The 45,884-nt window shown below is 62.5% G+C and carries 53 protein-coding genes and 1 tRNA gene (1 of these 54 only partly in view); 43 read left to right on the top strand and 11 right to left on the bottom strand.

From position 1 onward, the window contains the following. The 3 genes from VGM61_RS09495 to VGM61_RS09485 form a co-directional block, all read left to right on the top strand. On the top strand, positions 1-2,940 hold a 2,940-nt coding region (locus VGM61_RS09495; RefSeq protein WP_331522541.1), incomplete at its 5' end, for a LysM peptidoglycan-binding domain-containing protein. After that, the gene (locus VGM61_RS09490; RefSeq protein ID WP_331522540.1) at positions 2,930-3,358 is read left to right on the top strand and encodes a hypothetical protein; all 429 of its coding nucleotides are present in this window, start codon (positions 2,930-2,932) and stop codon (positions 3,356-3,358) included. The genes VGM61_RS09495 and VGM61_RS09490, both read left to right, overlap by 11 nt. A gap of 467 nt (positions 3,359-3,825) precedes the next feature. Beyond that, the gene (locus tag VGM61_RS09485; RefSeq protein WP_331522539.1) at positions 3,826-4,221 is read left to right on the top strand and encodes a hypothetical protein; all 396 of its coding nucleotides are present in this window, start codon (positions 3,826-3,828) and stop codon (positions 4,219-4,221) included. On the opposite strand, the gene VGM61_RS19535 is transcribed toward VGM61_RS09485, so the two are convergent. Next, positions 4,147-4,407, bottom strand: a complete 261-nt coding sequence (locus tag VGM61_RS19535) for a BrnA antitoxin family protein (RefSeq protein WP_414694844.1) — start codon at positions 4,405-4,407, stop codon at positions 4,147-4,149. The genes VGM61_RS09485 and VGM61_RS19535 overlap by 75 nt on opposite strands. Here VGM61_RS19535 and VGM61_RS09480 point away from each other — a divergent pair. The 31 genes from VGM61_RS09480 (at position 4,365) to VGM61_RS19530 (ending at position 27,094) form a co-directional block, all read left to right on the top strand. Then, positions 4,365-4,496, top strand: coding sequence for a hypothetical protein (locus VGM61_RS09480; protein WP_331522538.1), 132 nt, complete (start codon positions 4,365-4,367; stop codon positions 4,494-4,496). The genes VGM61_RS19535 and VGM61_RS09480 overlap by 43 nt on opposite strands. 127 nt (positions 4,497-4,623) lie before the next feature. Beyond that, positions 4,624-5,523: a hypothetical protein gene (locus VGM61_RS09475; protein ID WP_331522537.1), complete on the top strand. Its 900-nt coding sequence runs from the start codon at positions 4,624-4,626 to the stop codon at positions 5,521-5,523. Between the two features lie 23 nt (positions 5,524-5,546). Continuing rightward, positions 5,547-5,861, top strand: coding sequence for a hypothetical protein (locus VGM61_RS09470; protein ID WP_331522536.1), 315 nt, complete (start codon positions 5,547-5,549; stop codon positions 5,859-5,861). 456 nt (positions 5,862-6,317) lie between these two features. After that, positions 6,318-7,457 (top strand): tetratricopeptide repeat protein, encoded by a 1,140-nt coding sequence (locus VGM61_RS09465; RefSeq protein WP_331522535.1) that lies wholly within the window; start codon positions 6,318-6,320, stop codon positions 7,455-7,457. Positions 7,458-7,477: 20 nt separating this feature from the next. Continuing rightward, positions 7,478-7,732, top strand: a complete 255-nt coding sequence (locus VGM61_RS09460; protein ID WP_331522534.1) for a flagellar biosynthetic protein FliQ — start codon at positions 7,478-7,480, stop codon at positions 7,730-7,732. After that, complete coding sequence (locus VGM61_RS09455) at positions 7,729-8,472, top strand: flagellar biosynthetic protein FliR (protein ID WP_331522533.1); 744 nt, start codon at positions 7,729-7,731, stop codon at positions 8,470-8,472. The genes VGM61_RS09460 and VGM61_RS09455 overlap by 4 nt, the downstream gene beginning before the upstream one ends. 1 nt (position 8,473) lies before the next feature. Continuing rightward, on the top strand, positions 8,474-9,544 hold the full coding sequence (locus tag VGM61_RS09450) for an EscU/YscU/HrcU family type III secretion system export apparatus switch protein (protein WP_331522532.1): 1,071 nt from the start codon (positions 8,474-8,476) through the stop codon (positions 9,542-9,544). Continuing rightward, positions 9,541-11,607 (top strand): flagellar biosynthesis protein FlhA, encoded by a 2,067-nt coding sequence (locus VGM61_RS09445; protein WP_331522531.1) that lies wholly within the window; start codon positions 9,541-9,543, stop codon positions 11,605-11,607. The genes VGM61_RS09450 and VGM61_RS09445 overlap by 4 nt, the downstream gene beginning before the upstream one ends. 2 nt (positions 11,608-11,609) lie before the next feature. Next, entirely contained in the window at positions 11,610-12,284 is a 675-nt protein-coding gene (locus tag VGM61_RS09440; RefSeq protein WP_331522530.1) for a flagellar hook basal-body protein, read from the top strand. A gap of 3 nt (positions 12,285-12,287) precedes the next feature. After that, a complete protein-coding gene (locus VGM61_RS09435) occupies positions 12,288-13,070 on the top strand; it encodes a flagellar hook-basal body complex protein (protein ID WP_331522529.1) in 783 nt (260 codons plus the stop codon). A gap of 20 nt (positions 13,071-13,090) precedes the next feature. Then, positions 13,091-13,753, top strand: a complete 663-nt coding sequence (gene flgA, locus VGM61_RS09430) for a flagellar basal body P-ring formation chaperone FlgA (protein WP_331522528.1) — start codon at positions 13,091-13,093, stop codon at positions 13,751-13,753. Next, on the top strand, positions 13,740-14,330 hold the full coding sequence (locus VGM61_RS09425) for a flagellar basal body L-ring protein FlgH (RefSeq protein WP_331522527.1): 591 nt from the start codon (positions 13,740-13,742) through the stop codon (positions 14,328-14,330). The genes flgA and VGM61_RS09425 overlap by 14 nt, the downstream gene beginning before the upstream one ends. After that, positions 14,327-15,448, top strand: a complete 1,122-nt coding sequence (locus tag VGM61_RS09420; RefSeq protein WP_331522525.1) for a flagellar basal body P-ring protein FlgI — start codon at positions 14,327-14,329, stop codon at positions 15,446-15,448. The genes VGM61_RS09425 and VGM61_RS09420 overlap by 4 nt, the downstream gene beginning before the upstream one ends. 9 nt (positions 15,449-15,457) lie before the next feature. After that, entirely contained in the window at positions 15,458-15,823 is a 366-nt protein-coding gene (locus VGM61_RS09415; protein ID WP_331522524.1) for a hypothetical protein, read from the top strand. Next, positions 15,820-16,182 carry a flagellar basal body rod protein FlgC gene (locus tag VGM61_RS09410; RefSeq protein WP_331522522.1) on the top strand — a complete coding sequence of 121 codons (363 nt, stop codon included), beginning with the start codon at positions 15,820-15,822 and terminating at the stop codon, positions 16,180-16,182. Before VGM61_RS09415 ends, VGM61_RS09410 begins: the two co-directional genes overlap by 4 nt. 2 nt (positions 16,183-16,184) lie before the next feature. Continuing rightward, positions 16,185-16,493, top strand: coding sequence for a flagellar hook-basal body complex protein FliE (gene fliE, locus VGM61_RS09405; RefSeq protein ID WP_331522521.1), 309 nt, complete (start codon positions 16,185-16,187; stop codon positions 16,491-16,493). 8 nt (positions 16,494-16,501) lie between these two features. Beyond that, positions 16,502-17,887, top strand: coding sequence for a flagellar basal-body MS-ring/collar protein FliF (gene fliF / locus VGM61_RS09400; RefSeq protein WP_331522520.1), 1,386 nt, complete (start codon positions 16,502-16,504; stop codon positions 17,885-17,887). Then, the gene (locus tag VGM61_RS09395) at positions 17,884-18,312 is read left to right on the top strand and encodes a hypothetical protein (RefSeq protein ID WP_331522519.1); all 429 of its coding nucleotides are present in this window, start codon (positions 17,884-17,886) and stop codon (positions 18,310-18,312) included. Before fliF ends, VGM61_RS09395 begins: the two co-directional genes overlap by 4 nt. Beyond that, a complete protein-coding gene (locus VGM61_RS09390) occupies positions 18,309-18,962 on the top strand; it encodes a hypothetical protein (protein WP_331522518.1) in 654 nt (217 codons plus the stop codon). Before VGM61_RS09395 ends, VGM61_RS09390 begins: the two co-directional genes overlap by 4 nt. Then, on the top strand, positions 18,959-20,278 hold the full coding sequence (locus VGM61_RS09385; protein WP_331522517.1) for a FliI/YscN family ATPase: 1,320 nt from the start codon (positions 18,959-18,961) through the stop codon (positions 20,276-20,278). Before VGM61_RS09390 ends, VGM61_RS09385 begins: the two co-directional genes overlap by 4 nt. After that, positions 20,275-20,712, top strand: coding sequence for a hypothetical protein (locus VGM61_RS09380; RefSeq protein WP_331522516.1), 438 nt, complete (start codon positions 20,275-20,277; stop codon positions 20,710-20,712). Before VGM61_RS09385 ends, VGM61_RS09380 begins: the two co-directional genes overlap by 4 nt. Then, complete coding sequence (locus VGM61_RS09375; protein ID WP_331522515.1) at positions 20,709-21,497, top strand: hypothetical protein; 789 nt, start codon at positions 20,709-20,711, stop codon at positions 21,495-21,497. The genes VGM61_RS09380 and VGM61_RS09375 overlap by 4 nt, the downstream gene beginning before the upstream one ends. After that, the gene (locus VGM61_RS09370; protein WP_331522514.1) at positions 21,487-21,912 is read left to right on the top strand and encodes a flagellar hook assembly protein FlgD; all 426 of its coding nucleotides are present in this window, start codon (positions 21,487-21,489) and stop codon (positions 21,910-21,912) included. Before VGM61_RS09375 ends, VGM61_RS09370 begins: the two co-directional genes overlap by 11 nt. A 12-nt stretch (positions 21,913-21,924) precedes the next feature. Next, positions 21,925-23,088, top strand: coding sequence for a flagellar hook-basal body complex protein (locus tag VGM61_RS09365; RefSeq protein WP_331522513.1), 1,164 nt, complete (start codon positions 21,925-21,927; stop codon positions 23,086-23,088). After that, positions 23,081-23,818 (top strand): FliM/FliN family flagellar motor C-terminal domain-containing protein, encoded by a 738-nt coding sequence (locus VGM61_RS09360; RefSeq protein WP_331522512.1) that lies wholly within the window; start codon positions 23,081-23,083, stop codon positions 23,816-23,818. The genes VGM61_RS09365 and VGM61_RS09360 overlap by 8 nt, the downstream gene beginning before the upstream one ends. Beyond that, a complete protein-coding gene (locus VGM61_RS09355; RefSeq protein WP_331522511.1) occupies positions 23,815-24,123 on the top strand; it encodes a FliM/FliN family flagellar motor C-terminal domain-containing protein in 309 nt (102 codons plus the stop codon). Before VGM61_RS09360 ends, VGM61_RS09355 begins: the two co-directional genes overlap by 4 nt. Beyond that, positions 24,120-24,476 (top strand): hypothetical protein, encoded by a 357-nt coding sequence (locus VGM61_RS09350; RefSeq protein WP_331522510.1) that lies wholly within the window; start codon positions 24,120-24,122, stop codon positions 24,474-24,476. Before VGM61_RS09355 ends, VGM61_RS09350 begins: the two co-directional genes overlap by 4 nt. 5 nt (positions 24,477-24,481) lie before the next feature. Continuing rightward, on the top strand, positions 24,482-25,210 hold the full coding sequence (fliP, locus tag VGM61_RS09345; protein ID WP_331522509.1) for a flagellar type III secretion system pore protein FliP: 729 nt from the start codon (positions 24,482-24,484) through the stop codon (positions 25,208-25,210). A gap of 2 nt (positions 25,211-25,212) precedes the next feature. After that, positions 25,213-25,929: a sigma-70 family RNA polymerase sigma factor gene (locus VGM61_RS09340; RefSeq protein ID WP_331522508.1), complete on the top strand. Its 717-nt coding sequence runs from the start codon at positions 25,213-25,215 to the stop codon at positions 25,927-25,929. Then, positions 25,929-26,285, top strand: coding sequence for a hypothetical protein (locus tag VGM61_RS09335; RefSeq protein ID WP_331522507.1), 357 nt, complete (start codon positions 25,929-25,931; stop codon positions 26,283-26,285). The genes VGM61_RS09340 and VGM61_RS09335 overlap by 1 nt, the downstream gene beginning before the upstream one ends. Before the next feature lie 2 nt (positions 26,286-26,287). Continuing rightward, positions 26,288-27,094, top strand: coding sequence for a glycosyltransferase family 9 protein (locus VGM61_RS19530; RefSeq protein WP_414694843.1), 807 nt, complete (start codon positions 26,288-26,290; stop codon positions 27,092-27,094). 71 nt (positions 27,095-27,165) lie between these two features. Here the strand turns inward: VGM61_RS19530 and VGM61_RS09330 are convergent, their stop codons facing one another. Then, complete coding sequence (locus VGM61_RS09330) at positions 27,166-28,311, bottom strand: Fic family protein (protein WP_331522506.1); 1,146 nt, start codon at positions 28,309-28,311, stop codon at positions 27,166-27,168. Positions 28,312-28,386: 75 nt separating this feature from the next. Here VGM61_RS09330 and VGM61_RS09325 point away from each other — a divergent pair, with 75 nt between their 5' ends. After that, entirely contained in the window at positions 28,387-28,626 is a 240-nt protein-coding gene (locus VGM61_RS09325) for a tautomerase family protein (protein WP_331522505.1), read from the top strand. Between the two features lie 99 nt (positions 28,627-28,725). On the opposite strand, the gene VGM61_RS09320 is transcribed toward VGM61_RS09325, so the two are convergent. After that, positions 28,726-29,355 carry an outer membrane beta-barrel protein gene (locus VGM61_RS09320; protein ID WP_331522504.1) on the bottom strand — a complete coding sequence of 210 codons (630 nt, stop codon included), beginning with the start codon at positions 29,353-29,355 and terminating at the stop codon, positions 28,726-28,728. A gap of 269 nt (positions 29,356-29,624) precedes the next feature. Between VGM61_RS09320 and VGM61_RS09315 the strand changes: the two genes are divergently transcribed. From VGM61_RS09315 to VGM61_RS09300, 4 genes are all read left to right on the top strand, one after another. Then, a complete protein-coding gene (locus VGM61_RS09315; protein ID WP_414694841.1) occupies positions 29,625-31,511 on the top strand; it encodes a M61 family metallopeptidase in 1,887 nt (628 codons plus the stop codon). A 277-nt stretch (positions 31,512-31,788) separates the two neighbouring features. Further along, positions 31,789-32,124 carry an addiction module antidote protein gene (locus VGM61_RS09310; protein WP_331522503.1) on the top strand — a complete coding sequence of 112 codons (336 nt, stop codon included), beginning with the start codon at positions 31,789-31,791 and terminating at the stop codon, positions 32,122-32,124. A 51-nt stretch (positions 32,125-32,175) separates the two neighbouring features. Next, a tRNA-Arg gene (locus VGM61_RS09305) sits at positions 32,176-32,252 on the top strand. A gap of 312 nt (positions 32,253-32,564) precedes the next feature. Then, entirely contained in the window at positions 32,565-34,142 is a 1,578-nt protein-coding gene (locus tag VGM61_RS09300) for a BCCT family transporter (protein WP_331522546.1), read from the top strand. A 98-nt stretch (positions 34,143-34,240) separates the two neighbouring features. Here the strand turns inward: VGM61_RS09300 and VGM61_RS09295 are convergent, their stop codons facing one another. From VGM61_RS09295 to VGM61_RS09275, 5 genes are all read right to left on the bottom strand, one after another. Then, a complete protein-coding gene (locus VGM61_RS09295; protein WP_331522502.1) occupies positions 34,241-34,789 on the bottom strand; it encodes a DUF4142 domain-containing protein in 549 nt (182 codons plus the stop codon). 164 nt (positions 34,790-34,953) lie between these two features. After that, on the bottom strand, positions 34,954-35,127 hold the full coding sequence (locus VGM61_RS09290) for a DUF1328 domain-containing protein (protein ID WP_250624532.1): 174 nt from the start codon (positions 35,125-35,127) through the stop codon (positions 34,954-34,956). 254 nt (positions 35,128-35,381) lie between these two features. Then, on the bottom strand, positions 35,382-35,966 hold the full coding sequence (locus VGM61_RS09285; protein WP_331522501.1) for a hypothetical protein: 585 nt from the start codon (positions 35,964-35,966) through the stop codon (positions 35,382-35,384). Positions 35,967-36,069: 103 nt separating this feature from the next. Next, positions 36,070-36,888: an NADPH-dependent 7-cyano-7-deazaguanine reductase QueF gene (gene queF / locus VGM61_RS09280; protein WP_331522500.1), complete on the bottom strand. Its 819-nt coding sequence runs from the start codon at positions 36,886-36,888 to the stop codon at positions 36,070-36,072. A 41-nt stretch (positions 36,889-36,929) separates the two neighbouring features. Further along, a complete protein-coding gene (locus tag VGM61_RS09275) occupies positions 36,930-37,922 on the bottom strand; it encodes an aldo/keto reductase (protein WP_331522499.1) in 993 nt (330 codons plus the stop codon). A gap of 119 nt (positions 37,923-38,041) precedes the next feature. Between VGM61_RS09275 and VGM61_RS09270 the strand changes: the two genes are divergently transcribed. The 4 genes from VGM61_RS09270 (at position 38,042) to VGM61_RS09255 (ending at position 43,222) form a co-directional block, all read left to right on the top strand. Continuing rightward, positions 38,042-38,569, top strand: a complete 528-nt coding sequence (locus VGM61_RS09270; protein WP_331522497.1) for a DUF2058 domain-containing protein — start codon at positions 38,042-38,044, stop codon at positions 38,567-38,569. 157 nt (positions 38,570-38,726) lie between these two features. After that, positions 38,727-40,202, top strand: coding sequence for a TolC family protein (locus VGM61_RS09265; protein WP_331522496.1), 1,476 nt, complete (start codon positions 38,727-38,729; stop codon positions 40,200-40,202). Continuing rightward, positions 40,199-41,677: an efflux RND transporter periplasmic adaptor subunit gene (locus VGM61_RS09260; protein ID WP_331522495.1), complete on the top strand. Its 1,479-nt coding sequence runs from the start codon at positions 40,199-40,201 to the stop codon at positions 41,675-41,677. The genes VGM61_RS09265 and VGM61_RS09260 overlap by 4 nt, the downstream gene beginning before the upstream one ends. A 3-nt stretch (positions 41,678-41,680) precedes the next feature. Further along, positions 41,681-43,222 (top strand): DHA2 family efflux MFS transporter permease subunit, encoded by a 1,542-nt coding sequence (locus tag VGM61_RS09255; protein ID WP_331522494.1) that lies wholly within the window; start codon positions 41,681-41,683, stop codon positions 43,220-43,222. Between the two features lie 5 nt (positions 43,223-43,227). Here the strand turns inward: VGM61_RS09255 and VGM61_RS09250 are convergent, their stop codons facing one another. The 3 genes in view from VGM61_RS09250 to VGM61_RS09240 are tightly spaced (at most 11 nt apart) and all read right to left on the bottom strand, a layout consistent with a single transcriptional unit that may run on beyond the window. Beyond that, entirely contained in the window at positions 43,228-44,256 is a 1,029-nt protein-coding gene (locus VGM61_RS09250; RefSeq protein ID WP_331522493.1) for a ribonucleotide-diphosphate reductase subunit beta, read from the bottom strand. Between the two features lie 11 nt (positions 44,257-44,267). Continuing rightward, a complete protein-coding gene (locus VGM61_RS09245) occupies positions 44,268-44,495 on the bottom strand; it encodes a hypothetical protein (protein WP_331522492.1) in 228 nt (75 codons plus the stop codon). Between the two features lie 3 nt (positions 44,496-44,498). Then, positions 44,499-45,884, bottom strand: the 3' portion of a protein-coding gene (locus tag VGM61_RS09240; protein WP_331522491.1) for a ribonucleoside-diphosphate reductase subunit alpha. 1,134 nt of this gene lie beyond the right edge of the window; only the last 1,386 of its 2,520 coding nucleotides appear in the window; its start codon lies beyond the right edge, outside the window; its stop codon occupies positions 44,499-44,501.

Genomic DNA, 45,884 nt, shown 5'->3' with positions numbered 1-45,884 from the left:
GGCCCCGATGGCGTGGCCGGCTACGACGCCGAAGGCAACGTGGTGGCGTACCAGTACCTGTCCGGCGGCGGTCGCGTGGACCAGTACCAGGTGACCTACCTGATGAAGGACGGCTACCTGGAATCCACCACCACCGGTACGTCCAATATCACCAACGTCCGCCCGACCACCGATGAGAGCTACTACGACAACCGCGGCGATCGCATCGCCATCGAGCAGCACACGCAGTACACCGGCGGCACCGTGGCCGATACGGCCCGGGTGTTCAGCTACGACGGCAACGGCCAGATCCTGACCCGAAGGGATGGCACCGCCAGCGGCAGCACGCTCGACCAGGGCACGGATCCGAGCCATGAGAACCAGCACTACGCCTATGTGAATGGGCAACAGGTGGCCAGCTGGGATGAAGGCGGCACGGTGGACGTGCTGTCGGAGGTGACGGCCTTCAGCAACACCAACGCCGGCACCAGCGGCTACATCGTGCAGGCGGGCGATACGCTCAAGAGCATTGCGCAGGAGCTGTATGGCGATGCGAGCCTGTGGTACGTCATCGCGGCGGCCAATGCGCTGACCAGCGATGGGCAGCTGGCGGTGGGTCAGGACCTGGTGGTGCCGCAGGTGTCGACCAACATCAACGATAGTTCGACGTACAAGCCGTATAACCCGGGTGCGATCAGCGGCAGTACCACGCCGACCTTGCCGACGATCGCGCCGCCGCCTCCACCGGTGCAGGCGCATTGCAATGCGATCGCCGAGATCGTGGTCATCGCCATTGCGATCATCGTGACGGTGGTGACGTACGGAGCCGCCGCGGAAGCCGGTTGGGGCCTCATCGCGGCAGGTGCGGCCGCCGGCGCCGCGGGCGACGCGGCCAGTCAGCTGGTCGGCGATGCGGTCGGTACGCATAGCGGGTTCAACTTCACGGAACTGCTGACCGCGGCCGCCAAGGGCGCGATCGGCGGCGCCATCAGCGGCGAGCTTGGTACGGTGGACGATGCTGCGTTCGCTACGGGTCAGGTCGATGCCTACGGCCAACCGCTCCTCAATGGCAGCGGCCTGGTGCTGCAGGGCGTCTCCAACTACGCGGCCGATGCGCTGGTTGATCGAGCCACCGGCCAACCCGAGCATTTCAGCTGGGCCGGACTGGTGGCCGCCACCGCGGGTAACTATGTAAGCGGGGAAATCGGCACGTCACTGAACGACAGCAGCATCGGTCGAGTGATCGGTGGGCCCGGGCTTCAGGTCGCATCTCGCACCGCGGGCGATGTCGTAACGCGAGAGGTCAGCCAGGCGCTTGGGGATAACCATGTCCAGAGTTGGGCGAGCATCGGCGAGGACGTCGGAGCAAGCGCCATCGCTTATGCGATCGCACCGGAATTGCAGTCGGAGCCTCAGAACACGTTGCCCGCCGCGAATGTCTACGCTGGCATTAACGACGGTACCGCGGTTCCGTCAGCCTTCAGTGCATTCGCCCCATCCGGCGCCAGTTCCCCGGACACCACAGCTAGCCCAGGCGAACTCTCGCTTGCAACCTCCATGATGGCCGCTGGCGCCATGACGTTTAGCGCATCAGATAGCGCATCTGCGGATGCACAACCGTCCGACGCATTTCTTGATGACGCGCCAAATAGTCATCTGCAAGAAATAGAACAGCTTGGGGAAAGCACTTACGGTAAAGCGGCCGACTGGCTTCTCACGGGCAGCTCGCTAAATAGTCCCAGCCAGCAAGGTTTACCCGTACGTGATATCTACAACGTCGGCCCGGGGACGGTCCCGGTACAACCACCTTATGCGGTGGTCCCCGTCGCGGAACTGGCCGGTCTGCACGTCACGGCTTCCCCCAGTTCGGGATATGCCTCCATGTCGGACGCCACGTTAGGCGAATCGCGTGGATTGCTCACCTACACCCGCAGTTCTCAGCCATCGCCGACGGTGGACGAGCCTGTCTCGGAGGCCGAGCTTGAGAAGTTCCAGTCCGAACAATGGAAGGCATTCGTGTTCTCGCCCTTCGTCGGTGCCGTCAAGGGAACCATCAATGGTGTGGCGACGCTGAACCATTACGTCGCATCGGCCTCGAGTCTGTTCGATGCAACCGCGCAAAGCGCGGCCGCTTACCTCACGGGCGGAAGCCAGGATCGCGTATGGGCCCAGGCAAACCAAAAGACCGCTTGGGCGGACGCGCGAGCTCCCGTCGATGTTCCTTTCGAGCTGACGCCCTCCGAGCAGGCCGGTGACTATGCCTCCAGGGTGCTGGGAGGAGCGAAGCTTGCATCCGAGTTGCCAGGACTTCTGGCCGGTGGCTGGCGCCTTGGCCAAGGGATAGTCGCCTCGTTTGGCAGTGCATCGCGCACCGCTGCTGTCGCTGACAGTGCCTCCGCGGCTGAGTCACTTGCCAACGGCGGTGAGGTCGCGGATGCTACGGCGACGATTGCGGCGCAGGATGCCGAGAGAGTTGTTCCAATCACGACAGTCGACGCAGCTAGCGGTAGTCATGTCCCGTTTGTCGATCTTTCAGCTCCTGGTGACATAGCACCGGGTTTCTATCGCGCAGATCCAGCCCAAATTCGATTCACGCAATCCGACGCTAGTCCTTTTTTCACGAAGGGCGGTACGATCAACAGTCTTGTCACCGATCTCCAATCTGGGGCGGTGACTGCTGACCACGTGGGTGATCCGCTTCAGGTTGTGATACACAACGATTTGCCGTTCTCAATTGACAATCGCCGCCTTATCGCCTTTAACATGGCCGGAGTAAATGAGGTTCCAATCCAGATAGTGTCTCTGGAGGATCCGGCGGTTGCTGCTCGCCTCTTCGATCGGTTCGATCCGATTGGTGGCGTGGGGCAGAACATTGTCATCACGCCGAGTTCGGGCCGAACTGCAGCGCAGATGCTGCTCCGGGATTCGGGAATGATTCAAGGAGTTCAACTTGACCACTGATGCAAAGAAGGTGCTTGCTGCACAAGAGTTTTTGGCTTGCGCAATTTGGTGCTTTGACGACGAAGATGATCTTTACCATCCCGTGGTAAGGGTCGATCAACTCCCGGAATCTGAGCGCATGCTGTCAATTCGTGCGACCTTTACTACCCCGCAAGGTAAGTCCTTCTCGGGATATGTAGTTGGGATCGAAAGAGTCTTTTCCTTCGGGTTGTTCGGTGGCGATCGAGTCTTTCACGTCAACATGAATCTGCATGATCTCTCTACCAAACAATTGGATGCGTTCCTTCAATCGCGGCCTGATATGGCAGGGCAGACGGTTGAATCGCTATTCCCATTGAGTTACGTATCCACGATCAACCAAGAGCCGTTCGTTGATTTTAGCGGCCGGTTCGAAGGTCTTTCGAAAGCGAAGCGATAGTCCGGCAAGATAAATCGTTGAAAACGCCCGCCTAGCGCGGGCGTTTTGTTGTTCCAAACACAGAAGCGAATCCGGCGAATGCGGTCAACCTGTCTCCTGTAAACGTTGTTGCTGATACGACTAGTGAAGGCCCTACACTCTTCAGTAACTTGTACCCAGATGATCGCCATTGGCGATCCCAAATTCGTGCCGTTGAATCGGCTTTCGGGTATCAGTGGAAATTTCAACTATGTAGTCACTGAGGACGGCACGCTGCTCGTCGGCAGGAGTGGACATACAAGCTTGACTGGAGGAGCGGATGTGCAGTCTGCTGGAGAGGTACAGTTGCTAAACGGAAATATCCGGTGGATTGATAATTCATCTGGGCATTACCAGCCGTTTGGACCAACTCTCCAACCTGTGACTGAGAATGCGTTCAATAACGCAGGCTTAAACGCCACAGGGACATTTCAGTACAGGAGTTGGCAATGAACAGACGCAATGCGGAGGGTGCCTTGTCAGATCTTGAGTTGCTTAAAGCCGAACTTCTCGCTGCCGAAGGGGTGTTGGATATTGAATACTCTTTCGACAAAGCTGAGCCGTGTTACGTTCGATGTCTTGAAATTATCGACAGAAAGAATGTTAGTCGAGCCGAAGCGGTGGCTTTGATTACGTCGCTTTTTTCGAGTGGTTCTCTTAGCGATGAACCTGTTGCCTTCCTCATGCATAAGCTGCGGTGGCCAGAAGTTAAGGTTTGGGCAGAAGGAGCTCTTCGAGACATGAGAAACCCCAAAGCTAATGGGCGGCCGTTAGAGAAAATCATTGCGGCGTACGATAGCGACTGGGAGAACAGGGTTTTTTATAAATCGTTCTCTCAGGGATAGGGTTAAAGAACGCCCGCCTTGCGCGGGCGTTCTGCTATCTACGCTGTTGAGCCTCCATGTAGGCCCGGAGTATTTCTTGATCCGTGTCTGGAAGCCCTTGCCGCATTGTTTGAAGAACGCTACGACATCGCGATCAAGCCGATGTGCGGCTGCAACTGGTCGGCGGTGGTGACGATGGCACGTTATTCCTGACGCATCTGGGCGAAGCGTTTTCGCCCAATCGCCTGACACAGACGGTGCGCGAGCAGGTGGACGCCGCCAAGCTCGCCAGGTAATCCCGCCACTTCTGATGGCCGTTAAAAGTGGGGGATTACCCGTAGTTCTCAGCCATCGCCGACGGTAGACGAGCCTGTCTCGGAGGCCGAGCTTGAGAGGTTCCAGTCCGAACAATGGAAGGCATTCGTGTTCTCGCCTTTCGTGGGTGCCGTGAAGGGAACCATCAATGGCGTGGCGACGCTGAACCATTACGTCGCATCGGCCTCGAGTCTGTTCGATGCAACTGCGCAAAGCGCGGCCGCTTACCTCACGGGCGGAAGCCAGGATCGCGTATGGGCCCAGGCAAACCAAAAGACCGCTTGGGCGGACGCGCGTGCTCCCGTCGATGTTCCTTTCGAGCTGACGCCCTCCGAGCAGGCCGGTGACTATGCCTCCAGGGTGCTGGGCGGAGCGAAGCTCGCATCCGAGTTGCCGGGACTTCTGGCCGGTGGCTGGCGCCTTGGCCAAGGGATAGTCGCCTCGTTTGGCAGTGCATCGCGCACCGCTGCTGTCGCTGACAGTGCCTCCGCGGCTGAGTCACTTGCCAATGGCGGTGAGGCCGCGGATGCTACAGCGACGATTGCGGCGCAGGCTGCTGACAACATTGTTCTAAGCACTGCAGTTACTGGAGCTGCGGACAGCGCCACTAGCGTCGAGGCGTTGAATCACGCTACGGCACTAGACTTTTATACCAACCAAGCTGGATTCAGTGAAGAGCGTGCTCTTCAACATATTGGAGGTATCGACCTTAGCCAGCCTGTGAACGTTACTACGCTCGACGCCGGCACAAGCCTGCAGCAATATGTTCGTCCAGGGCAAGTTGGAAATTATTTCGCCCCAATCGGAACGACGCCGCTCGAGTCCGGGCTTAGTGTCACAGACCAAACACTAACGATCTTTCAAAATGACAGCCCAGTAACGGCGCTCCAATCAGTTGCTAGGCCTGATTATCTCTATCCACCGGGCGACATAGTGCCAGGCTCGGGTGCTGGCAAAGGGATACAATATTTCGTTCCTAATAAGGCGACTTTTAGGCCTGTGCCATGAATAAATTAAGAGTGAGAAATTAAATGCAAGGGCCATACGCTTCTGAATCTGTCATCAGTCCTGTGCCACCGTCCCCCAACAGTTGGGAAAGCAGGCACGGGTTGGTCCGTGGAAAACAATACCGTGTCGTTAAAGCTTTCGTCGACGCAGATGGGGATGCGCACCCTGTTGGCGAGAAGTGGACATTTATCAGCGCAGATTTTTCAAAGTTTGATGATCAAATTCAAATTGTGGTGCATTTATTGGAAGGCACGGATTGGAAGATTCCGCTCATCTGGAAGTCAGAAATGCAAGCTGTAATAATCGAGCACATACAGAGCTATTTGCAAATCGACTGATTTTCAGGCAGCAAGCGTCGAACGACTCGCGACCCAGGACATCGAGACCCGCGAGACCCGCGCGGCGTTGGGCGAAGATCACGTGCGAAGCTGGAAGTCGTATGACATCCATTATTAATGCGGCGCGGTATTGCCGCTCCAGTGTCGCGGGAGGATGGCAGTGATTGGACGTGAGACCTGCCTTAATCGAAGAACAGATCATCGGCTTTCTGCGTGAAACGATAGTCAGCACGTTCTTCGCAAGAACTTGCGCGTCGCAAACTCGCTTGTAAGGCTTTTCCTACACCAAAATTCTTGTTGCAACCGCTGGGAAGTTGTCGCTAAATCCTCCTGCGCTCTTCACGCAGCGTATGCATCAGCAGTTGGATTTACCAGGGGGAATTTAGTGTTCGCAGTTGTCTTCGTCGATGCCGGCGTGGCGTCGCGTGCTTGTCTGTGCCAGGGAGTGGCCGGCTCGTGGATCGACTGAACCAGCTGCGTGCGTTTGCACAGCAAGATCCGGGCAACGACCGGCTGCTGCTCGATTTCCTTGATGAGCTTCTTGCCGCCGGTCAGTTGGACGAAGCGGCGGATGTCGCGTCACGCGTTTCCGCATCGACGGGTTCGTCCGAACCTGTTGCTTTGCGTAGCGCCCGGCTTGCACTGCAGACCGGCCGTTTCCGCGAAGCGAACTTCCTGCTGGCAGGCTTGCTTGCTGGCGGTCTGGATACGCCTGCGGTTCGCCACGATCTGTCGTTTGCCCGCCTGTGCATGGGCGAGCTGGACGCAGCTGAGGCCACGCTTGCGCCGATGATTCCGCAATCGGTCACGGTGCCCGCCATCGGTTTGCTGCACGCCCGCCTGTTACAACATCGCCGACAGTTCGACGATGCCATGCTCATCGTCCAGGCGGTGTTGGCAGAGAACGCCTCCATGGCAGAAGCCTGGGGTCTACTGGCCATGCTGCACCTGGATCTGGCGCAGGCCGATCAGGCTCGTGCCGCGGCTGAGCGCGCACTTTCCCTACAGACCGGGCAGTCCGACGCCTTGACGGTGTTGGGCACGTTGCACTTGTGGTCGCACGATGCGTCGGCGGCCTATCAGGCATTTTCGGCGATCCTGTCGACCCAGCCCGCGGCGGGCAGGGCGCTTGCCGGTGCGGGCGAGGCCTTGATGTTGCGTGGCGATATCGGTTCGGCGCGTGCGTTCCTGGACCGTGCCGTGAAGTTCATGCCGCAGCATTTGGGCACTTGGCATGCATTGGCCTGGTGCGACCTGCTCGAAGGTGATATCGCCTCTGCCGCGGCGTCGTTCGACCAGGCCATGGCGCTGGATCGGAACTTCGGTGAGACACACGGCGGCCTTGCCGTGATCAGTGCGCTGAACGGTCGTACTGAAGACGCGCGAAGTCAGATCAAGGTGGCCATGCGGCTGGACCCTTCCGGTCGAAACGCACGCTATGCACAGAGTTTGCTGTGGCAGACCGAAGGCCGTGAGCAGGATGCAGCTGCCCTGGTCGAGGGCATCCTGGCCGAGGCTGGGGTGAATGCCCAAGGTGGCGGTGCAGTGTTCATCGGCCGCCTGCGCGACCAGCTTCGGAAGGCTTCGGTGAACTAGGCATGGACGCGGATACCGGGATGCATTTGTTGGCGCAGATGCTGCTGACGGCGGCCAAGGTCTCCGCGCCGATCCTGATCGGTACCTTGCTGGTGGGATTGTTGATATCCGTGGTGCAGGTCGTTACCCAGATCCAGGAAATGACACTCACCTTCATCCCCAAGCTGGTGCTGGTGGTGGTGATGTTCCTGATGCTGGGCTCATGGATGATGGCTGTGGTGGTGGAATTTGCCCGGCATGTGATCGGCATGGCCGCCGGCATGAGCGCGACATGAGTCCGATGTCCTTACCGACGGCGTGGATGCTGGCGATGCTGCGGTTCACGCCGTTGCTGATGGTGCCGGCCATGACACCCTTTAGTTGGGCGCCGGTGCCGGTGCGCGCTGTACTTCTGATAACGCTTTCCGTTCTGCTTGTTGCGGTTATGCCAGCCGTGGCCGAACCGGTGAGCTTGTTCGTCGCCTGTATCTCGGAGCTGGTGACGGGCGCCTGTTTTGGCCTTGCGGTGATGCTGCCGATGGCCGCGTTGAGTCTGCCTGCCCGCTTGCTGGATCTGCAGGCCGGACTGGCATCGGCCAGCTTGTTCAACCCTGCCGTCCAGGGCACCGATTCCTTGCTGGGCACTCTGCTTTCACTGGCCGGCACCCTGGTGTTCTTCGCAGGAGGGTTCCATCTGCTCGTGTTGCGTGGCCTGGTGGCCTCGGCGCGCCTGATGCCACTGGGTGGCCTGGCACGCTCGGCCAGCCTGGATACCTTGCTCGGCCTGTTGGGCTCGCAGTTCGTACTGGGCTTGATGGTGGTGTTGCCGGTGGTACTGGGCTTGTTCGTCATCGACGTGTTCGTGGCCATTGCAAGCCGCTCGATGCCGCAGGCCAATGTCTACTTCCTGGCGCTGCCGCTCAAAGTGGTGGCAATGCTGGTGCTTCTGGCCGCTTCGCTTCGGTTGGCACCGGCGTTGATCGGCCGCCTGTTTCAGGACGCGTTGACGCGTTCGGCTAGTCTTGTGGGCACCTGAGATGGCCGAGACCCAGGGCAAGACCGAGCAGCCAACCCATCACCGCCTGCAAGAAGCACGGGGCAAGGGGCAGGCTGCCAAGAGTACTGAGCTCACTTCCGTGGTAACGCTTGCGGTATTCCTGATGGCGTTCTCCTCGGGTCTGGTTGGCCTGGCCCGGGCTTGCGCCGCGGCCATGCGGTCATCGATCGCCATGGCTGGCGCCGCGCCCACTTTTGGCGAGGGCTTCGCACATTGGATCGGCGGAAATTTTGCGCCGGTGGGGCAGGCGCTTTTGCCGGCGGTGCTGGCTCTGGTGGTCTCGGCGGTAGCTGCGAACGTGCTGCAAACAGGTGGCTTGTTGTCTATAACGCCGCTGCAGCCGGACATGTCGCGGATGAACCCTGTGCAAGGATTCAAGCGCATTTTTTCACTACGCACGGTGTGGGACCTGGCGCGCCTGGTGATCAAGCTGGGCGTGCTGGTGGCCTTGATGGCCTGGTTGATCCGCGCCAACTGGCCGATGTTGCTGGCCAGCGCCGCGGCGCCCGTGGACGCAGTTCCCTCGCTGCTGGCCGGATTGTTCGGACGGGTTACCGGCTGGATGTTGACCGTGCTGGGCCTGATTGCCGTACTTGATGTCATTTATTCCCGACGGGAGTTCCTGCGCAAGATGCGCATGAGCCGTACCGACATCAAGGATGAGCACAAGCGCACCCAGGGTGACCCGGCCATCCGGTCGCGGCGCCGACGTCTGGCACGCGAGATGCTGTCGCGGATCAAGGCCGTCGCGCGCGTGCCTTCGGCCGATGTCATCGTTACCAACCCGACACACGTGGCGGTGGCATTGCAGTACCGCAAGCAGCGCATGGCGGCGCCGATCGTGCTGGCCAAGGGCGCGGGGCTGATGGCGGTGCGCATTCGCAAGGTGGCCGCACGCAGCGGTGTTCCTGTGGTGCGGTCGCCGGCACTGGCGCGCGCGTTGTTCTCTGATGTGGGCATCGACCAGCCTGTCTCGGCGGGCCACTACACCGAAGTGGGTGCGCTCTATCGCTGGGTGATGTCCCGCCCGGGCCACAAGGTGCTGTCATGAGCGGCGGCATGCGTTGGTTGAGCGGGAAGCAGGATATCGCGCTTGTCGCAGCGGTGATTTTCATCCTGACGATCCTGTTTGTGCCGATCCCCGCGGGGTTGCTGGATTTCCTGCTGATCGTAAATTTCAGCGTGGCCTTGTTGATCCTTCTGCTGACCTTCCTTACCGATTCACCGTTGAGCTTCTCGACCTTCCCGTCGCTGCTGTTGATCACCACATTGTTCCGGCTGGGCCTGAATGTTTCGGCCACGCGCCTCATCCTGGGCGGGGGCAGCGCCGGTCACGTGATCGCCGCAGTGGGATCGTATGTGGTCGGCGGCAATTACGTAATTGGCCTGGTGGTGTTCCTGATCCTCGTGGTCGTGCAATACGTGGTGGTAACCAGCGGCGCGGGACGCGTGGCGGAAGTGGCGGCGCGTTTTACCCTGGACAGCATGCCCGGCAAGCAGATGAGCATCGACGCCGACATGAACATGGGCCTGATCGACGAGGTCGAGGCCCGACGCCGGCGCAGCATGATCGAGCGTGAGGCCAACTTCTATGGCGCGATGGATGGCGCCACCAAGTTCGTCAAGGGCGATGCCATCGCCGGCATCATCATCCTTCTGATCGATATCCTCGGTGGCTTATCCATCGGCATGCTTCAGCACGGCATGCCCTGGACCGAAGCTGTACACCGCTACACCTTGCTGACCGTGGGCGATGGCATCGTTACCCAGATTCCGTCCCTGGTGATCGCGGTGGCTACCGGCATCATCATCACCCGCGCAGCTTCGGACGCCGAGCTGGGTGGCGAGATCGCCCGTCAGGTGCTTTCCAATCCGCGCACGCTGCTGGTGGTGGGTGTGACCTTGCTGGTGCTGATGTTGCTGCCCGGGCTGCCGGTGCTGCCAGTGGCCGTGGTGCTGCTGGCGATCGGTGGACTGCTTTACCTGGCACGCCGCAGCAAGTCCGGTGCACCGGATCCCGGTGAATCGTCGATCGAGGTGTTGTCCAAGCCGGCCGAGGACGACTTCTACAAGTCGTTGGCGATTGATGCGCTGGAGTTGCGCATCGGGCAGGGACTGGCCGCCGCGTTGCGTGAACGGAGCACCGGGATTACCGAGCGAATCCAGGGCTTGAGGAAGCAGTTCGCGCTTGATTTTGGTTTTGTGCTGCCCTCGGTGATGACGCGCGATATGGCCGCTGGAACCATTGGCGACCTGAGCTACCAGGTGATGCTTCATGGCAACCGCATCGGGCAGGGCGAGCTGCAGTTTGGTAGCGTGCTGGCGATCAATCCCGGCGGCCAGCGGCCGAAGCTGGAAGGTCGGGAAACCCGAGATCCTGCCTACGGCTTGCCAGCGCAGTGGATCCACACCGAAAGCCGCCAGTTCGCCCGTGGGGCGGGCTACACCCTGGTCGACACCGAGACGGTGCTGATCACCCATCTCAATGAACTGTTCAAGCGGCATGCAGCTGATCTGCTGACCCGTGCCGAAGTAGAGCAGTTGGCGATTCGGTTGAAAGAGCGCCAGGCCAGCCTGGTCGACGAGCTGGTGCCGGCGGTGATGTCGTACAGCGATATCCAGAAAGTGCTTCAGGTGCTGCTGCGCGAGCAGGTGAGTATTCGACCGCTGGAAACCATTTTCGAGGTACTGGTGGACGCCGGCAAGACAGTCAAGCAAGCCGACGACCTGGCCGAACGCGTGCGTGAGCGCCTGGGCGCCGGCATTTGCCAGAAGGCCAGCAACGACCAGGGTGAGCTGCATGTGCTCACCCTGGCGCCTGATTTCGAACGCTCGATGCTGCAGGCCATGCGTCAACGTGAAACCCCTGGGGTGCTGCTGCCCGATCCGGGCCAACTTGATGGCTTGCTGGGCAACCTGGCCCGCCAGGCCGACGCCATGCTCTCCCGCAGCATGGCACCCGTATTGCTTTGTCCGTCCGTATTGCGGCGGCATGTGCGCAGCTTGATCCAGCGCTCGCTGCCGCACGTTACCGTCATCGGTATCAATGAGTTGCCCAATACGGCGGTGGTACGTGCCTTTGGCACCGTCACGCCTGTGTTGCAAGGAGCATAAGCATGGTCGATCCGATCAGTGGCATGGTCCGTTATCTCAGTGCCGACGTGCAGGCGCTCGATACCCTGGGCCAGAATGTTGCCAACCTCACCACGCCGGGCTTCCGCGCGTTGCAACACGTGGCCAACTTCGGCGATAGCCTGATGTCTTCGGACAAGGTCGATACGCGCGATGGCGCCCTTTTGCATACCGGCCGCTCGTTGGACGTTGCCTTGCAGGGGCCGGGTTTCTTCCAGGTCAGCGCCAACGGCGAGACCTTCCTGACACGCGATGGCCAATTCAAGCTCACCAGCGATGGCCAGTTGGTCGACGCGATGGGGCGCGCGGTCATGGGTAGCGGCGGACCGATCAGCCTGGACACCGACGCAGTGACCATTGGCGAGGACGGCGCCATCCGCAATGGCGAGGATGTGCTCGACAACCTGGTGCTGGTGGATGTAGCCGATGCCAGCCAGTTGCGTTCGATGGGCGGCAATGTCTACGCCGCCAGCGGCGATCTCTCAGCCGCCGAACCGCATGTCCACCAGGGCGCGCTGGAAGGCTCCAACGTGGACCCGGGACACGAGATGGTGCGGCTGATGGAAGTGATGCGGCACGCCAGCTCCGTCCAGCACGCGATCTCCACCTATCACAGCGCCCTTTCATCGGGCATCGACCAGCTTGGCAAGGATTCCTGACCCATGATCGACGCGCTTTATATCTCCGCCAGCGGCCTGAGTTCGCAGCAGCAACAGATCGACGTGATCTCCAACAACCTGGCCAACATGCAGACCCCGGGTTACAAGCGCTCGCGCGTGGCCTTCACCGATGTCACCGGCACCACGGCCGGTCAGGCGCAGCAGGGCCTTGCGACCAATGCGGTGGGGGCCGGCGCGCAGATTACCGATACCTCGCCGGTGATGCTCGATGGCACCCTGCAGCAGACCAGCAACACCTGGGATATCGCCATCCAGGGCGCAGGCTTCTTCGAAATTCAGCCCACTGGTGATGTGGGGCAGGATGGCCAGCGCCTGTATACCCGTGCCGGGCAACTCAAGGTGGACAGCGACGGTTACCTGGCCACCGTCGGTGGTCAGCGCCTGGCGCAGAACATCCAGGTGCCGACTGACGCGAAGAACATCGTCATATCCAGCACCGGTGAAATCAGCGCCACCCTGGGCAGCGACCAGCAGACCTCGATCATCGGCAACCTGGAACTGGCTACCTTCACCTCGCCCGAAGCCCTGCGTTCGGTTGGTGGCAACGACTATGCGGTGACGCCGGCGTCCGGTGACGCCTCGCTCGGCAAACCAGGCGATGCCGGCGTCGGCACCGTGACCCAGGGCTACGTGGAAGGCTCCAACGTGGACCTGGTGACCGAGATGTCGGCCCTGGTCCTGGCCCAGCGTGCTTATCAGCTCAATGCGCGGGTGTTGCAGGCTTCTGACACCATCCTGGACACGATCAACAACCTCAACCGATGAGAACCTGGCTCTTCATCGCAATGATATCGACAGCCGGCGTGGCGATCGCGGCCGACGCCGGCCCGAACGAGGCCGTGACAGTGGCACGCGCCGCGGTGCAAACCCGGCTTGGCCCGGCTTACCACGACGTGCACCTGGATGTGACGGCGGCGCCGATTCATGCCGGCGTGCCGGGGACTACCTATCACGCCATGCCGATCCAGGGGAAATTTCCGCGTGCACGCTTGACGGTGATGGTGCAGGTCTGTGCGCCGAATCACGGTTGCAAGGCGCAGGCGGTGGGCTTTGCCCTGACGGCTCATGCCGAAACGCTGGTTTATACCGACAGTGCGGCTTCGCATACGCCGGGCAGCCTGCTGGTGATCGAGCCGGGCACCGTGGATGTGGTGGCTATGCATGGCGCGCCGCTGGCATCGCGCGATGCCGTCCGCGATATGAGGTTGCGTCGCGCTGTGCGGGCAGGTGGGGCGGCGAGCCTGGAGGACTTCGAACCAGTGCCGGACGTGGATGACCGCCAACGCGTCACCCTGGTCGCCGAAGCCGGCGCGATCACCATCGAGAGCTCCGGCACCGCCATGCGGTCGGGCAACCGGGGTGACCAGGTGCCGGTGCAGGTAGCCGGAGCGACCGAGCCGGTGCGTGGCGTGGTGACCGGTCGAGGGGTGGTGCATGTCGCGCGCTGACGCTTTCATGGCCGGTTTATTGTTGCTCACCGCTTCGCCGTCGGCCGCAGCCATGCAGCCAGGTGGCGGCATGATCGATCCCACCAGCTATCACGGCCTTGCCGAAGACCGCCGTGCGCATCGCATCGGCGATACCTTGACCGTGGTCGTGGTGGAGACCTCCCGCGCCTCGGCGGCGGCCAACACGGCATCGGGTAACGATGTGGCCTTCAACGCCGGCTTGCGCACGCAGAGCCGCAATCATTCCGGCGCCTTGAGCCTGGGCGCCAGCGACACCGGCACTGGCCAGACCACGCGTTCGGGCGCGGTGCAGACCCAGTTGGCGGTGCGAGTGGTCGGCCTGGACGACAACGGCACCTTGCATATCCACGGCGAGCAGTCGGTGGTGGTCAACGGCGAGACCCAGCACATCGCGCTCAATGGCGCGGTACGCCCGGAAGATATTTCCTCGGCCAATACGATCCTTTCCAACCGCATCAGCGAGGCCCGGATCGAGTTCACCGGGCGCGGTGATGTGAGCGAGCCGCAGCGGCGAAGCATCATCTATCGCTTCACCAAGTGGTTGGGACTGATATGAGGCGCCTGCTGGTTTTGTCGCTTTCCTGTTGCTGCGTCGTTGCCGTGCATGCGCAGCGGCAGGGTTTCGTCGGTGTGCGCCTGAAGGAGATCGCCCGCACCGAGGGCGTTCAGGACAACGCCCTGGTGGGCTATGGCCTGGTCGCGGGTCTGGCCGGTTCCGGTGATAGCAACCGCAACCATGCGACCTTGCAGTCGGTCGCCAATACCTTGAGCCACTTTGGCGTAAATGTTTCCACGGACGATCTCAATAGCCGCAACGTCGCCGCGGTGATGGTCACCGCCACCTTGCCGGCTTTCGCCGAGCCGGGGCAGAAGCTGGATGTTTCCGTCGCGTCGATCGGCGATGCACGAAACCTTTCCGGCGGCACCCTGGTGCTGGCACCACTTGACGGCCCCGACGGTCAGACCTACGCCCTGGCGCAGGGCGCGATCTCCACCGGCAGTTACAAGGTGCAATCCTTCGGCAGTTCGGAGCAGAAGAATCACCCCACGGCCGGCCAGATCCCCGAGGGCGCCACCGTGCAGCGCGGTGCGCCCCTGGGCGACATGGGCAATGGCAGCGTGGTGAACGTCATTCTGTACCAGCCGGATTTCACCACGGCCAGCCGCGTGGCCCAGGCGTTGCAGCGTTCGATACCGGGTGTGCAGGCCACGGCTGCGCATGCCGGCAAGGTCGTGGTGAAATTCCCGAATGCGGGAAGCCCGGTGCAGGAAATCGCCGCCATCGAGAACGTGATGGTCGAGCCCGACCAGGTAGCGCGAGTGGTGGTTAACGAGCGCACAGGCACGGTGGTTTCCGGTGGCGATGTGCGCCTGGCCAGCGTGACGATTTCCCAGGGCGACCTGAGGATTTCCATCAAGACCGACTATCTGGTGAGCCAGCCCGACGGCGTTTATGTGAACAGCGGTCGCGGCGTGCAGACCGCTGTGGTGCCGGAATCGAAGATCAAGGTCAACGAGGACGATGCCCGCCTGGTGAACCTGCCCAATGGCGCCACGGTATCCGACCTGATTGGCGCGCTACGCGAGATCCATCTTTCCACCCGCGACGTCATCACCGTGTTGCAGTCGATCAAGGCTGCCGGTGCACTGCGTGGCGAACTTCTGATCCAGTAGGACCAAGCGATGATTGCCTCGAACGATCTCACCGTCCAGGCTGTGCGCCTGGGAATGGACATGGCCACCCGGCGGGTGGAGTTGGCCAGCCACAACGTGGCCTATGCCAACGTGCCCGGCAGCAAAGCCGAACGCGGCAATTTCGACCAGGCCATCGGGCTTTTGCAGCGTGTCGCCGCCCATGACGACGTCCGGCCCGAAGCGCTCGCCTCCGCCGACCTGAGCCAGATGGCGACCGATGCCAACAAGAGCGTGAGCCTGGACGACGAGGTGAGTGACATGGCCATGGCCAGTGCGCATTACCAGGCCTTGTCCGAGGTGCTCAATCGCCACTTCGGCCTGATGAGCCTGGCCCTCAGCGGAGACCAGGGATGAGTACCGAATCGATCTTCGCTATCACCCGTTTTGGCCTTGATACCGAGCGGGCGCGCATGGAAACGGCCAGCATGCGCATCGCCAGTTCCGATGTGCCGTTGGCCAAGCGCTTGGCGGCCTCAACCGGCCAGGATTTCGCCGACAAAATCGGCGCGCCTGTCAGCGAGCAGGATGGCCACCCGGTGCTCGACCCGGCCAATCCCGCGGCAGCGGCGGACGGCACGGTGTCGATGCCCAGCGTCGACCTGGCCCAGGAGATGACCAACTTGATGTCGGCCCAGCGCGCCTATGAAGCCGACATCCGCGCCTTCAACACCTTGCACGGGATGTTGATGAAATCCCTGGATATCGGCCGCTGACCATGATCGAACCTATCGCACCACTTTCTTCCCTGGGCTCGCTGGCGAGCCTCGACGCCGCACCTGGCGCCATGCATCCGATCGATACAGGTCACGGCTTCGCCGACGCCGTGGGCAAATCGCTGGTGGCCACCAATGACAGCCTCAATGCTGCCGACGATGCGGCCCGCGTCCTCGCCGCGGGCGGAGACATGCCCGTGCACGAGGTGATGATCGCCATGGAAAAAGCTCGCCTGGACCTGCAGTTTGCCGTGCAGGTGCGTAATCGCGTGGTAGCCGCCTACCACGATGTCGTCAACATGCAGGTCTGAGCAACGTCATGGCATGGATCCGTTCGTTTTGGGATGACCTGAGCACCGCGCGTCGCGTCCTCCTGCTCGTGGGCGTGTTGCTGATCGTCGGTATCGCCTGTGCCTTCGGCTGGTGGAGTACGCGCACCTCGTATGGGGTGCTTTTCAGCGGGCTGCGCCCGGTCGACGCGGCCGAGATCGCCACCAGCCTGGACACCATGCAGGTGCCGCATCATTTCGCCGAAGGTGGCGCGACCTTGCTGGTGCCCGATGACCTGGTCTACGACACCCGCATGAAGCTGGTGGCGCAAGGCGTGCCGCATGGCGGCAGCGTCGGCTTCGAGGTATTCAAGGATTCCGACTTCGGCGTCACCGAATTCGCGCAGCGGGTGAATTACCAGCGAGCGTTGCAAGGTGAACTCGAGCGCACCATTTCCGCATTGCCGGTGGTGCAGGCCACACGGGTGCACCTGACCTTGCGCCGTGCCTCGATGTTCGAGGGGCGGGACGAGCCGTCCAAGGCTTCCGTTAGCCTGGACTTGAAGCCGGGCAGCCAGCTGACACCTGCCCAGGTCGCCGGTATCGAACGGCTGGTGGCCTCCGCCGTGGAAGGTTTGAGCCCCGATGCAGTAACCGTGCTCGGTCCGGGCGGTGCGGTGCTTTCGGGCAACGGCAACAGCATGGCCGATCGTACCGATGAACAGGCACGCATCGAAGACAGGCTTCGCCAGCGTATCGACGCCGTCCTGCGACAGGCGCTCGGTGCATCGACGGGCTGGACCTCCACGGTCGATGTCCAGCTCAACTACGACAAGATCAAACAGCTGCGGGACAAGCTTGTTCCACAGGGCAAGGACGGCAATGGCCTGCTGACCCGGCAAAAGACGGTCAACAGCCACGCCACGCCCACCGCCGATGCCGATGGCAGCCACCCGGTGACAGGTTCCGGCGAGCAGGAACTGGAATACGCGCACGGCCACGAGCAAGAAGAAGTGGACGTGGCGCCTGGCCGCATCGCACGGATTTCCGTGGGCATCCTGGTGCCGGCGCGCACGGCGCCAGCGACCATGTCCAGTCTGGAAAAGATCATCGGCGATGCGGCTGGCCTGGATTCCACGCGCGGGGATCGTCTCGATATCGCCGCGGCCGGTGCGCCGGCGATAGCTGCGGTACCCGTGGCCACGCCACGAATGATGCCAGTGGCGTCGAGCCCGGTGCGGCAGCCGATCGGTTCGATTCCGTCCATGCCCTGGTGGGTATGGGCATCGGGTGCAGGCGTCTTCCTGCTGACCGGCATGGGCGCAGGCGTGGCCATCGTCGGTCGTCGCCAGCCGGCGCGGCTCGCCCTGCAGGAGCGCGAGCGGCTACTGGTGGAAATCCAGCATTGGATCGAAACGCCGGAGCAGGTGCGGTGAGTGCCGGTCTGCGCCTTGCTGCTGCCCGGATGGCACCCCTGCACCCGAGCGACCGTGCCTGGTTGTTGAAGAGGCTGCCCGCCGCAAAAGCCGAGGCGTTGCGACACCTGCTTGCCGAGCCACGGCTAAGCAAGCTGGCCGGGCGAGGTGCCGAATTGTCGTCGCGCCTGTCTTTGGCGAAGCCTGCGGAGGCTTCCACGGATGTGGTTGATCCCGCCGTGGCCGTGATCGCGGGCATGCCACAGGATTGGGCCTTGCTGGCCCTGGCCAGCCTGCCAGCGGTACACCGGGTACGTTGCCTTGATGCGCTGCCGGGCAAGCTTGTCGCCGCGGCGGCCGCGTACACATGGCCTGACGCCGACAGCATGCCGCTCCAACTTCGCCAGACCATCAGCCGTTGGCTGGAAGGCGAGGCCGCAGCATGAGTGGCTCGGGCGAGTTCGCGCGCCGCATGCAGGCGGCCGATGTGGTGTCAGGGCAGGGGCGCCGTCTGGCCGCCGCGACCGCGGGGGTCCGGGTTAGCGAGGACGAACTCGACCATGCGGTGGGTTTCGAGCGCGGTTATGCCGACGGCTTGCGGCAGGCGCGCGTGCGCGTGGAAGCCGAAGCTCACGAAGACCGCCTCGCCTTCGAAAGCGATGCCCAAGCCCGGTTGGATGAGGCTCTTTCCGAGGCTGCCAGCGCCCGTGACGGCTGGTTGGCCGGTGCCGTGCAATGGCAGGCGGAGTTGGACAGCGATCGCTGCTGGGCCGAATCGCTGGCCGTCGAACTCGCCTTCGCGGCCGTGACGCGTCTTCTGGGCGAACAGGCCGACGGTGCCGAACTCGTCGAAAAATGGGTGACCCATGCGCGGCGGGACATCGGCGTCGCTATTCAGCGCGTGGATGTCTCGCCGGTGGATCATCAGGCCGCATCGCTTGCACTGGCCGGCATCGAGGTGGTCGCCGATGAAGCTCTGGCTGCCGGCAGCTTCGTGCTGCTAGGGCCGCGCGGTCGTTATGACGCAGGCGTCGCGACTCGCCTGGACCTCCTTAAGCAGGCCTTGCTCGATGGCTTGACGCCACATCGCCCATGACCGCTTCGACCCTCCGCCAGGCCATCGCCGATATGCCCGCTGCCTTGCGCGAGGGTGAAGTGGTGGCATGCAACGGCCTGGTGATCGAGGCGACCGGCCCCGACGCTCGACTTGGTGAAGCCTGCGAGCTGGTCAGTCGTCATGGCGGCACACCGGCGCTGGCCCAGGTGGTGGGTTTTCGCGATGGCAAAGTATTGTTGATGCCCTATGGCAGTATCGATGGCCTGCGGCCGGGTGATCGTTTGCGCGCCACGGGTGGCAGCCTACGTATTCCCGTTGGGCCTGCCTTGCTGGGACGCGTGATCGATGCCTTCGGCCAGCCGATTGACGGCAAGGGTCCCTTGGCAGCCTCGGCCCATTATGAAGTCCACCGTGCGCCGATCGAGCCGCTGCGTCGTCGCGATGACGACCAGGTGCTGGAAACTGGCGTGCGTGTGATCGATACCTTGGTGACCATGGGCAAGGGCCAGCGCCTGGGTGTTTTCGCCGGCTCCGGCGTGGGCAAGAGTACCTTGCTCGGCATGGTGGCACGGCATGTCCGCGCGGATGTCACGGTGATCGGCCTGATCGGCGAGCGCGGCCGCGAGGTCGGCGATTTCGTCAGCCATGCGCTGGGGCCGGAGGGTTTGCGCCGTGCCGTGGTGGTCGCTGCCACCAGCGACCAGCCTGCCCTGGTGCGCGCGCACGCCACACACGCCGTGCACGCCATCGCCGAGTACTTTCGCGACCAGGGCGCGGACGTGATGTTAATGGTTGATTCGGTCACCCGGTTCGCCATGGCCCAGCGCGAGATCGGTCTGGCGGCGGGTGAGCCACCCACCTCGCGCGGCTATCCACCTTCGGTCTTCAACAGCCTGCCAAGACTGGTCGAGCGCGGCGGCGCGCTGAAATCCTCAGGTTCCGTATCTTGCATCTATAGCGTGCTGGTGGAAGGCGACGACATGAACGAACCTGTCGCTGATCATATGCGTGCCTTGCTGGACGGCCACATCGTGCTGTCGCGCGATCTGGCCCATCGCGGCCAGTTGCCGGCGGTGGATGCGTTGCAGAGCATCAGCCGCTGGATCGGCCGCCTGGCAACACCCGACGAGGAGCGCCTCGCCTCACAGGCGCGCGCACTGCTGGCTACCTTCGAGGCCTCGCGTGACCTGATCGACATGGGCGCCTGGCAGCGTGGTGCCAACCCACAGCTCGACCGGGCTGTGGACTGCGTGCCGGGCCTGCTGGAAATTTTTCGACAGTCACCTCGCGATAGTCACGGGCGTCAGGCCGGCCTGCATGCGCTGGCCCGTATCGTTGGTGAGGTGGCGGCATGAGCACGCGCCGCATCCGCCTGGCCGAACGCATGGCCGCGATGGCCGGATTCCGCGAAGACAACGAACGCCAGGCTCTGGCGCTGGCCAATGAGCACGCGCGGCAAGCCGCCGAAGAGGAACGCCGGCGTGCCGCCGCACTCATCGCGATCGACCTGGCCCGCATGCACGCCTTGGAGAATTCCGGTGACCTCGCCCGTTACGCCTTGCTTAGCCAGATGAGCTGGGCCGCCGACCACGACCATCATCGCGCCAGTAGCGCTCGGGTCGACGCTGATCTGAAAGCCGAACAGGGCGCGCAAACCTGGGCCGCCGCGCGTAGCCGTCACGAGGCGCTCGACGACCGTGCGGAAGAAATGAACACCGCTTATCGCCTCGATCTGCAGACCCGCGAGGTCGCTGACGCGATGGACCGGTGGTTGGCGAGGCGGCCATGACCGTGTCCGGCCTGGAAGTAAGCCTGGCGTTACCGCAAACGGCGGCACCGGCCAAACCTGTGCGCGAGCCATCGAAGCCTGAGCACGGTGAGTTCTCACGGCACCTATCCGACGACGATCATGGTGGCAGCGATCACCAGTGGGCTGTACCTCCCGTCGGCGGCGCGCCGGGCGAACAAGGCCTTATGTTCTCCACCCCCGTGGCCCAGGTCGTGGCGTCCGCTGGTCAGGCAAGCCATGACGCCGTGCTCGCCGGCGTCAACGGGCGACTCTTTCCCTTCGGTGTGCACGCGGGGGCCTACCTGTCCGAAGTGGATCCGTCCACGCCGGAAACCGCTGACGAGTCGGCAACCCTGGGGCAGGCTGCCCTCATGCCGCTCGGCTTCATTTCCGAGGCCGCGGTGGCTTCCTTGCCCGAAATAGCCAAAAGCCCAGTGCAAACAGGGCGACCCGCGGGTACGGCCATGTCGCTGGTGGCGCCAACAACGGGCACAGAAGCAGCGGCGGCCGAAGAAGAGGTTGCCAATACACAGGCCAATAACGCTTCGATAGCCGTCGCGCCCTGGTCACCGAGCCTGTTGCGCGTCGTCGACGGCGCCCATGGCCGCACGGTGTGGCTGCGCGATTTTCATCTCGATGCCGACGGCGTGGACGAGGCGAGTCGTCGGCTTGCGGTGTCAGCCGGCGGTTCGTCGCGGCCGGTGGCACGTGTCGTGATCAACGGACAGGAAACCTGGCGGGCGGATAGCGCGCCGACGAACAAGGGGCAGGGCAATGGCAGTTGATTCGATCGGCTCGGTGCTTGGCAGCAGCGCCACCACCTCAGGCATCAATGACAAAGTGATCAACCAGGACGACTTCATCAAGTTGTTCGTCAGCGAACTGCAGTTCCAGGATCCGATGCAGCCGCTGGATAACAGCCAGTTCCTTCTGCAGATGTCGCAGTTTGAAAGTATCGAGCTTTCAAGCGAAACGAACGAAGGTGTGCAGAACCTGCTTTCGATGGGGTCGTCGGACCAATCGATCAGCCTGCTCAACCACTCCGTCCAGGTCACCGGCAGTGATGGCGGCACCAGTACCGGGAAGATCAGCGCAGTGCAGTTCACCAGCAGTGGTGTCTCACTTTCCGTGACCGATGCCAACACAGGCGGCGTGACTACTAACGTCCGGTTGTCGCAAATCAGCTTGGTCCAACCTTAAGGAAACGCCGACATGCTGCAAGCACTCTACAACGGCCTGTCCGGCCTGCTCGGGTTCTCGAAAGACCTTGACAACATCGGCAACAACATTTCCAACATGAATACGCCCGGATACCGGGGGAGCAGCGCTTTCTTCGAGAATAACGTCGACAACGAAGGAAGCGGCCTCAGCAAGGAATTCACCAACACCAGCGAAGGCGACCTGGAGCAGACCGGCACCGACACCGATGCTGCCATCCAGGGCCAGGGCATGTTCGTGCTGCGCGATCAGAACGGCACGCAATACTACACGCGGTCGGGCCACTTTCAGTTCAATGCCGATGGTTACCTGGTGGACGACAACAGCGGCTACAACGTCGCTGCGCTAAATGCATCGGGCGGGTTGACGGATTTCTCAATCACGCCGTATCAAACATTGCCTCCGGTGGCGACCACCGCGGTTAAATTTACTGGCAATCTGGCGCCTGGCGATACCAGCCAGAAGGTGACCGGCCTGCAGGTTTACGACGCGTCCGGCGGCGTGCATTCGCTTACCGCAACGCTGACCAACAACAAGGCAGTGACCACTGGCAGCTGGCTGGTATCGGTGACCGACGAAAGCGGCGCGGTGGTCGGCAGCGGCGAGATCCGCTTTGATCCCAGCGGTGCAATCACGGCCGGATATACCTCGATGACGCTCCACCTTGCCTATAACGGCAGCACCCAGGCCGTGGCATTGAGCTTTGGCACCGCCGGTGCCTTCAACGGCACGACCCAGATCAACGGCGCCGCCTCCAGCATCGGCGGCAAGGTCGCCGATGGCCACGGGGTGATCGGCATCTCGTCCTATGCCTACGACGATGCCGGCAACCTGCAAATCACCTATACCGACGGAGAGACCAAGCAGGGTCCGCAACTGGCCCTGGCGGATGTTGCCGACGAGCAGCAACTCCAGCTGCACGAGGGCGCCATGTACGTTGCGCCGCCGGGGTTATCCGTGAACTACGGTAAGGCCTCCGATGCAAAATTCGGCAGCATTACCGGCGGCAGCCTGGAATCGTCGAACGTAGACCTGACAACCGAGCTGACCCAGATGATCATCGTGCAGCGTGGCTACCAGGCCAGCTCGCGCGTGCTCACTGTCACCGACGCCATGTTGCAGCAGCTGTATTCGGCAACGGGAGGCGGCGGTGGCTGAGTCATTTGCCTGGATCGGTGCCAGTCGCCAGATATCCTTGCGCGCGGCCGTGGGGGAAAGCATTGCCGCATGGTGGGGCCGCTGGGCCACTCTGCCTTGCGCGTTGCTCGAAGTCGACCTGGACGAATTGCCGGCGGGTCATCTGCAAGTGGGCCGAGAGGGCGACGTTGCCGTACAGGTCCGTGGCTCGCTGGCGAAGATGCTTCTTGGACTGGAGGGCGACGAGCAGGGGTTGCCGGCCGTGGTATGTGACCAGGCCATGCGCGACCTGCTGGAATGCCTGGGTGATGGCGCGGATGCGGATCCTTCCGCGCGTAGCCTGGACATTCTTCCCGCGCGCCTCGTCGACGAGCGCCTCGGCGCCTGTCGCATCGCGTGGCTCGATACGCATGGCCACGGCCTGGCGATCTGCCTGGCGCGACCAGCTGTCGATCGCATCGTGCCGACACTCGCGCGCACCACTGGCCCAGCCATGACGACACGCCGCGAACTGGTCGCCACCCGGGCCGTGGCCTTGCGCGCCGAACTCGACCTGGGTTCGATCGGCCTGGGCGAACTGCGTGGCTTGCAGCCGGGCGACGTGCTGCTTACCCGGGCGCCGCTGGAGAGGCTGGGCCGCCTGATCGTGGCATCCACCGGCCACGCCCTGGCTGAGACCCATCTTGGTCAACATCAAGGCAAGCGAGCGATCCAGCTCGCCGGCCCGCTTTCATCGGAGTCTCCTGCATGAACACTCTCCTCGTCGAACCGCTGCTGCTCGAACCACTGGCCGATGCGCCGGATCTGATCGGACCGGCCCTGGTCACCGAAGACCTCGGCCTGATCGGCCATGTCCAGGTCAAGCTCACCGCCGTGCTGGGCGAGACCGAGCTGAGCGTTGGCGATCTCTATGGCTTGCGTCCGGGCAGTGTGCTGACACTGGATCAGGCGCTGGACCAGGCCATCGTGCTCAAGCTCGATGGCAAGCCAGTCGCCACCGCCAACCTTGTCGCGGTGGGCGACTGCTTCGGCGTCCAGGTGGTCAGCATCCTGTGATTGCGCCCGCGGCGGCGGCTTCGGCCGCCATTCCTTTCAGCCCGGCCTCCAGCGGGATTGCCGGCGGGAACTTCATCGGCCTGGGCGTGGCTGTGGTGCTGCTTGCCCTGGCTTGGGCAGGGCTGTGGTTCGCGCGTTCCCGTGGCTGGATGAGTGGCGGCGTGAGACAGCCCGCCAAAGCAAACGGCTTGATGGTGCATGAGCGGCTTCGTTTGAGTTCGACCTGCACGGCGTTTTTGGTCGGTAATGACGAACAGCGCGTGCTGGTGGTGGAGTCGCGGCACCAGATACGCGTGCAGGCGTGGCCGGGTACGACTGATACGGTCGGCTTGCCGCTGGCCGGGGACCGGTGAGCCGGATGCGTCCTTTGCTCGCCTGGTTGGTTGGCGCGGGCCTGTTGCTGGCGGCGGCGCCCGTCTTGGCCGATCCACTGCGTGACGCCTTGGGACAGGGCACTGATCTGGCCGCGCCGCTGCGGCAGCTTGGCCTTCTTACCGCGCTGTCCCTGCTGCCGGCGATCCTGATCGCCATGACATCGTTCACCCGCATCGTCATTGTTTTGTCGATGGTGCGCAGCGCGCTCGGCCTTCAGCAGACGCCGCCCAACGCCGTGCTGATCACCTTGTCGCTGTTTCTTACCTTGTTCTCGATGATGCCTGTACTGCAATCGGCCAAGGACCACGCCGTGGATCCCTGGATGAACAAGAGCATGGACACCGTCACCGCGGTGCAGGCCGGCTTCGTCCCCTTCAAGGCATTCATGATCCGGCAGACCCGGGAAAGCGACCTGCGCGCCGTGGTCGACATGGCCGGTGCGCCCCAGCCGAAGACGCTGGCAGATGTCCAGGCCCTGCATCTTGTGCCTGCTTTCATGATCAGCGAGCTGCGCACCGCCTTCCAGATTGGCTTCGTGATCTTCCTGCCATTCCTGTTGATCGACCTGGTGGTGGCGGCCATCCTGATGGCCCTGGGCATGATCATGGTGCCGCCGGCCACGGTGAGCCTGCCGCTGAAAGTGTTGCTGTTCCTGTTGATCAACGGTTGGGTGCTGGTGGCCCAGGCCGTGCTTGGAAGCTATCGCCACTGACCATGCTCGACACGCCCACGCCCACCATCACGGACGATGATCGTCCCGCGCTGTGGCAGCGCTGGCGCGGCGAGCGCGACGCCCTGGCGCGCGATGCCCTGGCGATGCGCTATGCGCCCTGGGCGCGGCGGATTGCCCGGGACGTGTTCATGCGCTGTCGGGGACGCAGCAGCGATTGGCCGGACTACGTCCAGAACGCCTCGATCGGCCTGCTCGAAGCGCTCGCCAACTTCGACGACCGGCGCGGCGTACCTTTCGAGGCGTTCGCACGGTTGCGCGTTCGAGGCGCGGTGTTCAACGGTTTGCGCGATCTGAATGGTGGTCACGGACAGCGCGCCCCGGCGACCGAGGAGCGTGTCGATTCGCTGCTCGACGGCGACAGCAGCGATCCGGTGGACGCCTTCATCGCTGCCGTCTCGGGCCTGGCCACCGGGCACCTGCTCGGATCGCTCGCCGAACTCGAGGCGCCCCAAGCCTTGCCCACTCCCTACGAAGAAGCCGTGCGCAGCCAGGTGGCCGAGACCCTGGCTATCCACATGGAGCGCCTGCCTGCTCGAGAGCGGGAAATCCTGACACTGCACTACTTGCATTTTCTTCCATTCAACCAGGTAGCGCATGCCATGGAAGTCACACCAAGCCGAATTTCCCAGCTGCACCGGCAGGGCTTGGCGCGACTGCGCTCGTTTATGCTTGAGCGCCACCTAGAGCGAGACTTCTGATGACGCGCATCGGGCCGACCGATCCGACTGCCTTGATCGATACGCTGCGTCGTGTCGGGCGCGCGGTCACGGTGGGTAGTCAGGACACGCAAGCGGCGAAGGCTGGCGAGCCTGGCCTTCGCGAGATGTTGGCGAACCTGGTTGCCGAGAGCGAGCTCGACTCCGAGCCGGCCATGGATCAGCTACGGCAGCGCATGCTGCGCGTCATCCTGCTCCGGGAATGGGGAGACAGCGCTGCAACGGATCCTGCCTTCCCCGGCATGATTGATAGCGTGGACGCCACCATCCGCGGCGACGAGCGCTTGAGGCAGCTATTCCGCGACGCCGTACGGCGGTTGAAAGAGCCGCCGCGTTGAACATGCTTGCCACGCCGCGCCGGCCCGTGGTGATCCGGAGGATCACCCGCCGGCTGGGAGATACGATCCATGCCTGGGCGGTGACCCGGGCCGTGCCTGGGAACACCATGGCTCGGTTCGATGCGTATACGCCTTTTGCGGGCTTATTCATCGGGCAGGGGACGATCGTACGGGCGAATCCCCGAGGAAGTTCCTGGTGTAGTCAGCCTGGCGCGCGTTGGCCGGGACCGCAGCATGCCGAACATGTGCGGGACACGATGGCGGCGGTGGCGGGAGCCGATCCTGGGCAATTGCGCGTGGTGCTGAAGCCATTGCCTGGCGTGATCCATCACGGTGACTACGTACTTGTCTGTCCGCATAGCGCGATCAGCTACAAGGAATGGCCGGCGGCATCGTGGGCGGCGGTGGCGGAGGCGGTAATGGCGAGGGGGTTGGAGGTGGTGGTGGCCAGCCAGCCTGCGAGGGAGAGGCCCGGGATGCCCGCGGGAGTTCGGTTTATCGATGTGTCGGTGCCGGGGATGGCCCGGCTGATTGCGCGAGCGCGTTGCGTGGTGGCACCGGACAGTGGCCCGGTGCACCTGGCGGACGCCCTAGGGGTGTCGGTAGTGGGGTTGTACGCGGCTACTTCGACGATGACTTATGGGCCGTATCGGGATAGGCGGTTTTGTATCGATGTTCATCGGGAGGGTTTCCCGGCGGGAGTGCGCTATGACAGTTCCAAGCACCTGGGGTCTGCCTCCATGAGTGGCATTTCGGTCGATCAGGTAACGGCTCTCGTGAACGCATCAACCGGCGCTTCATCTGGATGATGTTTTTACGCAGTCGGCGCATGGGTAAAAGTGATTCGTAGGCGTGGCGAGACCACGCGGAAGCGAGCTCTCTAGTAAGCAACCTTGTAGCGCGTCTTGCTTCCACCACCAGGCAGTTGCTCCAGCAACCCCTTCGCAACAAGATCGGCAAGATGACGCGTTGCCGTGGCCTTGGAAACCTTGGCCACCACCTGGTACTTCGACGCGGTGATGCCATCGTCGAAAGCTCGTTCGCCACCATCGAGCAAACGGTTGATCGCTTTCAGCTGCTCAGGAAGCAGCGACTGCGACCGGTGTTCCTGCCAGAAGCGCGCCTTCGCCAGCACCCGATCGATATGGCCTAGCGCCTGCCGCAAACTTGCCAGCAGCGTGCGCAGGAACCACTCGAGCCAAGCAGTGACATCCAGCCCGCCCTTCTGGCTGGTTTCCAGTATGTGGTAGTAGCCCTTGCGATCGTCCAGGATGCTCGACGACATGGCGTAGAAACGGATCGCCTGGTTCTCGCCCTGGGCCAGGGCGCGATCCGTGATCGCGCGTGTCAGGCGGCCATTGCCATCGTCGAAGGGATGAAGCGTGACGAACCAGAAGTGGGCGATGCCCGCGCGCAGCAGGGGATCCATCCTGGTGTCGTCACGGCTGGTGTTGAACCACGTGAGGAATGCATCCAGTTCGGCATCCAGGCCATCGCGCGGCGGTGCTTCGAAGTGCACGGTGGGTCGATCGATGCGGCCGGAGACCACCTGCATCGGCTCGTGCCCTCGCACGCTGCCGACACGCACGCTGGTGGGCAGGATGCTTTCCTGTTCGGGGAATAGAAGTTCATGCCAGTGCAGCAGTCGCGGCAGGTCAAGCGGGGCGTCGACGTTCCGTGTGGCATCGAGGGTCAGTTCGGCCAGGCCCTCACTGCGCGCGGTTGCCGGGTGCTTGGGTTCGCCGGCAACACCGAGTCGTCGGGCCAACGATGAGCGCACTGATTCCACGTTCAGCCGCTCGCCTTCAATGGCCGACGAGGTCACGATGGTCTGCAGCAGCGCATCGAGTTCGCTTCGCGCCTGGTCGTCCAGGGCCGCTGCGTCCACCATCCCCAACAAGCGTCCCTGGGCCTGCTGGCACGCTCGCAGCGCTCCGGCGAGCGCCTCGGCTGACCAGGAAAATTCAGGCCAATCAGTCTGTTGCCAGATGTAGAAGTGGTCTGAAGACGGCGATTCTTCGCTCATGAGCCGATGCTAGCACGCAATCGGCTCACTGGATGAGCCGTTTAGGGCATTGAATCGGCTCACCGCCACGCTACAGTGCGCCGATCCCATGCCTCGAAGGAACCTCACATGCCCGTCCTCTCCGTGCAGATGCTCAGTGGCCGAACCGCCGAGAAGAAAACCGAATACATCAAGGCATTGGCCGAAACCACGGTTCGCGTGCTGGGTGTGCCCGAGCACGCCGTCACCATCGTTGTGACGGAAGTAGATGCCACGCATTGGGGCACCGGCCTGCGCACGATGGCCGAAGTGCAGGCGGAAAAATCCGCCAGATAAACCGCGAGGCCGCATCCCTTCAGACACAGGCTGATCCGCACCGTGGATAAGAAAACGGCCGCGAAAAGCGGCCGTATCCTGTGCCGCTGCGTACCGGAATCAGAAGCGAACTTCCGCGGTGACGCCGATGATTGACGCGTTGGCGCGGTTCTGGCTGCCCGTGCTGGCGGTACGCACGTTGTAGTTGTCGTACGACACGCCCAGGCCGAAGTTGCGATTGAAGTTGTAGCCGAGCGTGGCGCCGGCATACCAGCTGTTCTTCGACACGCGGCTGGTCTCCTGGAACGGACCGTAGCCGAAGTTATTTTCTTCATAGTAGGAAAGCGTTGTGTGAGCCTTATCGACGCCACCATGAACCACCAAGTACATCTGCTCGCCGAGGGCCCACTTCATGTTCACGCCCAACAGCGCAGCGCGAGACTTGGCGCGGCTGGTGTAGTCGGCGTAGTAGCCGTTGCCGTAGGCGAGGCGTTCTTTCTGGCTTAACTTGCCCAGGTCGACGAAGCCAAGCTCCGGGCCGATCCAGAAGCGCTGCTCGGGGCTCCAGCGGTAGCCCACATAGATGGCCGCGCCAGTGTCGGAGTTATCGTCAAAACCAGTGCCGTGGTACTTGGACTGCCCTACTGATCCATTGATGAAGGCCTGGCCGTTTTGGTCGGAGGCTTTGCTTGCGTGACTGAAGCCTGCCAGCGATGCGGCCACGGCCACGCACATGAGCATCTTGCGCATGATTTTTCCCTTAGGTTGTATTCCCCCCGCCCGGCGTTCTCGCCGGGGGTGCCCGCGATGCGGTGCGCTGCGAGTTTATGCGAATCACAGCCAAATACCAGCCACGGCAGGCATTCCGCCCGGACGCATGACCTCTGGCATGGGGCTGGGCTTGGCGCCGCGGCTAGGATCGAGGGGTTGTGACGGCGCCCGGGAAGCGCCGCCTGTCCTTTTTCCCCCGATCCGGCCCATGGAATAAGGCCGGGCCGTCCCCTTGTCCGGAGATACGAGTGAAAGCCACCCCCCTTGCTTCCGCCCTGCTTGTTGCCTTGATTGGCCTGGGTGCCGCTACCGCCAGCCAGGCTGACGTCGCCCCGCCGCAGGACATCGCGTTCAACGGCACGATCAAGGTCGTCGTCGATGCTACCGATCTCGATCGCCGGATCTTCCGCGTCAAGGAAACCATCCCCGCGAAGCCTGGTCCGATGACCTTGTTGTTCCCGCAGTGGCTGCCTGGCCACCACTCGCCCACGGGCCCGATCGACCAGTTCGCCGGCCTTGTCGTCAAGGCCAACGGTCAGCGCGTTGAATGGACGCGCGACGTGTACAACGTCTACGCCTTCCACTTCGACGTACCTGCCGGTGCATCCAGCGTGGATCTGGAATTCCAGCAGCTCACGCCGCAGTCCACGCGCCAGGGCCGCGTGCAGATGACACCCGAAATCGTCAACGTGCAGTGGAATGGCGTCACCCTTTACCCGGCCGGCTACTACGCCAACCGCATCAACGTGGACGCCAGCGTCAAGCTGCCCACCGGCTGGCAGTTCGGTTCGGCACTTGAAGTGGCAAGCAAGGACGGCGATACCGTCAACTTCAAGACGATCAACTACGACGACCTCGTCGACTCGCCGATCTTCGCCGGCAAGTACTTCAAGCGCGTGGACCTTGATCCCAACGGCCGCTCGCCCGTGCACCTGAACATCGTGGCGGATGATCCCAAATCGCTGGAGATCAAGCCCGAGCAGCTGGAGATCCACCGCAATATCGTCAAGCAGATGGACCGCCTGTACGGTGCGCGCCACTTCAACCATTACGACTACCTGCTTGCCCTGACCGAGAAGCTCGGCGGCATCGGCCTTGAGCACCATCGCTCCAGTGAAAATTCAGGCTCGCCCGGATACTTCACCGAGTGGGAGAAGAACTGGTTGGGCCGCGACCTGCTGTCGCACGAATTCAACCATTCGTGGGATGGCAAATTCCGCCGTGGCGCGGACCTGGCCACGCCGAACTTCAACGTGCCGATGGGCGACACCCTGTTGTGGGTGTACGAAGGCCAGACCCAGTTCTATGGACAGGTGATCGCCGCACGCTCGGGCCTGATGACCCAGGAGCAGTCCAAGGATGTGTGGGCCATGGTCGCCGCCAGCTACGACCGCGGCCGCCCGGGCCTGGCCTGGCGCAATGTCCAGGACACCACGAACGATCCGACCATCGCCCAGCGTCGGCCGCTGTCGTATCGCAACTACCAGATGAGCGAGGATTACTACTCCGCCGGGCAGATGATCTGGCTGGACGTGGACACCCGCATCCGCGAGCTCACCAAGAACCACAAGTCGCTGGACGATTTCGCCAAGGCCTTCTACGGCATCGACGACGGCAGCTACAAAGTGGCTCCGTATACCTTCGAAGACGTGGTCAAGACGCTCAACGGCGTGGTGGCCTACGACTGGGCGCCGTACCTGCGCGAGCGTCTGGACGGCCACAAGGGTCCGATCGACGGCATCGCCCGTTCGGGCTGGAAGCTCGTCTACAACGACAAGCCGTCGGAAGCTGTGAAGGCTGCCGAAATGCGCCGGAAGTCGGTGGATCTCACCTACTCCGTCGGTCTGTCGCTGTCGGCCAAGGGTGAAATCGGTGACGTGCTGTGGGACAGCCCCGCCTTCAACGCCGGCATTTCCCCGGGCATGACGATCACCGCCGTGAACGGCAAGGAATTCTCCGGCGACGCCATCAAGGACGCGGTGAAAGCCAAGCAGCCGTTCGATCTTCTGGTGAAGAATTTCGATAGCTACAAGACCATTCGCATCGACTACACCGGCGGCCTGGTGTATCCGCACCTGGAACGCGATACCAGCCGGGCGGATTGGCTGAGCGAGTTGTTGAAAGCGAAGAAGTAAAAAAGGCCTACACGCTACACATCAAGCCCCGGCATCCGCCGGGGCTTTTTTGTTGCAGGCTTGCATTCGAAGCAGCCAGGAAGGCGGCTTTCGTACTCTTGACACGGATTCGTCTAAAAACGAAAATGAAAGTCCATGGGATTGTGCATTACGTAAGAGCCGAGGATGGCCTCCAACCGTTTGACGACTGGCTTGAACGGCTGCATCGTGCTGTTGCTCTGCGGAGGCGATAAGCAATCACAGGCCTCGGATATCGATAAGGCACTGCGCTTTTGGCATGACTGGCAACGAAGGCAAGATGATGAGAAGTAAATCGCATGACGTTGCAATGGCCGAGCTTTATAAGAAAAAGCCTGACCTGGCCATCCAGGTAATCAACAGCATCTTCGAAGACGGGGACCAGGGAGAGTTGCTTGTTGTACTCAGGCAACTCACGCTGGCTTTCGGCGGCGCGCAAGCAGTGGCAACACAGGCCGAACTCAATCCCACGCAGATCTACCGTACGCTGTCGCGCGAAGGCAATCCTGCGCTGAGTAGTCTCTCAGCGATACTCAAGGCGATGGGTCTACGCCTTGCCATTCAGCCACTGGAAAAATCGGCGACACCCGCCTGATTTCGTAGCCATAGCTCGCCGCCCCCGGGATCGGCTACAATCGCCGGCCAAGCGCCCGTAGCTCAGCCGGATAGAGTAGTGGCTTCCGAAGCCATTGGTCGGGGGTTCGAATCCCTCCGGGCGCACCATTTTCCCCGTCAATTGCCGCAGTGATGCCGCGCCGGGGTGATGCATCTGGTCCGCATGGTGTCGGCCTTCCAAGCGGCAAAGCGCCTCCCCGGCCGCCCCTTTTTGAGAATAATTGCAACTTATTCCAGTGTCATTTTCCCCTCGCTTGGTAAAATGAGCCTCCCTGACTGGCTTCCTTTCAGCCGGTTCTCGCGGATCCTTCACTCTGCGGCCGCACGTTCGCGACCGCTTCGCGGCACTGGCCGCTCTTGCCAGACCATCGCTGCTGGCACTCCGGATTCCGCTTCACTCGTCCCCCAAGAGAGGCTGTCCTGGTATTTCGAATTGCCATCGTCTTCGTCACCCTGCTGGTCGCCATCGCCGGTATCGCACCGGGTGCATTCAACGCCTTCAGCCGCAGTGCTCTACGCCATGTCACCTCGGGTGCCGGCTGGCTGTATCTGCTGATCGTATTCGCGACACTTATATTCCTGTTGATGCTGGCATTCGGGCGTTTCTCCCGATTGCGCATCGGCGGTGAAGATGCCGAGCCGGAATTTTCCAATGCCAGCTGGCTGGCCATGCTGTTTGCCGCGGGCATGGGCATCGGTCTGGTGTTCTGGGGCGCGGCCGAACCCATCTCGCACTACGTCAATCCCCCAGAGGGTTTGACACCCTCGAGCATCATCGCCGCGCGCGCCTCGATGCGTTACGCGTTCTTCCATTGGGGATTGCATCCCTGGGCGGTTTACGCCTTGATCGGATTGGCCATGGCCTGGTTCCAGTTCAATCGGGGTGGCCGAGGTCAGATCAGTGATCTTCTGCAACCGATCATCGGCAAGCATCATCGCGGCTGGATCGGCACCACGGTCAACGTCGCCGCCGTCGTGGCCACTGCCATCGGCGTCGCTACCACACTGGGCTTCGGCACCATCCAGATTGCCGCTGGCATGCAACGTGTGTTCGGTATCCAGGCCACGACCGGCTTGCAGTTGACAATCATTGCCGTCGCATTCGTGTTGTACATGTTGTCCACTTGCAGCGGTGTCGGCCGCGGCGTGAAGTGGCTGTCCACGTTCAATCTCGGACTGGCGGCGCTGATGTTGGCGTTGGTACTGATACTGGGTCCCACCGGGTATATCTTCGACACCTTCACCACCACGCTTGGCAGTTACCTGGATCGCCTGGCCGAAATGAGCCTGCGGATGTCACCATTTTCAGGCAACCGGTGGGTTTCGACGTGGACCATCTTCTACTGGGCCTGGTGGATTGCGTGGGCGCCGTTCGTCGGTTCCTTCATTGCACGCGTGTCGCGCGGCCGCACCGTGCGCGAATTCGTCATCGGCGTGGTCGTGGCGCCCAGTCTGCTCGGCTTCGTCTGGTTTTCGGTATTCGGCGGCGCTGCGCTTTGGTCACAGACCCATGGCCATGCCGATCTGGCCGGTGTACTGGCCAGCGGCTATGAAAACGTGCTGTTTGCCCTGTTCGACAGCCTTCCGATGTCAGGCCTGCTGTCTGCCATTGCCGTCCTGTTGTTGATGATTTTCTTCGTCACCTCGGCAGACTCTGCGGTATTGGTGCTGGCCAGCATGTCCACCGAGGAAGCCGGCGACCCACCCATCTCGCGACGGCTGATCTGGGGCACGGCCGTGGCAATGATCGCGGTTGCGCTACTGCTGGCGGGCGGACTGGATGCTCTGCAAGGCATCATCACCATCGCCGCCCTGCCTTTTGCCTTGCTGATGTTGCTGATCATCGTCTCGCTATATCGCGTGCTGAACGAGGAATACCAACTGCAACAACGCAAGAAGCAGCGTCAGCGCCGTGCGATCGAGCAGTACATCGCACGGGAGCAGGTAGCTCAAGCCGCCGCCGAAGCCAAAACGGCCGACGCCAAGACCTGGGCCTGATTACACTGACAACCGGAGCCGGGCCTTAGGTGCCAGCGCCGCAGCGCCGAACGCTTCCATTGGAACGACATCGTCGGCGTCGGTCCGTCGCTAGGAATCTAGCCCTTCATTCCTGGCGTCAGCTTCGCTGCCATATCGGCATGGTGTTCGATGGTGGGCAGCGTCTCGGCGGCGAAGGCCTTCAGTTCCGGATCCTGGCCTGTATTGGCTTCCTTCTTGAACAGCTCAATCGCCTTGGCGTGATCCTTCTTCATCAACGAAATGTACTTGGCATCGAACTGGGTGCCCTGCGACTGCTTCAGGCTGTTCGCGGCGGCGGCTTGTGCCTTCATCGGCTCGGTGGACACCGCAATGCCCTTGCCCTGGGCGATGCTGGCGAGCTTCTGGTTGGCGGCGGTGTGATCGGTGATCATGGTGCCGGCGAAATTCTTCACCTCGTCGCTGGCGGCCTTCTGCGAAGCCAGCTGGCTCAGGCCGATTTCACCCAGGCCCGCGGCGCTGGCATCGCGCACGAAGGCGGCGTCTGCCGAAGGCACCTTCTGCGCACCAGGCTGTGCCTGCGGTTGCTGGGCCGGTGCCGGCAGCGCGGCGGCGCCCAGGGCGGTGACGAGTGCAATGCTCAGGATGCTCTGTCGGCGGAAATTCATGGGCGCTTTTTCCTTTCTGCGATATCAACGTAGGCTGAGCATCGCGCTGTGGGGGTCAACGCGGGGTGCAGCCTTCGTGAGAACCTGCATAAAAGAAAAGCCCCGCGTCGAACGCAGGGCTCTTCTTCCCCATCAACGGGGGCAATGGCGGAACGACAGCGGCGCTAGATTCTGGGACCGCGGCGGAAGCCTCCGAAGATCAGCGACAGCACGAACAGGATGATGAAGACCACGAACAGGATCTTGGCGATGCTCGCGGCGCCCGCGGCGATGCCGGTAAAGCCGAACACGGCGGCGATCAAGGCGATAACCAGGAATACGACGGCGTAATGAAGCATGGATGGGGTCTCCTCATTCGGTAAGCCCGGCGTCAAGCCTGGCACGGGTGGTGTTATCCAGTCCGTTGGCTCGGCTGGCGTGGGAATTAGCGCATTTGGGTATTGACGCTGGTGTATGCGAGCGGTGAGGTAGCGACTCACCGCATCTTTGCACGCCGTACACAACGCCCCTGGAAAGCACGTATTTCCGAGCGCCCATAAAAAAGGGCGCCCATCGGGACGCCCTCTTTTCCGTAACGGTAGCTAACCGCGACTTACTTCTTCTTGACGTCGAAGTCCTGCGTGGCGGCGGCTTTGCCGTCTACTGCCACCACGAGCTTGTACTTGCCTTCCGGCCACTCGCTCGGGTTCTGAACCTTGAAGGTGGTGACGGCCGGGCCGTCAGTCGCGACCGTCTTGCTGGTGTCGCTCACTGCCGAGCCGTCTTCGAAGGTCCACTTCGCACTCAGGTTGCTGCCCGGCGTGCTGCCGTCGGTGGCGACCGAGGCATAGATGGCCTTGTCGGTCGGGGCGAAGGAGGTCTTGGCCTTCGATACCTTGTGGTCGTTACCGACCACTGAGCCCAGGGTCACCGTGTCGACCTTGAAGCTGGCGGCAGCAGGTGCGGGTGCGGCGGCAGGGGCAGCAGGCGCTGCGGCGGCAGCCGTCGTGCTGGCGGCGGCGGGCGCGCTGGTGGCCGGAGCCGGGGCGGTGGCCGCTGGAGCGGGAGCTGCCGGGGCTGTGCTGGCGCCGGCCGGGGCGGCCTGCTGGCCATCGTCATGCTTGCCACAGGCGCTCAGGGCAAGCAGAGCGGCCAGCGTGGCGGCGGGGAAAATGAAGCTACGGGTGGAAGGCGTCATGGGTGGTGTTCCGTGAATCGAGTGGGTTTAAGGCACAGGGCGGCAGACTACATGCCCTACAGGTAAAGGCAAGCGCCCTGAAGCCATGATGAAGGCGTGAATACTACTGGCGGGCACCCCGGGGGTTGGCGGGGCTCGCCGGCTCACTGCTGCGGAAGGGATTGATATCCAGGCCGCCGCGACGGGTATAGCGGCCATAGACGGAAAGCCGCGTAGGCCGGCATTCCCGGGCGATGTCCATCCAGATCCGTTCAACACACTGCTCGTGGAATTCATTGTGGTTGCGGAAGGACACGATGTACCGGAGCAGCCCTTCACGATCGATGGGTGCGCCCGCGTAGTCCACTTGCACGCTGCCCCAGTCGGGCTGGCCGGTGACCGGGCAGTTGGACTTCAGCAGGTGGGATACCAGCGACTCTTCGACGGCGCCATCGCCGGTGCCGAGAAACCCGGCCTGCGGTGGCCCGTAGTGGTCGATGGCAACCTGCAGCCCGTCGATCAACTCCCCCGGCGGCTCGGCAAGTTTCGATCCATCCAACGCGCCGGGCGCCAGCAGCACCACGCTCACCCCGGCGCCGGCGGCTGCCGAAAGGTCGCGTTGCAGTGTTTCGGCCAGCAGGGTTTCCTCGATGCGCTCGCCGGCGAAGCCGTTGAGGTACAGCTTGAAAGATTTTGATTCGATGATGTTCGGCGAGGCCGCCGGCACGCGGAATTCGGCCACGGCCACGCGCGGTTTGCCGTTGGGTTCGAGCCACGACAGCTCATAGGCGTTCCATACGTCCACGCCGCAGAACGGCAGGTCGCCGGTCAACCCCAGTTCCGCGCGCTTTTCGGCGCGCGGAATGGGGAACAACAAACTGGCGTCATAGTGGTCGGCGTAGGCGGTGTGCTGGCCCAGCGGCGAGGCTTCGACGGAACCCATGGCGTGTTTTCCGGGTGGAAAACAGCCATTGTAACGCCGCCTCAGGCGTTGACCGACTTCATCATGGCAGCGGCGTAGCGATCACCCGCGGCGGCATCGGCCGGGAAGGCCTTGTCCAGTTGCTCAAGCTCGGATTTCTCCAGCTTCACTTCGATGGCGTGGGCGTTTTCTTCCAGGTATTTGCGCCGCTTGGTGCCGGGGATCGGCAAGATGTCGTCACCCTGCGCCAGTACCCAGGCCAGGGCCAGTTGCGAGGGCGTGCATCCCTTGTCGGCGGCGAGCTTGCGCACCTGTTCCACCAGTTTCAGGTTGCGGGTGAAATTCTCGCCCTGGAACCGTGGGTTGTTGCGGCGGTAGTCGTCGGCGTCGAAATCGTCTGGGCTCTTGATCGATCCGGTAAGAAAGCCCCGTCCCAGCGGGCTATAGGCCACCAAAGCGATGCCGAGCTTGCGACAGGCATCGATCGTGCCGGTGGTTTCCGGGTCGCGCGTCCACAGGGAATATTCCGTCTGCAGCGCGGCGATGGGATGCACCTTGTGTGCCCGTTCAATGGTGGCGGCCGATGCCTCGGAAAGGCCAAGGTGACGCACCTTGCCGGCCTTCACCAGCTCGGCCATGGCGCCGACGGTTTCCTCGATCGGCGTGTCGCGGTCTACCCGGTGCTGGTAGTACAGATCGATATAGTCCACGCCCAGGCGTTTGAGGCTGTCGTCGCAGGACTTGCGCACGTATTCCGGGCGGCCGTTCACGCCGCGCGCCTGGGGATCGGCCGGATCGCGCACGATGCCGAACTTGGTGGCCAGAAACACCTTGTCGCGCTTGCCAGCGATGGTCTTGCCCACCAGCACCTCGTTGGTGTGCGGGCCGTAGGCGTCGGAGGTATCGAGGAAGTTGATACCCAGTTCCAGCGCGCGGTGAATGGTGGCGATGGATTCAGCGTCGTCCAGGCTGCCGTAGAACTCGCTCATGCCCATGCAGCCGAGGCCGATCGCGGAAATGGAAGGGCCGTTGCGGCCGAGGTTTCGGGTAAGCATCGAATGCTCCAATGCGAGGGGAGGGGATCCCCATGCTATTACCTGTCATGTATACAAAATGGTGTCGGTCACCATGGCGTTAGAATGTCGGGCCGTATTCACCGATTCTCAGCAAGATCATGCGCAATCCATTGCAGGAACAACTGCTCAAGGCCGGCCTGGTAAAAAAGGCCAAGGTGGCCGAGGTCGTCCGCGAGCAGAACAAGCAACGCCATGGCAAGGCGGCTCCCGCACCAGTGGTCACGCAGACTACGGACGCCCAGCGCGAGAAAGCCGAGCGTGACCGAGCCATTGCCGCAGACCGTAACGAGAAGCAGCGCGCGGCCGAACGCCAGGCGCAGGTGAAGCAGATCGTTGCCGAACACCGCCTGTCGCGAAAGGGCGAGATCAGCTATCGCTTCACCGACGGCAACGCCATCGCCAGTTTCCTGGTTGACGAACCCATGCGCGCCCAGTTGGCTGCCGGTGAGCTGGTAGTCGTGCGTCATGGCGACGGTTACGAAGTACTGCCCCGTGGCGCCGGGGAAAAAATTCGTGAACGCGATGCTTCGCTGATCGTTGTCGATCATGCGCAGGCTGGCACCAGCGACGGCACGGAAGACGCGTTCTACAGCCAGTTCAAGGTGCCCGACGACCTCATCTGGTAAGTCCATCCTCACGGGATGACCACGCAGCTCACTGCAAATTCCCCGGTCGTTGGTGACGGAAAGTTCCCCACGTCGCCCACTGTTCTTCACCGGCCCGGGAATTTTCCAGATGGTGAGTACCCTTGCGCGGCTGGGCCGCGGGCCCTGGCGCCCGCGTATGGCCCGGTGCCTATTTGCTGCCCTGGTGCCGGCGCTCGCCGCCTGCGCACCGCCGGTGCGGCCACCAGCCTATACGCCCCGCGATGAAGTACCGCTGGCCGGCACGCCCACGGGAATCGCTGGATGGCCCTCCCCTGAGTGGTGGAAGCGCTACGACGATCCGCAGCTCGATCGGCTGATCGACCTTGCCACCAAGGATTCCCCCAACCTCGAGCAGGCCGACGCGCGCTACCGCACGGCGCTGCGCGCGGTGGATACGCAGAAGGCCAACCTGAGCCCACAGGTACGTGGCTTGCTCGATGGCAGTCATGGCTTCAGCGACATAAAACTGCACGGCCAGGCGCCGGGTGCCACCGGCAGCACCCAGGGATTCCAGCTCGACCCCGGCAGGAGCTGGAGCAACAACGTCATCGCCGGCGCCTTGTTCACCTGGGATCTCGACCTGTGGGGCAAGCAGAAGGATGCCGTGGCCGCGGCGGTGGGCCAGGCACGTGCCGCGGAAGCCGAACGTGCGACGGCCTCGTCGTCACTGCAGCTCAACGTGGCGATGACCTACTTCAATTGGCAGGCCATCAACGCGCGGCTGGCGCTGGCGCACGAGGCAGAACATCAGGCGGAGGACTTTCGCGGGTTGGTGAAATTGCGTGTCGACCATGGCCTGGATGATCCGACGACAATGGACCAGGCGGACGCACAGTTGGCCAGCCAGCGCCAGCAATTGGCGGCGCTCGAAGGGGGCGCTGCGCTGGATCTTGCCCAGCTGGCGGCCATCGTCGGTGTCTCGCCACAGGAACTGGGCAAGCTCGATGCCCGCCCCTTGCCGGTGGCCGATACCACGCTGCCACCGGATGCGCGGCTTGAACTGATTGCCCGTCGTCCGGACATCGTAGCGGCACGCTGGCAGATCGAGGCTGCCTCTCGCAGCATCGATTCGGCGCGCAAGGCCTATTACCCGGATGTGAGCTTGATGGCGCTTGGCGCCTTCCTGCGCACGTGGCCTGACCTGGGCTCAGGCACGCGCACGGACCTTGCCCTGGGCAATGTCGGGCCATCCATCCAGTTGCCGATTTATTCCGGCGGGCGGCTGAAGGCTGCTGTGGAATCCAGCCAGGCCGCGCTCGATACCGCCGTGGCCGCCTACAACGCCGCCGTAGTGCAGGCCGCGCAGGATGTCTCGCGGCAGATCCTGACCATGCAGCAACTGGGTGCGGAACAGACCCAGCAGGCGTTGTCCCTGCAGGCCAACGTGTCGCAGGACCGCCGCACCGGCGAGCGCCGCAACCGCGGCATTATCGACGACCGCCAGTACATCACCACGCAGTTGCAAGTGATCGAACAAAAGGATTCACAGCTGCAATTGGCAGCCCAGTTGCTCTCCACCAACCTGACCCTGATCAACGCGCTGGGCGGCGGCTACCACACCGACCATCTGCCCGCGCTGCCGGCCGCCACGGCGAAGGATGAGACGCAATGACCTCCGAGAACGACGAGCCCGGCCACGAAGAGGGCGACCTTCCCTTGTACAAGTATCGCTACAAATACCTGCATAAGTATGGCGATGCGCCGCCCGACGAAGATGCACGCGCCGCGCAGGATAGCGATGACGCCGATAAAGGCAACGACGGCGATGAGGGCAAGGATGAAGGCGGCGAGAAAGGTGAGGGGAAGGACAACGGGAAGGATGGCCCGGGCAAGGACAAGAAGGAAACGCAGGACGACGAAAAGAAAAAATCCCCGGAAGAGGAACGCAAGCAGAAGCGCAAACGCTTCATCGTCATGGGCATCATCGCGCTGGTGTTCGTGCTGGCAGGACTTGCCTGGTTGCTATATGACGTACTGGTACTGAGCCAGCGCGAAACCACCGACGACGCCTACGTCAAGGGCGACATGGTGACGATCTCCCCGCGCGTAGCGGGCACGGTCACCGAAGTGGCCGTGGAGGAAACCGAACGCGTGCATGCCGGTCAGGTATTGCTTCGGCTGGATCCTGTAGATGCTTCGGTCAGCCTGATGAATGCCGAAGGGGAACTGGCCCAGGCCGTGCGCCAGGCCCAGCAGGGCAACGCCCAGGCCGCGCAGGCCGACGCCGCCATCGTCCAGGCTGAAGCGCAATACCGCGTGGCAAAGGACAACTACGAAAGGCGCCATCCGCTGCTGGGTACCCGTGCCGTCTCCCAGGAAGAAGTCGACAGCGAGCGTCGGCAGATGCAGGGTGCGATGGCCTCGCTGAAGCAGGCCCAGGCTCAGGCCCGGGCCGCGCACGCGCAGGTGGACGGCACCGACGTGCACAATTTCCCGGCCGTGGTGCGTGCGCGTGCGCAGTTCCGCAATGCATGGGTCAACTCCAGCCGTAACGCGATCGTCTCGCCGATCGATGGCTATGCAGCACGCCGCCAGGTGCAGGTGGGCCAGCGCGTGCAGCCAGGGCAGGACCTGATTACCGTGGTGCCGCTGCTTGATCTGTGGGTGGATGCGAATTTCAAGGAAACGCAGCTGCAGAACATCCGCATCGGCCAGCCGGTGGAAATTACCACCGACATGTATTCGAAGGTGAAGTACCACGGTCACGTTGTAGGCCTGACCGCAGGCACCGGTAGTGCCTTCTCGTTGCTTCCGGCCGAGAACGCCACGGGCAACTGGATCAAGGTCGTGCAACGCCTCCCCGTGCGCATTGCCATCGACGAGGATTCGTTGAAGCGCTTTCCCCTGCGGATCGGACTGTCCACTTACATCAAGGTCGATACCCACGACCGGGATGGCAAGGTGCTGGCCGAATCGCCGCGCAGCAAACCGTTGGCTACCACCGAGGTGTATGCGCAGGAGATGACCCGGGCCGACGAAAGGGCGGAGGAAATCATTCGTGACAACACCGTGTCGACACAACCGATAACAAGCACGAAGACGCGGGGTCGGGACGACACCCCCGATGTCCGAACCACCGGGCACTAAGGCGTGGCCGACGGCTCGAAACCCGCGCTACCGCCGCTGACGGGCGGTGCGCTGGTGCTGCTTACCGGCGGCGTGGCGCTGGCCACGTTCATGGAGGTTCTGGATATCTCCATCGTCAACGTGTCGGTGCGCACCATTGCCGGCAATGTAGGTGTGAGTGCCACCGAAGGCACCATGGCGATCAGTGCATATTCGATGGCCAGTGCGGTGATGCAGCCGCTGACCGGCTTCATCGCCAGGCGCTACGGGGAGGTCAAGACCTTCACGTTCTCCGTCTCGCTTTTCGTCATTTTCTCGATGCTGTGCGGCTTTTCCACCAGCATGCCGATGCTGATCGTGTTCCGCCTTCTTCAGGGCGCGGTGTCCGGGCCGATGGTTCCGTTGTCACAGACACTGCTATTGAACAATTACCCTGTGGCGCGAAGGCCGATCGCACTGGCGCTATGGGCGATGACGGTGGTGGTAGCGCCGGTGTTCGGCCCGATCCTGGGTGGCTGGATCACCGACAACTATCACTGGTCGTGGATATTCTTCATCAACGTTCCCGTTGGCGTGTTCGCGGTGCTGGTAACGGTCACGCTTCTGTCCAAGAGGGAGAGCAAGCGGGTGAAGGTGCCGATCGACGTGATCGGCCTGTTCTTGCTGGCGGTGGGTGTCGGCTGCCTGCAGTTCATGCTGGACAACGGCAACGACGATGACTGGTTCACATCCAAGCTGATCACCATGCTTGCCGTCGTTTCTGCGATCTGCCTTACCTTCCTGGTGGCGTGGGAGCTGATGAGCGATCACCCGGTGGTGAACCTGAAGCTGCTCACGCATCGGAATTTCCTGGTTGGCGTTACCTGCCTGTCCGTGGGCATGTTCGCCTTCTTCGGCGGTACCGTGGTGATGCCCCAATGGGTGCAGGAGGTGATGGGCTACAACGCCACCTGGGCAGGCTTCGTGGTGGCACCCATCGGCATACTGGCGATATTCATGTCGCCACTCGTGGGTGCATTCCAGAACAAATTCGATCTGCGCGCGCTCAATTGCGTGGGTTTCGCCGTCTTCGCCGCGTGTTCGTTCTGGATGTCGCGGCTCAATACCGATGCATCATATTTCCACCTCGCGTTGCCGCGCTTCCTGATGGGCGCGGGCATTGCACTGTTCTTCGTGCCGGTGAACCAGATCATCCTGTCCGGCATCCCGGATTCGGAAGTGGCAAGCGCATCGGGCCTGTCGAACTTCTTCCGTACGCTTTCAGGCAGCGTGGCCACGGCAGTGAGCACCACCATGTACTCGCATCGAACAACCTATCACCACGCGATCCTGAGCGAGCACACCGATAGTGGGCGCGCCACCACGGAATTCCTCGACCGGGTACAGATGACGGGCGCCACCGGGCCCACTGGCCACGCCGCGCTCAATCGCATCGTTGACATGCAGGCGGCGACGCTGGCAGTGAATGACGTGTTCTACATCTTCGCCTGGATGTTCGGCGTGGCTTTCGTGCTGATCTGGTTCGCCAGGCCGCCCTTCACCTCAGGCGGTGGCGGCGGGCACTAGGCCGGTCAGAACGAGGCGTCGAAGGTCACTTCACCCTGCACACCCACCTGGTAGGACGACACACGGCGCTCGAAGAAGTTGGTGAGTTCCTGGACGTCCTGCAGGTCCATGAAGTCGAACGGATTGCGCGAACCATATTTCTTCGGCATGTCCAGCTGCACAAGGCGCTGGTCGGCGCAGTACTCCAGGTACTGGCGCATGTCGGCCACCGAGAGTCCCGCCACGCCGCCGGACAGTACATCCTGGGCGAATTGCGTCTCGCAGGAAATGGCATCTTCCAGCATGGCTTCCACTTGCAGGCGCATCTCTTCGTCGAAGAGGTCGGGTTCTTCTTCACGGACCTGGCGCACTACTTCGAAGGCGAACGCCATGTGGCCGGATTCATCGCGGAACACCCAATTGGTGCCCGATGCCAGGCCGTGCAGAAGGCCGCGCGAGCGGAGGTAGTACACGTAAGCGAAGGCGGCGAAGAAGAACAGGCCTTCGATGCAGGCGGCGAAGCAGATCAGGTTCAGCAGGAACTGGCGCCGCTGCTCGCGCGTTTCCAGGCGATGGACATCCTGGATGGAGTCGATCCACTTGAAGCAGAACTCGGCCTTGTGGCGGATCGAGGGAATGGTCTGGATCGCTGAGAACGCGCGTGCACGCTCGTTCTGGTCGGGAATATAGGTGTCAAGCAAGGTGAGGTAGAACTGTACGTGCAGCGCTTCCTCGTACAGCTGGCGCGAGAGGAACATCCGCGCTTCGGGAGAGTTCACGTGCTGGTACAGGTTCAGCACCAGGTTGTTCGACACGATGGTATCGCCGGTGGCGAAGAACGCCACCAGTCGGTGGATCAGGTGCCGGTCGGCATCGGACATCTTCTTGTTCAGGTCGGTGGTGTCAAGCGAAAAGTCCACTTCCTCCACCGTCCAGGTATTGCGAATGGCTGCGCGGTACATCTCGTAGAACTGCGGGTACTTCATCGGGCGAAGCGTGAGTTCGAAGCCAGGATCGAGCAGGCGGGAATCACGGGACACGGGTTGGCTGGACATGGTTTTCCTGGTCAATCGAGGCGTGCGGCGTAGCGATCGCGCACATGTTGGTTGATGTAGGTCGCAAGCCCACGGCCGGCGCGGGCATGCTTTTGCATGGCGGCGACGTCGCGGGCGCCGGGCGCTGAGTGGTTGTAAAGGTAGGTACCGCCATCAAGGAATCGCACCTCGATGAAGGCGTCGCCGATACGGTAGGCGGCGACACCAGAGTTGCCATCGAGGTCGCGGTAATGCTCCATCGGTTACTGGCAGGCCTCGCAGTACTCCGGATTCTCCAGCGAGCAGAACACCGCGGCGGTCGCTTCATCCTGCGATGGCGACGTGACAGGTGCCGCGGCGCGGGAGGCCGTGACCGTGGTCTTGGCAATGCGCGTGGCCGGCCTCGACCGAAGGTAGTAGGTGGTCTTGATCCCCGATTTCCACGCGTACATGTACATCGACGACAACTGGCCGATGTTCGGGTTCTCCATGAACAGGTTCAGCGACTGGCTCTGGTCGATGTAGGCACCACGCGCGGCGGCAAGGTCGATCAACGCCTTTTGCGGCAATTCCCAGGTGGTGCGATACACAGCGCGAAGCTCGGCGGGAATGGCGACGATATCCTGCACCGAGCCCTCGGCCAGCTTGATCGCGTCTCGGATGTCCGCCGTCCACAGGCCCAGCGTCTTCAATTCCTCGCACAGATAGCGGTTCACCACCAGGAAGTCGCCCGAGAGCGTCTCGCGCTTGAAGAGGTTTGATACCTGCGGCTCGATGCACTCGTAGCAGCCGGCGATGGAAGCGATGGTGGCGGTGGGAGCAATGGCGATCAGCAAGGAATTGCGCAGGCCATGCGCCTTGATGGCCTGTCGCAGTTCCGCCCAACGTCCGTCGACGTCCGACGGCGTGGCTTGCGGCCAGTAGTCGAACTGCAGATCACCGTTGGCCGCGCGCGACTCGGCAAAACCCGGATGGGCGCCATGCTGCTCGGCCAGTTCGTTGGAGGTCACCAGAGCATGGAAGTAGATCTCCTCGGCAATGCGGGTCGAAAGCTTCTTCGCCTCTTCCGAATCGAACGGCAGGCGCAGCTTGAAGAACACGTCCTGCAAGCCCATCACGCCCAGGCCCACCGGACGCCACTTTACGTTGGCCGTTTTGGCGGTGGCGATCGGGTAGAAGTTGAGGTCAATCACGCGGTCGAGCTGGCGCACGGCGTTGCGCACGGTGGAAGCAAGCTTGCCGTAGTCGAAGGCACCATCCGCCACATGGCGGGACAGGTTGATCGAGCCCAGGTTGCATACGGCGGTTTCGTCCTGGGAGGTCACTTCCAGGATTTCCGTGCACAGGTTGGACAGGTGGATCACGTTCTCCGGCCTGGCCGTCTGGTTGCTGGTGGCGTTGGAGCGGTCCTTGAATGTCATCCAGCCATTGCCGGTTTGTGCCAGCGAACGAAGCATGCGCGCGTAGAGCTCACGCGCCTTGACTGTTTTCGCGGCCAGGCCGTCGCGCTCGGCGTTGGCATAGGCCTCGTCGAACGCCGGGCCCCAGGTGTCGACGAAGTGGGGGACGATCTTCGGATCGAAGAGAGACCAGTCGGCATCGGCTTCCACCCGGCGCATGAAGAGGTCCGGCACCCAGTTGGCGAGGTT

It is taken from the genome of Pinirhizobacter sp. (assembly GCF_036499745.1).
Classification (GTDB): Bacteria; Pseudomonadota; Gammaproteobacteria; order Xanthomonadales; family Rhodanobacteraceae; genus Pinirhizobacter.
The sequence above is the reverse complement of the archived record's forward strand: the minus strand, read 5'-3'. Positions and strand labels throughout refer to the sequence as shown.

Coding starts and splice junctions, on each gene's coding strand:
- VGM61_RS09485 (WP_331522539.1), top strand. CDS start 3,826: ATGAACAGACGCAATGCGGAGGGTGCCTTGTCAGATCTTGAGTTGCTT.
- VGM61_RS09470 (WP_331522536.1), top strand. CDS start 5,547: ATGCAAGGGCCATACGCTTCTGAATCTGTCATCAGTCCTGTGCCACCG.
- VGM61_RS09460 (WP_331522534.1), top strand. CDS start 7,478: ATGCATTTGTTGGCGCAGATGCTGCTGACGGCGGCCAAGGTCTCCGCG.
- VGM61_RS09455 (WP_331522533.1), top strand. CDS start 7,729: ATGAGTCCGATGTCCTTACCGACGGCGTGGATGCTGGCGATGCTGCGG.
- VGM61_RS09450 (WP_331522532.1), top strand. CDS start 8,474: ATGGCCGAGACCCAGGGCAAGACCGAGCAGCCAACCCATCACCGCCTG.
- VGM61_RS09445 (WP_331522531.1), top strand. CDS start 9,541: ATGAGCGGCGGCATGCGTTGGTTGAGCGGGAAGCAGGATATCGCGCTT.
- VGM61_RS09440 (WP_331522530.1), top strand. CDS start 11,610: ATGGTCGATCCGATCAGTGGCATGGTCCGTTATCTCAGTGCCGACGTG.
- VGM61_RS09435 (WP_331522529.1), top strand. CDS start 12,288: ATGATCGACGCGCTTTATATCTCCGCCAGCGGCCTGAGTTCGCAGCAG.
- flgA (WP_331522528.1), top strand. CDS start 13,091: ATGATATCGACAGCCGGCGTGGCGATCGCGGCCGACGCCGGCCCGAAC.
- VGM61_RS09425 (WP_331522527.1), top strand. CDS start 13,740: ATGTCGCGCGCTGACGCTTTCATGGCCGGTTTATTGTTGCTCACCGCT.
- VGM61_RS09420 (WP_331522525.1), top strand. CDS start 14,327: ATGAGGCGCCTGCTGGTTTTGTCGCTTTCCTGTTGCTGCGTCGTTGCC.
- VGM61_RS09415 (WP_331522524.1), top strand. CDS start 15,458: ATGATTGCCTCGAACGATCTCACCGTCCAGGCTGTGCGCCTGGGAATG.
- VGM61_RS09410 (WP_331522522.1), top strand. CDS start 15,820: ATGAGTACCGAATCGATCTTCGCTATCACCCGTTTTGGCCTTGATACC.
- fliE (WP_331522521.1), top strand. CDS start 16,185: ATGATCGAACCTATCGCACCACTTTCTTCCCTGGGCTCGCTGGCGAGC.
- fliF (WP_331522520.1), top strand. CDS start 16,502: ATGGCATGGATCCGTTCGTTTTGGGATGACCTGAGCACCGCGCGTCGC.
- VGM61_RS09390 (WP_331522518.1), top strand. CDS start 18,309: ATGAGTGGCTCGGGCGAGTTCGCGCGCCGCATGCAGGCGGCCGATGTG.
- VGM61_RS09385 (WP_331522517.1), top strand. CDS start 18,959: ATGACCGCTTCGACCCTCCGCCAGGCCATCGCCGATATGCCCGCTGCC.
- VGM61_RS09380 (WP_331522516.1), top strand. CDS start 20,275: ATGAGCACGCGCCGCATCCGCCTGGCCGAACGCATGGCCGCGATGGCC.
- VGM61_RS09375 (WP_331522515.1), top strand. CDS start 20,709: ATGACCGTGTCCGGCCTGGAAGTAAGCCTGGCGTTACCGCAAACGGCG.
- VGM61_RS09370 (WP_331522514.1), top strand. CDS start 21,487: ATGGCAGTTGATTCGATCGGCTCGGTGCTTGGCAGCAGCGCCACCACC.
- VGM61_RS09365 (WP_331522513.1), top strand. CDS start 21,925: ATGCTGCAAGCACTCTACAACGGCCTGTCCGGCCTGCTCGGGTTCTCG.
- VGM61_RS09355 (WP_331522511.1), top strand. CDS start 23,815: ATGAACACTCTCCTCGTCGAACCGCTGCTGCTCGAACCACTGGCCGAT.
- fliP (WP_331522509.1), top strand. CDS start 24,482: ATGCGTCCTTTGCTCGCCTGGTTGGTTGGCGCGGGCCTGTTGCTGGCG.
- VGM61_RS09340 (WP_331522508.1), top strand. CDS start 25,213: ATGCTCGACACGCCCACGCCCACCATCACGGACGATGATCGTCCCGCG.
- VGM61_RS09335 (WP_331522507.1), top strand. CDS start 25,929: ATGACGCGCATCGGGCCGACCGATCCGACTGCCTTGATCGATACGCTG.
- VGM61_RS19530 (WP_414694843.1), top strand. CDS start 26,288: ATGCTTGCCACGCCGCGCCGGCCCGTGGTGATCCGGAGGATCACCCGC.
- VGM61_RS09330 (WP_331522506.1), bottom strand. CDS start 28,311: ATGAGCGAAGAATCGCCGTCTTCAGACCACTTCTACATCTGGCAACAG.
- VGM61_RS09320 (WP_331522504.1), bottom strand. CDS start 29,355: ATGCGCAAGATGCTCATGTGCGTGGCCGTGGCCGCATCGCTGGCAGGC.
- VGM61_RS09310 (WP_331522503.1), top strand. CDS start 31,789: ATGACTGGCAACGAAGGCAAGATGATGAGAAGTAAATCGCATGACGTT.
- VGM61_RS09295 (WP_331522502.1), bottom strand. CDS start 34,789: ATGAATTTCCGCCGACAGAGCATCCTGAGCATTGCACTCGTCACCGCC.
- VGM61_RS09290 (WP_250624532.1), bottom strand. CDS start 35,127: ATGCTTCATTACGCCGTCGTATTCCTGGTTATCGCCTTGATCGCCGCC.
- VGM61_RS09285 (WP_331522501.1), bottom strand. CDS start 35,966: ATGACGCCTTCCACCCGTAGCTTCATTTTCCCCGCCGCCACGCTGGCC.
- queF (WP_331522500.1), bottom strand. CDS start 36,888: ATGGGTTCCGTCGAAGCCTCGCCGCTGGGCCAGCACACCGCCTACGCC.
- VGM61_RS09275 (WP_331522499.1), bottom strand. CDS start 37,922: ATGCTTACCCGAAACCTCGGCCGCAACGGCCCTTCCATTTCCGCGATC.
- VGM61_RS09270 (WP_331522497.1), top strand. CDS start 38,042: ATGCGCAATCCATTGCAGGAACAACTGCTCAAGGCCGGCCTGGTAAAA.
- VGM61_RS09265 (WP_331522496.1), top strand. CDS start 38,727: ATGGCCCGGTGCCTATTTGCTGCCCTGGTGCCGGCGCTCGCCGCCTGC.
- VGM61_RS09260 (WP_331522495.1), top strand. CDS start 40,199: ATGACCTCCGAGAACGACGAGCCCGGCCACGAAGAGGGCGACCTTCCC.
- VGM61_RS09250 (WP_331522493.1), bottom strand. CDS start 44,256: ATGTCCAGCCAACCCGTGTCCCGTGATTCCCGCCTGCTCGATCCTGGC.
- VGM61_RS09245 (WP_331522492.1), bottom strand. CDS start 44,495: ATGGAGCATTACCGCGACCTCGATGGCAACTCTGGTGTCGCCGCCTAC.